The sequence below is a fragment of the Rhodanobacter sp. C05 genome (genome assembly GCF_002001165.1).
Lineage (GTDB): Bacteria > Pseudomonadota > Gammaproteobacteria > Xanthomonadales > Rhodanobacteraceae > Rhodanobacter.
Genome location: NZ_MUNQ01000006.1, coordinates 1 through 55858 on the forward strand (window position 1 = coordinate 1; position 55858 = coordinate 55858).

The 55858-nt window shown below is 62.4% G+C and carries 59 protein-coding genes and 1 other RNA gene (1 of these 60 cut by a window edge); 38 read left to right on the plus strand and 22 right to left on the minus strand.

Going from position 1 to position 55858, the window contains the following annotated elements; translation table 11 throughout:
- Positions 1-111: 111 nt before the first annotated feature.
- From B0E51_RS02660 to B0E51_RS02680, 5 genes are all read right to left on the minus strand, one after another.
- On the minus strand, positions 112-564 hold the full coding sequence (locus B0E51_RS02660) for an EVE domain-containing protein (RefSeq protein ID WP_077443313.1): 453 nt from the start codon (positions 562-564) through the stop codon (positions 112-114).
- The gene (locus tag B0E51_RS02665) at positions 561-1196 is read right to left on the minus strand and encodes a 5-formyltetrahydrofolate cyclo-ligase (protein WP_077443314.1); all 636 of its coding nucleotides are present in this window, start codon (positions 1194-1196) and stop codon (positions 561-563) included. Before B0E51_RS02665 ends, B0E51_RS02660 begins: the two co-directional genes overlap by 4 nt.
- Positions 1197-1262: 66 nt before the next feature.
- Positions 1263-1449, minus strand: a non-coding RNA gene (gene ssrS / locus B0E51_RS02670) — 6S RNA.
- Positions 1450-1563: 114 nt separating this feature from the next.
- Positions 1564-1872: a cell division protein ZapA gene (zapA, locus tag B0E51_RS02675; protein ID WP_077443315.1), complete on the minus strand. Its 309-nt coding sequence runs from the start codon at positions 1870-1872 to the stop codon at positions 1564-1566.
- Positions 1873-1880: 8 nt separating this feature from the next.
- A complete protein-coding gene (locus tag B0E51_RS02680) occupies positions 1881-2105 on the minus strand; it encodes a TIGR02449 family protein (protein WP_077443316.1) in 225 nt (74 codons plus the stop codon).
- A gap of 113 nt (positions 2106-2218) precedes the next feature.
- On the opposite strand from B0E51_RS02680, the gene B0E51_RS02685 reads away from it, so the two are divergent.
- Together B0E51_RS02685 and B0E51_RS02690 are read left to right on the plus strand one after the other, a co-directional pair.
- Positions 2219-2782 (plus strand): UPF0149 family protein, encoded by a 564-nt coding sequence (locus B0E51_RS02685; protein ID WP_077443317.1) that lies wholly within the window; start codon positions 2219-2221, stop codon positions 2780-2782.
- Positions 2779-4119, plus strand: a complete 1341-nt coding sequence (locus B0E51_RS02690) for an aminopeptidase P N-terminal domain-containing protein (protein ID WP_077443634.1) — start codon at positions 2779-2781, stop codon at positions 4117-4119. The genes B0E51_RS02685 and B0E51_RS02690 overlap by 4 nt, the downstream gene beginning before the upstream one ends.
- Here the strand turns inward: B0E51_RS02690 and cydX are convergent.
- From cydX to rph, 10 genes are all read right to left on the minus strand, one after another.
- Positions 4116-4256, minus strand: a complete 141-nt coding sequence (gene cydX / locus B0E51_RS02695) for a cytochrome bd-I oxidase subunit CydX (RefSeq protein ID WP_077443318.1) — start codon at positions 4254-4256, stop codon at positions 4116-4118. The genes B0E51_RS02690 and cydX overlap by 4 nt on opposite strands.
- Before the next feature lie 15 nt (positions 4257-4271).
- A complete protein-coding gene (cydB, locus tag B0E51_RS02700) occupies positions 4272-5402 on the minus strand; it encodes a cytochrome d ubiquinol oxidase subunit II (protein ID WP_077443319.1) in 1131 nt (376 codons plus the stop codon).
- A 10-nt stretch (positions 5403-5412) separates the two neighbouring features.
- Entirely contained in the window at positions 5413-6978 is a 1566-nt protein-coding gene (locus tag B0E51_RS02705) for a cytochrome ubiquinol oxidase subunit I (RefSeq protein WP_077443320.1), read from the minus strand.
- The gene (gene cydP, locus B0E51_RS02710) at positions 6975-7205 is read right to left on the minus strand and encodes a cytochrome oxidase putative small subunit CydP (RefSeq protein WP_077443321.1); all 231 of its coding nucleotides are present in this window, start codon (positions 7203-7205) and stop codon (positions 6975-6977) included. The genes B0E51_RS02705 and cydP overlap by 4 nt, the downstream gene beginning before the upstream one ends.
- Positions 7206-7372: 167 nt before the next feature.
- Positions 7373-8680 carry a Xaa-Pro dipeptidase gene (gene pepQ, locus B0E51_RS02715; RefSeq protein ID WP_077443322.1) on the minus strand — a complete coding sequence of 436 codons (1308 nt, stop codon included), beginning with the start codon at positions 8678-8680 and terminating at the stop codon, positions 7373-7375.
- Positions 8681-8815: 135 nt separating this feature from the next.
- On the minus strand, positions 8816-9175 hold the full coding sequence (locus B0E51_RS02720; RefSeq protein ID WP_077443323.1) for a pilus assembly protein PilZ: 360 nt from the start codon (positions 9173-9175) through the stop codon (positions 8816-8818).
- On the minus strand, positions 9172-11505 hold the full coding sequence (locus tag B0E51_RS02725; RefSeq protein WP_077443324.1) for a DUF1631 family protein: 2334 nt from the start codon (positions 11503-11505) through the stop codon (positions 9172-9174). Before B0E51_RS02725 ends, B0E51_RS02720 begins: the two co-directional genes overlap by 4 nt.
- A gap of 78 nt (positions 11506-11583) precedes the next feature.
- Complete coding sequence (gene hemW / locus B0E51_RS02730) at positions 11584-12750, minus strand: radical SAM family heme chaperone HemW (protein WP_077443325.1); 1167 nt, start codon at positions 12748-12750, stop codon at positions 11584-11586.
- The gene (gene rdgB, locus B0E51_RS02735) at positions 12747-13349 is read right to left on the minus strand and encodes an RdgB/HAM1 family non-canonical purine NTP pyrophosphatase (protein ID WP_077443326.1); all 603 of its coding nucleotides are present in this window, start codon (positions 13347-13349) and stop codon (positions 12747-12749) included. Before rdgB ends, hemW begins: the two co-directional genes overlap by 4 nt.
- 5 nt (positions 13350-13354) lie before the next feature.
- On the minus strand, positions 13355-14086 hold the full coding sequence (gene rph, locus B0E51_RS02740; RefSeq protein ID WP_077443327.1) for a ribonuclease PH: 732 nt from the start codon (positions 14084-14086) through the stop codon (positions 13355-13357).
- Between the two features lie 93 nt (positions 14087-14179).
- On the opposite strand from rph, the gene B0E51_RS02745 reads away from it, so the two are divergent.
- The 3 genes from B0E51_RS02745 (at position 14180) to B0E51_RS02755 (ending at position 16664) form a co-directional block, all read left to right on the plus strand.
- Complete coding sequence (locus B0E51_RS02745) at positions 14180-15043, plus strand: YicC/YloC family endoribonuclease (protein WP_077443328.1); 864 nt, start codon at positions 14180-14182, stop codon at positions 15041-15043.
- Between the two features lie 273 nt (positions 15044-15316).
- Complete coding sequence (locus B0E51_RS02750; RefSeq protein ID WP_077443329.1) at positions 15317-15535, plus strand: hypothetical protein; 219 nt, start codon at positions 15317-15319, stop codon at positions 15533-15535.
- Between the two features lie 610 nt (positions 15536-16145).
- Positions 16146-16664, plus strand: coding sequence for a PH domain-containing protein (locus tag B0E51_RS02755; protein ID WP_077443330.1), 519 nt, complete (start codon positions 16146-16148; stop codon positions 16662-16664).
- A 17-nt stretch (positions 16665-16681) separates the two neighbouring features.
- Here the strand turns inward: B0E51_RS02755 and B0E51_RS19860 are convergent, their stop codons facing one another.
- Positions 16682-17095, minus strand: coding sequence for a DUF3761 domain-containing protein (locus B0E51_RS19860; RefSeq protein ID WP_343124654.1), 414 nt, complete (start codon positions 17093-17095; stop codon positions 16682-16684).
- A gap of 378 nt (positions 17096-17473) precedes the next feature.
- Between B0E51_RS19860 and B0E51_RS02765 the strand changes: the two genes are divergently transcribed.
- The 3 genes from B0E51_RS02765 (at position 17474) to B0E51_RS02775 (ending at position 19126) form a co-directional block, all read left to right on the plus strand.
- Complete coding sequence (locus B0E51_RS02765) at positions 17474-18346, plus strand: NUDIX domain-containing protein (RefSeq protein ID WP_077443331.1); 873 nt, start codon at positions 17474-17476, stop codon at positions 18344-18346.
- 343 nt (positions 18347-18689) lie between these two features.
- Positions 18690-18929 carry a hypothetical protein gene (locus B0E51_RS02770; protein WP_143525770.1) on the plus strand — a complete coding sequence of 80 codons (240 nt, stop codon included), beginning with the start codon at positions 18690-18692 and terminating at the stop codon, positions 18927-18929.
- The gene (locus B0E51_RS02775; protein ID WP_077443333.1) at positions 18908-19126 is read left to right on the plus strand and encodes a DUF3606 domain-containing protein; all 219 of its coding nucleotides are present in this window, start codon (positions 18908-18910) and stop codon (positions 19124-19126) included. The genes B0E51_RS02770 and B0E51_RS02775 overlap by 22 nt, the downstream gene beginning before the upstream one ends.
- A gap of 871 nt (positions 19127-19997) precedes the next feature.
- Here the strand turns inward: B0E51_RS02775 and B0E51_RS02780 are convergent.
- Together B0E51_RS02780 and B0E51_RS19710 are read right to left on the minus strand one after the other, a co-directional pair.
- Complete coding sequence (locus tag B0E51_RS02780; protein WP_077443334.1) at positions 19998-20711, minus strand: autoinducer binding domain-containing protein; 714 nt, start codon at positions 20709-20711, stop codon at positions 19998-20000.
- Between the two features lie 183 nt (positions 20712-20894).
- Positions 20895-21137 (minus strand): hypothetical protein, encoded by a 243-nt coding sequence (locus B0E51_RS19710; protein WP_254424382.1) that lies wholly within the window; start codon positions 21135-21137, stop codon positions 20895-20897.
- A 257-nt stretch (positions 21138-21394) separates the two neighbouring features.
- Here B0E51_RS19710 and B0E51_RS02790 point away from each other — a divergent pair, with 257 nt between their 5' ends.
- The 9 genes from B0E51_RS02790 to B0E51_RS02825 all read left to right on the plus strand — a co-directional run bounded on the left by B0E51_RS02790 (position 21395) and on the right by B0E51_RS02825 (position 27573).
- Positions 21395-22006 carry an acyl-homoserine-lactone synthase gene (locus tag B0E51_RS02790; protein ID WP_077443336.1) on the plus strand — a complete coding sequence of 204 codons (612 nt, stop codon included), beginning with the start codon at positions 21395-21397 and terminating at the stop codon, positions 22004-22006.
- A 152-nt stretch (positions 22007-22158) separates the two neighbouring features.
- Positions 22159-22527, plus strand: a complete 369-nt coding sequence (locus B0E51_RS19075; protein WP_143525771.1) for a type 1 fimbrial protein — start codon at positions 22159-22161, stop codon at positions 22525-22527.
- A 35-nt stretch (positions 22528-22562) separates the two neighbouring features.
- Entirely contained in the window at positions 22563-22805 is a 243-nt protein-coding gene (locus B0E51_RS02795) for a hypothetical protein (protein WP_143525772.1), read from the plus strand.
- Between the two features lie 538 nt (positions 22806-23343).
- A complete protein-coding gene (gmk, locus tag B0E51_RS02800; protein ID WP_077443338.1) occupies positions 23344-23976 on the plus strand; it encodes a guanylate kinase in 633 nt (210 codons plus the stop codon).
- A gap of 78 nt (positions 23977-24054) precedes the next feature.
- Positions 24055-24891, plus strand: coding sequence for an ATP-binding cassette domain-containing protein (locus tag B0E51_RS02805; RefSeq protein WP_077443339.1), 837 nt, complete (start codon positions 24055-24057; stop codon positions 24889-24891).
- Entirely contained in the window at positions 24888-25664 is a 777-nt protein-coding gene (mlaE, locus tag B0E51_RS02810; protein ID WP_077443340.1) for a lipid asymmetry maintenance ABC transporter permease subunit MlaE, read from the plus strand. The genes B0E51_RS02805 and mlaE overlap by 4 nt, the downstream gene beginning before the upstream one ends.
- 37 nt (positions 25665-25701) lie before the next feature.
- A complete protein-coding gene (gene mlaD, locus B0E51_RS02815) occupies positions 25702-26574 on the plus strand; it encodes an outer membrane lipid asymmetry maintenance protein MlaD (RefSeq protein ID WP_077443341.1) in 873 nt (290 codons plus the stop codon).
- Between the two features lie 25 nt (positions 26575-26599).
- Entirely contained in the window at positions 26600-27268 is a 669-nt protein-coding gene (locus B0E51_RS02820; protein ID WP_077443342.1) for an ABC transporter substrate-binding protein, read from the plus strand.
- On the plus strand, positions 27268-27573 hold the full coding sequence (locus B0E51_RS02825; protein ID WP_077443343.1) for an STAS domain-containing protein: 306 nt from the start codon (positions 27268-27270) through the stop codon (positions 27571-27573). The genes B0E51_RS02820 and B0E51_RS02825 overlap by 1 nt, the downstream gene beginning before the upstream one ends.
- Positions 27574-27658: 85 nt before the next feature.
- Here the strand turns inward: B0E51_RS02825 and B0E51_RS02830 are convergent, their stop codons facing one another.
- Positions 27659-28489 (minus strand): VacJ family lipoprotein, encoded by an 831-nt coding sequence (locus B0E51_RS02830; protein ID WP_077443344.1) that lies wholly within the window; start codon positions 28487-28489, stop codon positions 27659-27661.
- Positions 28490-28692: 203 nt separating this feature from the next.
- Between B0E51_RS02830 and rpoZ the strand changes: the two genes are divergently transcribed.
- The 7 genes from rpoZ (at position 28693) to B0E51_RS02865 (ending at position 36987) form a co-directional block, all read left to right on the plus strand.
- On the plus strand, positions 28693-28983 hold the full coding sequence (gene rpoZ / locus B0E51_RS02835; RefSeq protein ID WP_007509529.1) for a DNA-directed RNA polymerase subunit omega: 291 nt from the start codon (positions 28693-28695) through the stop codon (positions 28981-28983).
- 126 nt (positions 28984-29109) lie between these two features.
- Positions 29110-31278 (plus strand): bifunctional (p)ppGpp synthetase/guanosine-3',5'-bis(diphosphate) 3'-pyrophosphohydrolase, encoded by a 2169-nt coding sequence (locus B0E51_RS02840; RefSeq protein WP_077443345.1) that lies wholly within the window; start codon positions 29110-29112, stop codon positions 31276-31278.
- A 105-nt stretch (positions 31279-31383) separates the two neighbouring features.
- Entirely contained in the window at positions 31384-31767 is a 384-nt protein-coding gene (locus tag B0E51_RS02845; RefSeq protein WP_077443346.1) for a RidA family protein, read from the plus strand.
- Between the two features lie 95 nt (positions 31768-31862).
- A complete protein-coding gene (gene recG / locus B0E51_RS02850; protein ID WP_077443347.1) occupies positions 31863-33977 on the plus strand; it encodes an ATP-dependent DNA helicase RecG in 2115 nt (704 codons plus the stop codon).
- Positions 33978-34115: 138 nt separating this feature from the next.
- The gene (locus B0E51_RS02855; RefSeq protein ID WP_077443348.1) at positions 34116-35051 is read left to right on the plus strand and encodes a nucleoside hydrolase; all 936 of its coding nucleotides are present in this window, start codon (positions 34116-34118) and stop codon (positions 35049-35051) included.
- 115 nt (positions 35052-35166) lie between these two features.
- On the plus strand, positions 35167-35421 hold the full coding sequence (locus B0E51_RS02860) for a type B 50S ribosomal protein L31 (protein WP_077441007.1): 255 nt from the start codon (positions 35167-35169) through the stop codon (positions 35419-35421).
- Positions 35422-35691: 270 nt separating this feature from the next.
- A complete protein-coding gene (locus tag B0E51_RS02865) occupies positions 35692-36987 on the plus strand; it encodes a citrate synthase (RefSeq protein ID WP_077443349.1) in 1296 nt (431 codons plus the stop codon).
- A 79-nt stretch (positions 36988-37066) separates the two neighbouring features.
- Here the strand turns inward: B0E51_RS02865 and B0E51_RS02870 are convergent, their stop codons facing one another.
- Positions 37067-37738, minus strand: a complete 672-nt coding sequence (locus B0E51_RS02870; protein ID WP_077443350.1) for a hypothetical protein — start codon at positions 37736-37738, stop codon at positions 37067-37069.
- A 62-nt stretch (positions 37739-37800) separates the two neighbouring features.
- Positions 37801-40350 (minus strand): penicillin-binding protein 1A, encoded by a 2550-nt coding sequence (locus tag B0E51_RS02875; RefSeq protein ID WP_077443351.1) that lies wholly within the window; start codon positions 40348-40350, stop codon positions 37801-37803.
- Between the two features lie 252 nt (positions 40351-40602).
- Here B0E51_RS02875 and B0E51_RS02880 point away from each other — a divergent pair, with 252 nt between their 5' ends.
- The 11 genes from B0E51_RS02880 (at position 40603) to B0E51_RS02930 (ending at position 53045) form a co-directional block, all read left to right on the plus strand.
- On the plus strand, positions 40603-41661 hold the full coding sequence (locus B0E51_RS02880; RefSeq protein WP_077443352.1) for a pilus assembly protein PilM: 1059 nt from the start codon (positions 40603-40605) through the stop codon (positions 41659-41661).
- Positions 41661-42419: a PilN domain-containing protein gene (locus B0E51_RS02885; protein ID WP_077443353.1), complete on the plus strand. Its 759-nt coding sequence runs from the start codon at positions 41661-41663 to the stop codon at positions 42417-42419. The genes B0E51_RS02880 and B0E51_RS02885 overlap by 1 nt, the downstream gene beginning before the upstream one ends.
- The gene (gene pilO, locus B0E51_RS02890) at positions 42416-43075 is read left to right on the plus strand and encodes a type 4a pilus biogenesis protein PilO (protein WP_077443354.1); all 660 of its coding nucleotides are present in this window, start codon (positions 42416-42418) and stop codon (positions 43073-43075) included. The genes B0E51_RS02885 and pilO overlap by 4 nt, the downstream gene beginning before the upstream one ends.
- Entirely contained in the window at positions 43072-43614 is a 543-nt protein-coding gene (locus B0E51_RS02895) for a pilus assembly protein PilP (RefSeq protein WP_077443355.1), read from the plus strand. The genes pilO and B0E51_RS02895 overlap by 4 nt, the downstream gene beginning before the upstream one ends.
- A gap of 55 nt (positions 43615-43669) precedes the next feature.
- The gene (pilQ, locus tag B0E51_RS02900; protein ID WP_077443356.1) at positions 43670-45829 is read left to right on the plus strand and encodes a type IV pilus secretin family protein; all 2160 of its coding nucleotides are present in this window, start codon (positions 43670-43672) and stop codon (positions 45827-45829) included.
- A 181-nt stretch (positions 45830-46010) separates the two neighbouring features.
- Complete coding sequence (locus tag B0E51_RS02905; RefSeq protein ID WP_077443636.1) at positions 46011-47006, plus strand: MoxR family ATPase; 996 nt, start codon at positions 46011-46013, stop codon at positions 47004-47006.
- Positions 47003-47938 (plus strand): DUF58 domain-containing protein, encoded by a 936-nt coding sequence (locus tag B0E51_RS02910; protein WP_077443357.1) that lies wholly within the window; start codon positions 47003-47005, stop codon positions 47936-47938. The genes B0E51_RS02905 and B0E51_RS02910 overlap by 4 nt, the downstream gene beginning before the upstream one ends.
- Positions 47935-48471, plus strand: coding sequence for a DUF4381 domain-containing protein (locus tag B0E51_RS02915; RefSeq protein ID WP_077443358.1), 537 nt, complete (start codon positions 47935-47937; stop codon positions 48469-48471). Before B0E51_RS02910 ends, B0E51_RS02915 begins: the two co-directional genes overlap by 4 nt.
- Positions 48464-49450, plus strand: a complete 987-nt coding sequence (locus B0E51_RS02920; protein WP_077443359.1) for a VWA domain-containing protein — start codon at positions 48464-48466, stop codon at positions 49448-49450. The genes B0E51_RS02915 and B0E51_RS02920 overlap by 8 nt, the downstream gene beginning before the upstream one ends.
- Entirely contained in the window at positions 49447-51339 is a 1893-nt protein-coding gene (locus B0E51_RS02925; RefSeq protein ID WP_077443360.1) for a VWA domain-containing protein, read from the plus strand. Before B0E51_RS02920 ends, B0E51_RS02925 begins: the two co-directional genes overlap by 4 nt.
- On the plus strand, positions 51336-53045 hold the full coding sequence (locus tag B0E51_RS02930) for a BatD family protein (RefSeq protein WP_077443361.1): 1710 nt from the start codon (positions 51336-51338) through the stop codon (positions 53043-53045). Before B0E51_RS02925 ends, B0E51_RS02930 begins: the two co-directional genes overlap by 4 nt.
- 7 nt (positions 53046-53052) lie before the next feature.
- On the opposite strand, the gene B0E51_RS02935 is transcribed toward B0E51_RS02930, so the two are convergent.
- On the minus strand, positions 53053-53574 hold the full coding sequence (locus B0E51_RS02935; RefSeq protein WP_077443637.1) for an O-acetyl-ADP-ribose deacetylase: 522 nt from the start codon (positions 53572-53574) through the stop codon (positions 53053-53055).
- Between the two features lie 68 nt (positions 53575-53642).
- Here B0E51_RS02935 and B0E51_RS02940 point away from each other — a divergent pair, with 68 nt between their 5' ends.
- The 3 genes from B0E51_RS02940 to B0E51_RS02950 form a co-directional block, all read left to right on the plus strand.
- Positions 53643-54116, plus strand: coding sequence for a MarR family transcriptional regulator (locus B0E51_RS02940; protein WP_077443362.1), 474 nt, complete (start codon positions 53643-53645; stop codon positions 54114-54116).
- A 214-nt stretch (positions 54117-54330) separates the two neighbouring features.
- Positions 54331-55446, plus strand: coding sequence for an efflux RND transporter periplasmic adaptor subunit (locus B0E51_RS02945; RefSeq protein WP_077443363.1), 1116 nt, complete (start codon positions 54331-54333; stop codon positions 55444-55446).
- A 9-nt stretch (positions 55447-55455) separates the two neighbouring features.
- A protein-coding gene (locus B0E51_RS02950) for an efflux RND transporter permease subunit (RefSeq protein WP_077443364.1) crosses the window boundary here: on the plus strand, positions 55456-55858 show its 5' portion. Its footprint extends 2696 nt past the window's final position; only the first 403 of its 3099 coding nucleotides appear in the window; its start codon is at positions 55456-55458; its stop codon lies off the right edge, out of view.

The following is a 55858-nucleotide window of genomic DNA, read 5'->3' on the forward strand; positions in this document are numbered from 1 at the left end:
GTGTCAGGGCTGCGAAGGAATACATCGATTTTCTCCTCCCCCTGCAAGCAGGGGGAGGAGAAAATCGATGTATTCCTTCGCAGCCCTGACACACCAAGGATCAGCGCTGTTTCATTCCAGCGCGAGAATATATTTCCAGTCAGCGGCGTCGACCGGCATCACCGACAGCCGGTTGCCCTTGCGCAGCAACGGCATCTCGACCAGCGCGTCGTGGCTCTTGAGTTCGTCCAGGCTGATCGTGCGCTTGAGCTTTTTCACGAACTTCACATCGACCAGCGTCCAGCGCGGATTGTCGCGCGAACTGCCCGGATCGAAATACTTGCTCTTGGGGTCGAACTGGCTGGGGTCGGGATACGCGTCGGTGGCGACCTCGGCGATGCCGACGATGCCGGGCGTCGTGCAGTTGGAGTGGTAGAAGAACACCTTGTCGCCGGGACGCATGCCGTCGCGCATGAAGTTGCGCGCCTGGTAGTTGCGCACACCATCCCAGGCTTCCTGCTTCTTGCGCTTCAGGTCGTCGATCGAGAATGCGTCGGGTTCGGATTTCATCAGCCAGTGATTCATCGGCTTGTCTCACTGCCTTGGTGGGGGCTGCCTTTATCAGTGGTGGAGCAGTCGATCAGCTCGCCCTCGGTGGCAACGAAGTCCAGTGCCACATCCCAGTCCGCTGCCTCGATCTGCGGCAATTCCTGGAACGCATACGCGATGCCGACCAGCAGCGGTTCGGTCGGGCGCACCTGCTTCTTGAGGAACGCAAAGCTGCGGTCGTAGTAACCACCGCCATGACCCAGCCGATGGCCACGGCGGTCGAAACCGAGCAGAGGCACCAGCACCAGGTCGAGCTGGAACGGTTCCAGCAGCTCGCGTGGTGCGGCTGGTTCGGGGATGCCATAACGATTCGGCTGCACTTCTTCGCCGGATTGCCAGGGCGCAAAACGCAGACGCTTTCCCTTGCAGATCACCGGCAGCAGGAATTGCTGGCCACGAGCAGCCAGGGGCGGGATCACCAGGTTCAGCGGCAGCTCGCCATGGCTGGCCCAGTAACCGGCGACGCGGCTGTCGGTGAGGTATTCGGGGAGCTGTTCGAGGCTGCGGCGCAGGCCTTGTGCGGCGGCGATGCGCTGGGGCGGGGTGAGGGCGCGGCGCTGGTCGGCCAGACTCTGGCGAAGCTCGCGTCGTTGGGCGGTGGCGTCCACGTTTCGCGCGTCTCCATCGTAAAGTTCGCCCCGTTCATCGCGGGATGAACGGGGCGAGGATAAGTGGCGTCAACCGCGGTGCCGCTGCACACCAAACGACCTTGATCCAAGATGGATCAGGTGGGAGAGCTACATGGCCTCGAGGCTTTCCGCACGTGGCGGACATGCACAACAGCCGATGTGAAGCCGACCCGGGGCCGTATTTAGGAACAAGGCAAATGTAAGAGTGTGCTGGCGAACATCGCAGAAAACGCCGGGATTGATTTTAGGCGTTTGCCCGTCAATGTGCCACTGGCGCATGACAGTTCGGGTTCATCGAACGACGCGATGCCTGATGCTTTGAGCAGGCTCCAGAGCGCTACAGCATTCAACGCTTGAGCAGATCGCTCTCCAGCGCGGCATCCAGCTTGCTGCGCAAAGCAGCAAGCCCGTCGCTGAGACGCTGTTCCTGGCCGTCGTGCTGTTTGCGCAGGGTCAGGAATTCGTGGGTGACGCTGATCGCCGTCAACACCGCCAACCGCTCGAAACTGGGTGCCTTGGCATTCGCGCGCAGCTCGCGCATCTTGCGATCGAGAAAGCCGGCTGCTTCGAGCAGGCCATCGCGCTCTTCCGGCGCACAGGCGATCAGGAATTCGCGGTCGATCAGTCGCAGCGCGACCGGTTCACTGCTGGACATGGGTTCTATCAACCATTGCTTTCAAGCGATTTCAGCCGCTGGATCATTGCCTCGACGCGGCTGCGTGCCTGTTCGTTGCGTGCCAGCAGACCCGCGCGCTCACCGGACAGCTGCTCCTGGCTCTGGCGCAGGCTGCGGTTCTCCTCGCTGAGCCGGCGCACGGTATCGAGCAGCCGGTCGAGTTGCTGGGCCAGCGCAGCCAGTTCTTGATGGACGTGATCAGGCGTACTCATAAACGAAACTATAACAGGACGTTGGCCGAAATCAGCGTGGCCGCCGGCAAGAGTCGGTGGCTACCCATGGCGGCTGCATTAAACTGGCGGTCATTACTTGCAGGAGCATCACCATGACGGCTACCGGGCTTGTGGGCCACGACGACATCGACGCGCTGATCATGCGTCTGCGACTGGGTACCGAGGCCAGCGAATTGCACGGTTCGCTGTGCGGTTATCTGGCCGGCGGCGGCTCTCTGCACGGCACCACGGTGCTGGCCGCGCTGCAGCTGGATGGCGAAGCCACCGAGCCGACCGCGAACGACGAGACGCTGCTGGAGCGGTTGGCCAGGCAGTGTGAAGCCGAACTGGCCGATCCCGAACTCGGTTTCGAACCGTTGCTGCCGGAGGATGACCGCCCGCTGGCCGAACGTGCCGAAGCGATGGTCGACTGGTGTCGCGGTTTCCTCGGTGGCTTCGGTCTCGCCGGTACGCCCGCGCATGCGCACCTGTCGGAGGAGGCGCAGGAGATCCTGCGTGACTTCGGCAACATCGCCGGCTCGTCGTTCGATTTCGACAATGAAGACGAGGACGAAGACGCGCTGATCGAGGTGCAGGAATTCGTGCGGGTCGGTGCGATGCTGTTGCACACCGAGTGCACGGCGCACGACGGGCCCGCCAGCGGCACGGTGCATTGATTCCGACCGCGCCGGGACTGGCTGCGCTGGCGATCGCGTCCGAGGAATTCGCCCGGCGTCGGCGCCAACTGATGCAGATGGCCGGTGAGGATGCCGTGCTGCTGGTCGCTGCAGCGACCGAGCGCATGCGCAACGCCGACGCAGCGTGGCCGTACCGGCAGGATTCCGATTTCCACTACCTCGGCGGTTTCCCCGAAGCGGCTGCGGTGCTGGCCCTGCTGCCCGGCCGCAAGCACGGCGAGGTGGTGCTGTTCTGCCGCGAGCGCGATCCGGCGCGCGAGCGCTGGCATGGACAGACGATCGGCACCGAGCGTGCGGTGGCCGAATACGGCATGGACGACGCGTTCCCGATCGAGGATATCGACGACATCCTGCCCGGCATGATCGAGGGCCGCGGCCGCGTGTATTGCCACTTCGGCCGCGAGCCGGAATTCGATGCGCAACTGCTGGGCTGGATGCGCAAGCTGCGCCAGTTGCGTGGCGGCGGCGTGGTGCCGAAGGAGTTCGTCGCGCTCGGCCATCTGCTGCATGACCTGCGGTTGTACAAATCGCGTGGCGAACTGAAGCTGATGCGCGCCTCCGCCGCGATTGCGGTCGAGGCGCACCTTGCGGCACTGCAGGTGGCCGCGCCCGGACGCCGCGAATACGAGGTCGAAGCCGAACTGCTGCGTGTGATGCGCAGCCGCGGCGCGGTGCCGGCGTTTCCGCCGATTGTCGCTGGTGGCGCGAATGCCTGCGTGATGCACTACCAGGCCCATCGTGCATCACTCAATGATGGCGACCTGCTGCTGATCGACGCAGGCGCCGAACTGGACTGCTATGCGTCCGACATCAGTCGGACGTTTCCGCTCAACGGCCGCTACAGCCGCGAGCAGCGTGCACTGTACGACGTGGTGCTGACCGCCCAGCTGGCGGCCATCGACGAGGTTCGGCCCGGCCGGCCGTTCAGTGCCGCGCACGCGGCGGCGGTTCGCGTACTCACGGAAGGCCTGTGCCAGCTCGGCCTGCTCAAGGGCAGTGCCGATGCGGCGATCGCCGAGGAAAGCTACAAGCGGTTCTTTCCGGCCAAGACCGGCCACTGGCTGGGTCTGGACGTGCACGACGTCGGCGACTACCGCATCGACGGTGAATCGCGCCTGCTCGAACCGGACATGGTGCTGACGGTGGAGCCGGGCCTGTACGTAGCGCCGGACGATCGTTCGGTGGCCGAGCGCTGGCGCGGCATCGGCATCCGCATCGAGGACGATGTGGCGGTGACCCGCGACGGCAACGAGGTACTCACCGCGGCGATGCCGAAGCAGGCGGATGAAATCGAGGCGTTGCTGGCGGCGCGCTAGGTCAGTTCGTCCGGCAATTCCGCATCATTGCGTTCGCGGTTCGCCGCGTCGGTGGCGTGCACCTCGTACCACATCGCATTGAGGATGGCGAAGGCACAGGCCAGTCCCAGTCCGAGTATCCATGAGAAATACCACATCAGATCGACCTCCTTTCAATAACCACCATGCGCTTTGCGTACTTGTTCAAGGGTGACCCGCCCGCGCATCACGCGGTACACCCAGCTGGTATAGAGCATCACGATCGGCAGCAGCACGGCGGTAACGATCAGCATCAGTTGCAAGGTGCCATGGCTGGAGGAAGCGTCCCACACCGTGAGGCTGGAGCGCGGATCGAGGCTGGACGGCAGCAGGAACGGGAACAGCGCGAAGCCGGCCGACGCGATCGTGCTGCCCACCATCAGGCTGCTGGCGATGAAGCCGGCAACGCTGCGTCGGCCGATCAGCGCCTGCACGCCCACGGCGGAGACCAGCGCCAGCAGCGGTGCGCTCCAGAACCACGGATATTGCATGTAACTGGCAAACCAGCTGCCGCCGACGGCGACCTGCTTGTACAGCGGGTTGGAGGCGCCATCGGTCACGATGGGGCCGCCGATCGCGTAGCCGGGAAGACCATAGGCAACCCACACGCCGGCCAGCACATACAGCACGGCATAGATCAGCGTCATCCAGCGCGCGATCCGCACCGCGCGTGCGGCGATCAGCTGATCGGCCTTCAGCGCGGCCCAGCTGGCACCGTGCGCCAGCAGCATGCTCAGCGACACCAGCCCGCACAGCAGCGCAAACGGGTGGAGCAGTTCGAAGAAGCCGCCATGCCAGCTCATGCGCAGATCGCCGTCGAACTGGAACGGCACACCAAGGAAGAGATTGCCGAACGCGACACCGGCGATCAGCATCACCACGAAGCCGGAGCCGGTGAGGATCCAGTCCCACAACGAAGCCCATCGCGGGTCATGGATCTTGCCGCGGAAATTGAAACCGACCGGGCGCAGGATGAAGGCCAGCAGCACCAGCGCGATCGCCAGGTACATGCCGGAGAACGACACCGCGTAAAGCATCGGCCACGCCGCGAACGTCGCGCCGCCGGCCAGGATGAACCACACCTGGTTGCCTTCCCAGGTAGGCTCGATCCCTTCGAGCAAGACCAGTCGTTCCTCGTTGTCGCGGCCCAGGATCTTGAGCAGGCCGGCGACGCCGAAATCAAAGCCGTCCATGATCGCGAAGCCGATCAGCAACGTGCCGAGCAAGGCCCACCAGATCACCCGCAGCGTGGCGTAGTCGAGCATGGCGATGTCCTCAGTGACCGGCCGCGGTGGATGGATCGTTGGACGGCCAGATGCCCAAACCGTCCGGCCCCTTGCGGATGAACTTCCGCATCAGCGTCACATCGACGATCGCCAGCGCGGTGTAGAAGAACACGAAGCCACCGAGCGAAGTGAGTACCTGACCGGCACTGACCGATGACACGCCGAGCGCCGTCGGCAGCACGCCTTCGATCGCCCACGGCTGACGCCCATATTCGGCCACGATCCAGCCCAGCTCGATTGCCAGCCACGGTAGCGGCAGGCTCCACAACGCGAGGCGCAGATACCAGCGCTGGCTGTCCAGCTGGCGCGTGCTGGCCTTCCAGAACGAAAACGCGAACAGCGCGATGAAATAGAAACCGCAGCCGACCATGATGCGGAATGCCCAGAACAGTACCGGCACGTTCGGAATCGTGCTGTCGGCAGCCTGCTGGATATCTGCCGGCGTCGCCTGGCGCGGATCGTCGACGTATTTCTTCAGCAGCAGGGCGTAGCCCAGATCCTGATCATGCGCGGCGAGGGTGGCCTTGGCCTGCGCGTTGTCCTTGTCATGGCGCAGCATCAACATGGCGTCATAGGCCTGGATGCCGTTGCCGATACGACCCTTGGCGGTATCCACCAGTTCGGCGATGCCAGGTATGGTCTCGTCGGTCGAATGAGTGCCGATCAGGCCCATCACCCAGGGAATCTTCACCGCGAAGTGGGTCGTGCGTTGTTGCACGTCCGGGATGCCGAACAGGGTGAACGAGGCCGGCGCCGGTTCGGTGTGCCACATCGCCTCGATCGAGGCCATCTTCATCTTCTGGTTCAGCGATACGGTGTAGCCGGAGGCATCACCCAGCACCACCACCGACAGCGCCGCGGCGAGACCGAAACTTGCCGCCACCGTCATCGAGCGCTTGGCGAAATCCACGTTGCGTCCGCGCAGCAGATACCACGCGCTGATCGACAGCACGAACATCGCACCCATCACGTAGCCCGCGCTCACCGTATGCACGAACTTGTCCTGCGCCACGGGATTGAAGAGCACCTCGGAGAACGAGGTCACTTCCATACGCATCGTCTGCGGGTTGAATTCGGCACCGACCGGATGCTGCATCCACGCATTCGCGATCAGGATCCACAGCGCGGACAGGCTGGTGCCCAGCGCCAGGAACCAGGTCACCAGCAAGTGCTTGATCCGCGAGATGCGATCCCAGCCCATGAAGAACACGCCGACCAGGGTCGCCTCGAGGAAGAACGCCATCATTCCCTCGATCGCCAGCGGCGCACCGAACACGTCGCCCACATAATGCGAGTAGTACGCCCAGTTCATGCCGAACTGGAATTCCATCGTCACGCCGGTCGCCACGCCCATCGCGAAATTGATGCCGAACAACACGCCCCAGAACTGCACCATGCGCTTCCACACCTCGCGCCCGGTCATCACGTAGACGCTCTCCATGATCGCCAGCATCCACACCAGCCCCAGTGTCAGTGGCACGAACAGGAAGTGGTACAGCGCGGTCAGCGCGAACTGCAGGCGCGACAGCGTGACGACATCGGTGTCGATGATCATGGGTGACCTGCGGATGGGATTTGGGGGGAGGGTGCCAGCAGATGTGCGATCGCATCCGGACTGGCATCGGGTTTCGGTTGTGGTGCAAACGCCACCCACCAGATCAGTGTCAACAGCGCGATCTTGAGCGCGATGACGCCGAACAGCTCGATCGTCAGCCGACGCAGCGGGCGAGGCGGTTCGCTGAGCTTTTCAGTCGGGGCGCTTGATGTCGCGGAGCCGGACATGCGATGAATCCATGCGGTAGCTGCCGCTCAGCATACGCCGTCAAGGCGTTGCCTTGATGTGGAGGAATGTCGCAGTGGTGGATCGTCGCAGGGTGCATGGGGCACGAATGCTGTCGCTGCTGTGAGGAGGATTCGTGCCCAGTCCATTCGCGTTGATGCTGGTGAACTCAGAGCAGCGCAAACGCATCCCGAGTGAGGTTCTCAGGTGCACTGTCAGTGCACACTACGTCGTCCTCGATGCGGATGCCGCCGTACTGGCGGAATGCGTCGACCCTGGCCCAGTCGATGTCGGCGGCTACCGGTTTGTCGCGCAGTTCGGCCAGCAGCATGTCGATGAAGTACAGGCCCGGCTCGATCGTCACCACCATGCCCGGTTCCAGCACGCGGGTCATGCGCAGATAGGGATGGCCGGCCGGACGCGCGATGCTGCCGCCGTGCTCGTCCTGCTGGAAGCCGGCGACGTCGTGCACCTGCAGGCCGATCGGATGACCGAGACCGTGCGGGAAGAACGTGCTGCTCACACCGGATTCGACGGCGCTCTCCGCGCTCATGCGGATGAAGCCGTGTTCGCGCAGCACGCCGGCCAGCACGTGATGGGCGTGGATGTGCAGTTCGGGATAGCTCTGTCCGGCGCGCACTTTCGCCACAAAGCCCTGTTGTGCGGCATCGACGCTGTCGATCAATGCCTGGAACTCCGCCGCTTGCGCCGAAGCGTAGGTGCGCGTGATGTCGCTGGCGTAACCGGCGGCGCTGGCTCCGGCGTCGATCAGGAAGGAGCGACTGTGCGCCGGCGGCACGCGGTCGAAACTCGTGTAGTGCAGTACCGCGCCATGCTCGTTCAGGCCGACGATGCTGGAGTACGGCAGTTCGGCGTCGGTTTGTCGCGCGGCGGCGAGGTAGGTCAGATGGATCCCGAACTCGCTGCGGCCGGCACGGAATGAGGCCTCCGCCGCGCGGTGCGCGCGCGTGCCGATGCGGCTGGCCTCACGCATCAGGGCAAGTTCGTACGACGTCTTGTAGCTGCGGTGCCAGTGCAGGTAATCGAGCACGGCGGCAGGATTGTTCGCTTCGACGCCATCGCCGCTGGCGGCGATAACCGCGCGATGACTGGTGGGTAGTTGTGCCGTCGCGTCAGCCGCGTTGCGCACGATGCTGATATCGAAATGCTCCACCCAGTAACCGTGCGGCGCCTGCGGCACCACGTGCCAGTAGTCGCGCGGCTGCAGGAAGATCAGCTTCGGCTTGCTGCCCGGCGTGTAGACGATCCAGCTGCCCGGTGCATCGGTCAGTGGCAGCCAGTGCTTGAAGTGCGGATTGACTGTGAACGGGTAGTCCTGGTCATCGAGGAATTTGCGCAGCGGCGTGCCGGCGGCGATCACGAGGTGGTCGAAACCACCGAACGCGAGCGCCTGATCGGCGCGTTCGCGCAGCGTAGCCAGGTGCTGAGGATAGAGCGAAGCGAGTTGATCGTGCATGGGGACTCCTGCAGGCCAGCTACGCCGTCCGGGGCATGGCACTCGCGTGCCGAGCCTGGTTGCCGGTGATGGCGTGAGATGGGGAAGGCGAAGGCGCCATGATCGCGCGCCGTGGCGACTACTTCCAGCGGGACGTCAGGTCTGCGCCAGCCAGCTGTCGAGCCGGGCAGCATCGGCATCGCTGATCGCCACGATCCGGTAGCCGGCCCAGATCTGCCCCGTGCTCGCGGCAGGCTCGTGCCATTGTTCCTGGATGCCCGCCTCGATCGGTGCTGACTGCGTCAGCACCGATCCTGATTCCGGCAGGCTCATGCTGACCTGGTAGATCGCTTCGCTGCGCGGTGCCTGGGCGCAGATCAGCAGCATGCCGGTGCTGGAGAGATTGCCCAGATGCCCGATGGGCAGGCCACTGATCACGTCGGTCACGATGGCTGTGACGGCGGCACGCTTGCGCTCGGCACGACGCTGGTTGCTGATGTCGCTTGTTGAACTCATCGACGGTTGGGCTCCTGCGGAACAGGGCGTCCTGCCCCGGCCGACTGGCGCAGACTGCCGGTCAGGCTGCGCCAGGCGCGATCGAGCAGGCTCTCTCGTTGTTCGGGTACCTCGCACACGCGGCCGGCGCCAATTTCATGGGCCAGCTGGGTCAGGGTCATTTCCTCGCCACGCTGGCCACGTCGGCTGACCAGCAGGCAGCGGCCGGACATCGGCGAATGCCAGGCCAGCTTGCGCCGCGCGATCTGCCCGGTAGTCGGGTCGATGAACTCGAACCAGCTGCCGAACGGCAAACTGCTCAGGTGCTGCTCGATGCGTCGTTCACGCGGGCTGGGCTCCGGTATCTGCGCCTGATGGGCAGCCGTCGGCTCATGCCGGGTGGACGACTGCTGGATGGGCCGGGCGGGTTGACCGGATTGGGCCGCTTGGGCGGGTTGGATGAGATGGGTGGACTGATGCTCACCGAGGCGCTGATGCTGCTTCAGGCGCATGGCGAGATCGGTGGCGCTGGGCAGTTCCACCGCAAGATCGGGCTTCTCCGTCCCGAGCAGTCGCTGCGCAACCTGCTCCGCTTCCTCGGCATGCATGCCGATCTGCTGCAGGCCGTTTTCCACGTTCTGCTGCAATTGCTGCCGGTCACCTACGGGCAGGCGGCCGAGCAACTGGTCAGTGATCGCCAATTGTTTTCCGAACGCCTCGCTGTCTTCGCCATGACGCAGCAGGGTCAGCGCCAGCACATCCGACCAGGCGCGATCCAGCAGGGCACGTAACAGTCCACGCGGTGGCGATTGCGCAAAGCGTTCGGCCATCAATTCGCCGGCGCGATGGCGTGCCTGATCCAGCCGCTCGCGCCCTTGCGCGGCTTCCACATGGCGGCGTTCGGCAGCCTGTGCCTTGCGCGTGAGCAGGCCCAGGTGATGCTCGATGTCGGCCAGCAGGGTGGTATACAGGCCGGCGCTAGGCGGTTCCTGGCTGGCTCGCGCCACCAGCTGTTCGAGCTTGTTGGCCAATGGTCGGTTGCTTTCGTCGTCGCTGCCGTCGAGCCAGTCGTTGGCGGCCGCGGTCACCGTGTCCAGCAGCTTGCGCGCGGGGTGCTCGCGCTTCTCGAAGAAACCCTTGTCGGCGACCGCCATGCGCAGTACCGGCAGTTGCAGGTCGCCCAGCAGGTTGTGCGCATTGCCGCCCTGCTGCAGCTGCTGGCCGAGTTGTTCGAACAGCATGGCGACCAGTTCCACCGTGTCGCCCTGTTCGCCAGTCAGATGGGTGTGCGGTGCGCCCAGGGGCTTGCCGACATTGAGCTGGGTCAGCAGTTCCTCGCGCAATCGCTGGGCACTGCGCAGTTCGCGACTGGCCTGGCCGGTGACCTGGGCCAGATGCTGCTGCAGCGCGCCGAGCGCCGTCTGCAATTCATCGGAACTGGCGACATGCCCGGCCGGCTGTCCTGCCGTGCCGGCCTGATTGGCGCGTTGCTGCGCAAGCAGATCGCGCAGCGATTCCAGCACTTCGATCGAGCCGCCTGCGCCGGCCCCACCGCCGCCGGCTGCATGAGCCGTCTCGGCCACTGCTGTGGCGGGTGTCTTGGCGGGGCGTTCGCGTTTGCTGAGGTGCCGCGGGATCGGGATGCTGCGCAGTTGCGGCAGGATGCCGTCACGCTGCAGTTGTACGTTGATGCTGTCGTACAAGGGGGCCATGGGCTGGATCAGCCACTGGTCGAAACTTTGCAACAGCAGCAGCTGGTGCGGCATCGGCAACTTCAGTTCGGTACTGGCCCGGTAAAACGCCTGGATCAGGGCATGCGGTCCCAGCGGAAGTTTCGCTCCCTCCAGCGGCGGTGCACCGACCAGTACAGCCAGCCGATAACCAAGCTCGTACAGCACGCCGCTGTGGCGGACTTCGCCGCGTGCACCCAGTTGCTCCACGGTCATCGTCAGCTCTTGCTCGACCGGATCGAGCAGTTCAAGTGCTTTCCAGGCCTTGGTCCCGGGGGTGCTGGCCGGCGCAAGCTTGGCCGTATCAGCCTCCAGGGTGTTGAAGGCTTCGCATAGTTGTTCGATGAAGCGCTGCTCGAATCGGGTGCGGTCCTGCAGCACCCGCTGCCGGCTGCTGTAGAGATCCTGTTGCTGGGTGTGCTGACGTGCTCGCTCGGCCAGCGCGAAGAGTTGTTGCTCGAAGTCACTCAGGCAGCGTCGCAACGGTTCGTGCAACCCATCCGTGCACAGCTTGTAGCTGGTCTCGAGCAGCCGCTGGGCACGCGCAGGCCAGCGTCCGCTGTTCAGGCGGGTAGCCTGATGGGACGCGGGTAGGTCGTGCCGATCCTGTCCGACATCCATGCAAAAGCCTGTCTATTCCCCCGGTGCCGCAAGTCTATGCCGGTTGTCGCGGGTATGCCATCGCTGGCAATGGCGACGTCAATCGAGAAAACTGGCGATCACGTCGTTGAGAAAACGCTGGCCAAGCGCAGTGGTGCGTAGTCGCTGCGGATCGTCATGCAGCCAGTCGCGCCGGCGACCTGCGGCCAGTGCCGCAGCGATGCGCTCAGGCGGCAGGCCGGTGCGCTCGCTGAAATCGGCGAGTGGTACGCCATCGATCAGGCGCAATGCGTTCAGCATGTACTCGAATGGCAGCTCGGCCGGGCTGACCACGCTGTCACCGCCGATCCGTGCTGTGCCGCCAGCCGCTTCCAGGTAGGCGCGCGGATGGCGGGCTTTCCAGCGCCGGTGCACCTGGCCCGTGCCGGGATCGCTCAGCTTGCCGTGCGCACCGGCACCGATGCCGAGGTAGTCGCCGAAACGCCAGTAATTGAGATTGTGCGTGCAGCGCCGGTCGGGCAGGGCATACGCGGAGATTTCGTACTGGCCATAGCCGGCAGCGGCGAGGCGGCCTTCACAGGCTTCCTGCATCGCCCAGGCGTGATCGTCATCCGGCAGCGGCGGTGGGTTGGCGGCGAACGCGGTGTTCGGCTCCAGGGTCAGCTGGTAGTGCGAGATGTGAGTGGGCTTGAGCGCGACGGCGCGCTCCACATCGACCAGTGCGCCATCCAGGGTCTGCTGCGGCAGTGCGTACATCAGATCGAGGTTGATGTTGGTGTAGCCGGCGTCCTGCGCCGACTTCACCGCGGCTTCCGCTTCATTCGCCGAATGAATGCGGCCGAGTCGCTTCAGCTTGTCGTCGTCGAAGCTCTGCACGCCAAAGGAGATGCGATTGACGCCGGCGGCCAGATAACCGTCAAAGCGACCGTGCTCGACGGTGCCGGGATTGGTTTCCAGGGTGATTTCGGCGTTGTCGGCCAGCGGCAGGCGTTCGCGTACGCCATCAAGCAGGCGGTCGATCAGTTCGGGCGAAAAGAGGCTTGGCGTGCCGCCGCCGAAAAAGATGCTGATGACGGACCGGCCTTCGAGCGCCGCACCAAAGTCGGCGCGATCGGCATCCAGGTCGGCGAGCAGATGGTCGATGTAGTCGGCATACGGCGGCGGCTCGCTGCGCAGGCCATGCGAGTTGAAATCGCAGTACGGGCACTTCTTCACGCACCACGGCATGTGGATGTACAGCGACAACGGCGGTGCAAGCAGACTCATGCGTGGCGAAGTTCGCGCAGCCGCTCGTGCAGCAGCACGAGTGCCTGGCCGCGATGGCTGAGCTTTTTCTTCAGGGTGTCGTCCATCTCGGCGACGCTCTGGCTGTAGCCGGTGGGCAGGAAAACCGGGTTGTAGCCGAAACCGCCGCTGCCGCGACCTTCGGGGAGAATGTGACCGTGCCAGCGTGCCTCGGCGATCAACGGGGACGGATCGTCGGCATGCTGCAGCAACACCAGCACACAGATGAAGAACGCGCCGCGCTGTTCTGCCGGCACGCCATCGAGTTCGCGCAGAAGCTTGGCGTTGTTCGCCGCCGCATCGCCGTGGCCGCCGCTGTAGCGCGCCGAATACAGCCCCGGTGCGCCGTGCAGGTGATCCACGCACAGGCCCGAGTCGTCCGCCAGCGCAGGCAGGCCGCTGGCCTGTGCGGCATGGCGTGCCTTGAGCAAGGCGTTCTCGACGAAGGTCAGGCCGGTTTCTTCGGCATCCTCGATGCCGAGACTGCCCTGGGCAATGACCTCGAGACCGCTGTCGGCAAGCAGTGCACCGAACTCCTTGAGCTTGCCCGGGTTGCTGCTGGCCAGGACGATGCGCGACATCGGGTTCAGCCTTGCGCCAGGGCAGCGCGCTGTGCGACCACCAGTTCGCCAATGCCTTTCTCGGCCAGCGCCAGCAGTGCATCCATCTCGTCGCGGCGGAACGCATGGCCTTCGGCGGTGCCCTGTACCTCGATGAAGCCGCCGCCATCATTCATCACGACGTTCATGTCGGTGTCGCAATTCGCATCCTCGGCGTAATCCAGGTCGAGCACCGGCATGCCCTGGTAAATGCCTACGGATACGGCTGCGACCGCACCGACGATCGGGTTGCGCTTGAGGTTTTCGCGCTTCATCAGGAGGTTCACTGCGTCGACCAAGGCCACGTAAGCGCCGGTGATCGCCGCAGTGCGGGTGCCCCCATCGGCCTGCAATACGTCGCAATCGAGCGTGATCACGCGTTCGCCCAGTGCCTGGCGGTTGATACAGGCGCGCAGCGAGCGACCGATCAACCGCTGGATTTCCATCGTGCGGCCGCCCTGGCCACCGCGCGCGGCTTCACGCTGCATGCGGGTGTTGGTGGCGCGCGGAAGCATGCCGTATTCGGCGGTGACCCAGCCCTCGCCCTTGCCGCGCAGCCATGCCGGTGCGCGATCCTCGATGCTGGCGGTGCACAGCACGCGGGTGTCGCCGAAGCTCACCAGCACCGAACCCTCGGCGTGGCGGGTATAGTGGCGTTCGATGCTGACGGTGCGCAGCTGGTCGCTGGTGCGGCCACTGGGGCGGGTGACGGGATTCATGGGGTGGTTCCTGGCGTCGCTTGGCCGGATTGGGCAAGGCGGGACGGGAGAGTTTACCATTGCGTCCTTTCCCCACGTCCGGACGGCGCCCCAATGATCCGCAGCATGACGGCTTACGCCAGTGCCGAAACCACCGGTCCCGCCGGCACGCTCAGCTGCGAGCTGCGTACGGTCAACCACCGCTATCTGGAACTGAGCCCGCGCCTGCCGGACGAATTGCGTAACTTCGAGTCGCAGCTGCGCGAGCGGGTGGCGGCGAAACTGTCGCGCGGCAAGCTCGATATGACCGTGCGTTTGCGCAGCGGCGATGCGCGCAACGACTCGTTGCAGGTCAACAGCGCGCTGCTGTCGCGGCTGTCGGAGCTGAATCTGGACATGACTGCGCTGTTTCCCGGCATGCAGGTGCAATTCACCGAATTGTTGCGCTTCCCCGGCGTGATGCAGCAGGCCGAGACGGATCCGGAAGCGCAGCAGGCCGCGTTGTTCGATGTGCTCGATCGCGCGCTGGACGCCTTGACCGCCACTCGCGAGCGCGAGGGCGAGAAGCTGGGCGAGATCCTGCACGACAAGCTCGACGGCATCGAGCGCGTGGTCACCGACGTGCGTGGCTGGATGCCGGAAATTCGCGCTGCGCTGCGGACCCGACTGGAAACGCGACTGGCCGATCTGAAGCAGCCGGTCGAGGCGGGCCGGCTGGAACAGGAGTTGGTGCTCCAGATCACCCGCACCGATGTCGACGAGGAGCTGGATCGGCTCAGCACGCACATCAGTGAAACGCGGCGGGTGCTCGGGCTGCAGGAGCCGGTTGGCCGCCGGCTGGATTTCCTGATGCAGGAGTTCAACCGCGAGGCGAACACCTTGGGCTCCAAGTCGGTCGATGCGCGCAGCACCAATGCCGCGGTCGAACTGAAAGTGCTGATCGAGCAGATGCGCGAACAGGTGCAAAACATTGAATAGTGTTTAAGGCCGTCCGACACGGTCCAATCCACAGGCAAGAATCCCACAAAGCCCGCTATATGCGGGCTTTTTCATCTTTAACGCAATCCGACGGTGTCCAACTGCATCCAGTGATGAGGTTGTACCCACAGGGTACAAAGGTGATTTTTGTAGGTACACGGTGTTTTCGGCACAGGTGAGGCGACGATGCAGAAGCCAAGACCATGAAGGTCAGCGTAGGCGAGCTGGACCGGCTGACAATATCGGAGCGCGAAGGCAGCCGCGGGCAGGTATTTGCTGACGTGGATCCGTGGTGAACCGGTTGAGGGTACTGAACTGCTGGTGGATATCTGCCGCGTGCTGCACCAGCACGTCATCGCTGATGCCCCGACGATCACCGCCGCGGCGCTGTGGTCGGTGCACACCTGGTGCATGGATGTACTCACGGTGTTGCCGCTGACCGCACACATCGCGCGCGAGGGAATAACGCAACCCAAAAAAAATGGCGCCTGAGGGGGTCGGGCGCCGAAATGTATCGATTGAACAAACCACGGAAGTCACCGCTTGTCCGAGCATCAGCCATGCGGCAGATGCTCGGTGAACTTGGGCGACCCTTGGCAACGATAGACAGATGCTCTTTCGGGCGAACCTGTAGGTTCTCCCAGTTCTTCGGCGTGTCTTCAGATGACACATTGGCTCTGCATGGTTGCCGGGAGTCAGGGGAAGGGAGATGCCACACACTATCTATGTTGTTCAAGGTTTCCGCAGTGGGTGCAAGGCGATCACTCAGTGCTTCAAAAGCGAAGCACTGGCTAGGGAGCGCGCGGCTTACCTTGGAGGGTCATTCGATAGTGTCGTTATGTGGCGTCACACAGCCGACCCCGATACAGGCAACTATGACGGACCCGGCGTGCTTATGAATGTGGGAGTGGCGCCATAGATTCTTGGCAAAAAAAGGACCCGCAGCGGGGGCGGTGGATGCTCTACAGGGCCGCGAGGACTGCGGCAAACCTGAGACGGCGTGAGTAACAGCGCGAACATTAAGGCTCACTCAGATCTTCACGTTGCCGTCTATGCATCGAGAGGTAGTCTGGGCTCACCCGGGTTAAAGCAGGCGCAAGCTATGGACGAAGGAATGAAGGCGTGTCCCGCATGCGGCGAGGCGATCCAGGCTGCTGCCCATAAATGCCGATATTGCGGTACGGATCTGGATGCTTATGTGGCATCGAAGGAAACAGCGGTCGAAAAGACGCTTTTCTCGGGTCACCCAAAAGTGATCTACACCTTTAGCCAGTACTTCTTTGTGATCATCACGCTTGGCATCGCGTTGCTGGTCTACTGGCTGCGTAGTCTGTCCACCACGTTCACGATCACCACACAACGTGTGCGCTTTGAGCGCGGGATTCTCTCCAAGACACAGGACAATCTCGAACTGTTCCGTGTCGATCACTTCGACCTGCTGAAGCCACTTGGTATGCGGTTGCTTGGCCTATGTCAGGTGCACATGCACTCGTCCGATGAAGGGATGACTTCGGTCTATCTGTATGGGATACCGGGCTTAGAAGGGCTGGCCGATACATTGCGCGAGTGCTCGTTACGCGAACGCACGCGCCGCCGCGTCATGCCGATCGAACACATGTGAGGGTCGGTTAGGCAACGCTACAGCCAGCGCGATACCCCACCATGGTGCGAACACGTTCCTCGATGACTCTGGCTAAAGCTGTAGCTGCCATCGCGGCACCGGGCAGTCGCACCGGTGGGCGCGTTACCAGACACTGTATGCGCAGGCCGGTGCACTGTATTGCCGGCTTTGTTGACGTAGCTCCCCGACTCGATCAGGCGATCATCGTGTGCAGATGGTGTCTGCTGCGTTCGTTGCGCGGGCTGGGGCGGGGTGAGTTGGTAGGCCGGTGCGGTGGTAGCGAACACGCATGCCAGACCAAGCACGGCCGCCAGGATAAGTTGCCGATACATATACTCCCCCATCTGCCGGCGAGCTCCGGTCAGCGCATGCCCCCTGACACGCCAAGTCAATATAGTCCCCGTCATAGTCCCCGTCCGCCGACATGGCATCAGCTTCGGCCTACACACTCGCGCACGCTTCGCTGATGACCGATCAGTCCCCGCGCTGCCTCCTGACCTTGCCCCGCGAGTCCGGCCACCAATCTGACAGGTGTTAGGCCATTGCCAAATGGCCGCCCATCTTGATTAGTTAAAAACCTGTAAGAACTACGGGTGGCCAGCTCCTCAGCGAGTATGGTGCTATAGACGGCAACCTAGAGCAGGCCTTTCTGCTTCGGCTGAAAGGTTCCTAGGAATTCCAAGGGGAAACGCGTACCACGCGTCATTTAACTCAGTTCTAGGCTGAGGTGGTGTGTGAACCACGGGGCGAGCTGACGCCTTGGCCTGGAATCTCCCGAGCACTCCTCTCACTCCAACATGGTCTAAGTCATGCCAAATGCCTATGTCGTGGCTTGGTGCAATGGCGCCGGCGGGCGTCATGTGCTTCTAGCAACAAAACGATTCACCGGCTCTCGCTTCAATGGCGCCCCGGTGGCACCGTCCGTCCTCTTGCATGGCGCGGGTCAGGCTTGTTTTCCAGGTGGCCGGATCAATGTAGGCGAGGCAGCACAGGCAGCCGCTGAGAGGGAGTTTCTAGAGGAAACCGGCATCGACTGGGCGAATCCGTTGGCTGTGGCGACCTACCATGTCACGCACACCCATTTGATCAATCGCGCGGCTTTCTCCACGCTCTACGTGCAGCTTGCTGCGCTCGCAGACTTGAATCAGCTGGCAGTCGATATCAACGCGAACATAGGCGGCAATACGCCCTTGGACCAGGAACAAGCCCAGGTTCAAGTCGTGGCGGAGGCCGGCGTTGCTGTCTTGCTGGGTCCTAGTCCACTGATTCCTGCGGGGGGCTGGCACGCACCGCGGATGCCGCAGTTGGCGGGCGCATTCCAGCTTCATCAAGGTCACGCTTGGCACCAGATCCCTGCGGGTTTTGTACCGCCGCCGCTGCGTGTGATGGTCGCCAATGAGCTGAACGCAGCGTTCAATTGGCATGCAACCAGCGTGGGCGATCTGCATCTGGCCGCAGCGGCAGCGCCGGTGGTCCCAGTGGTCTTGGCTGGCGGCCCGGTAGCGATCCTGCCACCGATCCTGCCACCACCTATGGTTGGCGCACCACCACCGGTGGCGCATGGTTGGAACCTGGGGTACGCCCGGCAAAACATGGTGCTCATGACCATGATCATCGCTGTGGGCCTCGCCGCAGCGTTCCGCATGTATCAATTGCTTTACCCGGACCCTTCCCAAAAATGACTTTGGAAGGGGCGCGGAGTGGGCTGATTTCCAGTGGCTTATCTCAGGTCCAAGAGCGGTCTACCCGATCACTGCAGCCAGTTTGCATTGACAACCGATAGTCGATGAGTTTGAACGTGCATCTCGGAGCGCCACCGCTGCATCACAGGTCAAGGTTTTGCTTACGGCTCACGCGCATGAGGCCATGGGCAGGTCTTCACCTACACGCGTATACACCATCGCCTGATGCACTCCGTGAGACAGCTCGTGCAAGCTGCTGTTGCCCGTACGTAGGTGCCGCCTGACTTTCCCCTGTCGTCTTGGCGCCGTGCGCGGGCAACCTCTCTTCGCAACGGTGCCTTGCATGATGGTCTACACCGTGAAGCAGAACGAAAGCGGGCTCTGGTGCATTCGCACCATGAGCGCCACGCTCGCGGATGGCCTGCAGCTCGGCGCCGCTATCAGGCAGGCTAGGGACGCTGCTAGGACAGAGCATCTGGAGTCGGGCCTTGTCACGCGGGTGGAAATGCACGGCACTGACGTGATCGTGCCACTGGCCCATTACCAGGCGTCACGAGACACATGGACGGGCGCCACGGCGTGAAGGCGAGTGCGGGTGAGCGGATCAATCTCCGCAACCGGCTGAGCCGCGCGCACTGGTGCGGCTGCTTCAGCTGCAGCGACAAGGAGCTGATCGACGCGGTGCGAGAAACCCGAAGCATGGAAGTCAGCGTGGTCGGCCTCTATCTGGCAACGCGATACGCTTTGGAGTCGTTCGAGGCATCCAACGCGTGGACATGAACGGCATTGCCGCCCGTTAACAGCGCTGTCGCGTCGACTGCACGCTTAGGGGCACATGGTGATGCCGGGTTCAATCCGTAGAGCCTGTGGAGCAACTCCATATGACCTACCCTCTCGATCGCGATGAAAAATGCATGCTGGGCCAGCTCTGTAGTGGACCATGGGTTTGGAATCGCCTCTATGACGCCGACGTCGGCCATCGATTGGAGGGAAGAGGCTTTGCCCAACTCTCGATATTGGGTCAATGGTGCCCGACGGCGGCCGGTCGACTGATGGCGGCTTTGATCTGAACAGTGCCGTGGCAGCAAGCACACTCTGGGGGCAACTTTGGGGGCGCCAGGTTTCCAACAGCATCAACCCAGAACGTTCTGATCGCCCGAACCTTTGTACCCACGGTTGTACCCACGCGCAAAAGCGCAGTGGTGAAACCCTTGCGGGGCGCGGTTTGTGCGCCGCGCTTCGGATTCAGGTGCAATCGGGTGATTTGCAGGTCGCAGCCGTCAGGCTGTCTGCTCCTGATTGATACAATCTGCCATGGCAGGACCCTGAAAAAGAAAATGGCGCCCGGATGGGCGCCAAGGCGAGTCCTTTCGGTTGTACGCACGAGGTCGCTCGGTGTATCCGTGCCACCTGACATTCCGGATTGGCAATGCTGCCGGGGGATCCATTCGGCTTGAGCTACCTGATGCAAGAGGTTATCGGGATGATGCTTCACGCGAACCTGTAGGATTTATCAGTTGACCTGCCTGAAAGGCTGCCTGCGGACCCTGGCTGCTGAAGGTGCCGCGAAGCTCCCAGCCAGCGCCGGACCCTGTTCCAAAGCGACGGGGTGACCTGTCAGGCCGAGATTCGTCAGCAAGCATGGCTTCGGTCAGAGAATTCCCAGCAGCAGGGCTTTCGCAACGGCCTGCGTCTTGTTCGCGACGTTGAGCTTGGTCAGACTGCTTGCGATATGGAACGTTACAGTACGTTCGGAGATGCCCAGGATTCTCCCGATCGCATCTGCCGTCTTGCCCGCAGCACTCCAGCGCAGCACTTCGCGTTCTCGGGCGGTCAACTCGCAGTCGTGCTCAGGTACGAGTCTCTGTATTTCTGCAGTGCCAATCAGTCCATGGATGACATGTGACAGCCAGACCAGCTGCATCTCCGTCTCCGCCAGCTCTGACGGGGTCACTGTCTGATGCGACCGTGCCAGTGAGAGCATCCCGGTCGTCATGTGCTTGCCATGAGTGGCCAATGCCCAGCCATGCCGTATTCCGTGCGCGCGTGCTTCTTCCCAGAAGGCTGGCTGGCTCTCGAAAAGATCATCTTTCCAGACCACGGGAGACAAATCCTGCGTTGTCCGCTGAATGAGTGGATCAATCTCAAGATAGTTATTCGCGAAATAATGGTCCAGCCAATGAGCAGGGTATGTGCTGGCCCATGTGACACTTGGGCGTGACAGGGGGAAGGGCACGCGCAGAACATAGGAGCAGTATTCGAAGCCCAAATCCCCCACGATGATGGCGAGCTCTCTCAGGACCTCAGCAGATGATCCTGCCGATGAAGTGAGTCGATTCAGGCAATCTTCGCGCCAAGCCTTCACTTTTATGATCCTGCGTCATCTGCGGAAACTGACAGTTGGTCGTCTTGCGGGGCCGGAGTTACGGTAGGCCTCAGGGTTGCCAAATCTTCATAGGGACGCGCCGTGAGCTTATCGTCATCTCCATGTGCTGCATCCCCGAAAAGGTCGCTGGATGGCTATATACGACTTACGTTCGACGCATTTTCAGGTCTGAACTTCCAGCGGAAGCTGGTGTGGGAAGATCAGGATCTTCGGCAGGATCTTATCGTAGAGGATGTCCCGGCCTTCTGCGCTGGGTATTGTGAATGGGCAACCGATGGCGCGCTTCAGGTCAGCATCGGATGGGCCTGGTTTGGTCTGGCTGATGGGCGAAGGTTCATCGCGCCAGGTGGGATAAGCAGCAATGTCATGCTCGTAACTCGGACCAGTTACGACCTGGGCATGCATCGGACCGATGAACTGCTGCGAGCGTGGTTGTCAGGCGAAAGCTGGCAAACCCGCGAGGCCATCTGCGGTCTCTAGGTCTGCGATTGTTTTCCTGGGCTGCCGGTTATCGGTACTGCTTGCCCGTTTTCCGCCGGAATCGTTCTGGATAAATTCCGTACTCGGAGTTTCCTTCGCCTGCAACTGTAGAAGCTTACAGTTATGGCCCGATAAAAATCATTCTTCAATGCCGTTATCCCTAATTAGCGGAGCCACGGCAAATGTTGACGGTGATGGCTGGCATGGGGAGTCAACTGTCACCTGACCTTGAGGTGGCACTGGCCGCTTACAGATACGAAGTATTTATAGAGACTTTGCGCTGGCAGTTGCCGGTTGAAAATGGGCTGGAGCGTGATCAGTTTGACCGGCCGGACACGTTGTATGTCATTGCCAGGGACGCGCACGGTGCGGTGTGTGGCTGCGCACGGTTATTGCCGACGACCCAGCCGTATTTACTTGACGAAGTCTTCCCGGGGCTCATGAGTGGTGCACCTTCACCACACGCATTGGATGTCTGGGAGCTATCGCGATTTTCCACAATGGCTATCGGCGAAGATTCCACCCCTCCACGTGACGAGGCCAGGAGACGTTTCTGTGCATTGTTTGCTGCTGTTGTCGGGGCGGCAATTGAACAGGGCGCTGTCCGGCTGATTACCTTCACGGCCGTGGGTGTGGAAAGGATTCTCAGAAGCATCGGCATGCATGCGCACCGCGTTGGACCACCCCAGTTGATCGATGGCGAGCCTGTGCTGGCCTTGTGGATCGAATTGGATGATCAGACACGACAGGCGTTGCAGCTTCCACTGACCGAATCAAAAGGGATGCCACATTAGAGTTTCGTTTGGAGGTGGCAGTATCAAATGGAGCCTGACTCTGAACGAATGGGAGCTCAGCGGTCGTGAGGCAGGCTGTGCAGGTACCGATCTTTACGGGCACGAAAAATCTGGCCCGACTTTACACATCAGAGGTGCGACCGTGAACTGACATGGCTATCTCCCTGGTGACCCTGCTTGCCATGTGTTTGTGTGCGACGACGCTTGTTCCATCAATGGCTGTGGCAGCGAGTGGGCGGATAACGTTTTCAGGAGCCATTGTCGAGCCAACTTGCAGTGTTTCGACTGCGGACAGCACGGCAGCTGCAGCCGATGCGACACAAACGGGAGTCCACATGGAGCGACTGGCTTGCAACAGATCCGGTAACGCAAGCAGAGGTGGGTCACCGATCTACGCACTGACGGTCATGCGCCTGTCGGGTTCGGTAGCGGATCAAGTGCTGAAGTACTTCGATGCATACGTCAAGGCAGGTCGATCCGACGTTGCAGATCCGGTGTTGCTGACTCAGATCTACGAATGATGTGCTGGCTCGATCAAACCAATGGAGTTGCCGACGTGAGTATCGTAATCAAGGTCAAGGAAGGCGCTGACGGGCTATGGAATGTTTACCGCGACATCGATCCTGTGGTCACGCAATTGAGCCTGGGCTCTGCCATACGAACGGCACGGGGCCTGGGTCGCGCGACCCATGACAACACCGGCATGGCAGTACTCGTCGTGATGATCTGCCCCATCGGCGTGACTCTTCTGGCGAGGTATGCAAAGCCTGCCATCCAACACAACGCCGTAGCGGCTTGATGGAATCCAGACTTCTCTCAGATCACAGGTGCACCATGGGCGGTCTGTGACGGGAGGCGTGAGCCGAGGTTGCCATGGCTCGTCTGATGTGGCTGATGGGTGAGGCAAATCACGCGCCGGGAGCTTCCCGGGAGATAGCTCGGCAACTTTGATCGGAGGATCTCGCCTGGGCAGTGACCTGGTCCAGTCACGCTTGTACAGTTGAGGATGCCGCAGGTTTTCCTCATCGCTACAGGACGGTGAGCAGGAGAGTTGGCGGAGCAGCAAGCGATTGGCCGGCTGCCGAAATGCAATTCTCCTTGAGGGTTTGGACGCTACCAGGCAAGGGAATGCCGGCTTTTATTGCCACTTCATGCACCCTATGTGCACGGCGTCATGGCGCGTAGGCGGTCTGACGACGGTCCCCGCTATACTTCCTCGATGAAGCCTACCCCCACCATTTGTTGTGCCCATGCCTGCGCCTGCGCGCAAGAGTGCAGTGGCGAAGCCTTGACGTGGTGCGGTTCGTCGATCGCGCTGCGGGTTCAGGTGTAATCGAATGAGTGCCCAGCCTGAAGGCACCCTGTTCGTGGTCGCTGCGCCCTCGGGTGCCGGCAAGTCCACCCTGGTCAATGCGTTGCTCGAACGCGAGCCGGCGATCTCGCTGTCGGTATCGCACACGACGCGGCCGCCGCGCACGGGTGAGCTGTATGGGCGGCATTACTACTTCGTCGAGCGCGGCGAATTCGAGCGTGAGATCGCCGAGGGCATTTTCCTCGAGCATGCCGAAGTACATGGCAATCTATACGGCACTTCGCGTACCACGGTGCAGACGCTACTGGCGCAGGGGCGCGACGTGCTGCTGGAGATCGACTGGCAGGGTGCCGAGCAGATCCGACGCAGCAAGCCTGACTGTGTCAGCGTGTTCATCCTGCCGCCGTCGCGGGCGGAACTTGAACGCCGTCTGCGCGGTCGAGGTTCGGACAGCACCGATGTGATCGAGCGCCGGTTGCGCAATTCGCGCGGCGAGATCGCCCATGCGCATGAGTTCGACTATATCCTGGTCAACGACGCATTCGAGGATGCGCTCGCCGACCTGCAGGCGATCGTCCGTGCGGTGCGTCTGCGCAGTGTCTTGCAATGGCAGCGGCACGAGGTCTTGATTTCCGAGTTGCTGGCTGCCGGAACCTGAGCCGGGACGCTGCCCTGCGCATGGCCTTCGTATCGAGCTTCGGCTACCTTGTCCGCTTCCCCAGAGTTATTGCTGCCCATGACCGATCCCGTTCGCGCCACGCCCGATGACAGCACCCTGGTGCGGATCCGTGGGCTGACCACGGTGCTCAACGGCAAGACCATCTTCGATGCGCTGGATCTGGATATTCCGCGCGGCAAGGTCACCGCGATCATGGGCCCCAGCGGTACCGGCAAGACCACCCTGCTCAAGCACATTACCGGGCAGATGCGCGCTGATGCGGGACAGATTCTTGTCAACGGCAAGAACGTGGCCGGGCTGTCGCGCGAACAGCTGTACAAGCTGCGCGAGGGGATCGGCTACCTGTTCCAGAACTCGGCCCTGCTGACTGATTTCGACGTGTTCGAGAACGTGGCGTTTCCGCTGCGCCAGCATACGAAGTTGCCGGAAGTGCTGATCCGCGACCTGGTGCTGCTGAAACTGCAGGCGGTGGGTCTGCGCGGCGCGGCGCGACTGATGCCGAATGAACTGTCCGGCGGCATGGCGCGGCGCGTGGCGCTGGCGCGGGCGATCGTGTTCGATCCGATGCTGATCCTGTACGACGAGCCGTTCGTGGGACTCGATCCGGTGGCGCTGAACCAGGTATTGAAATTGATCCGTACGCTCAACCAGACCCTTGGCATCACCAGTGTGCTGGTGGCGCACGAACTCGAGGCGATCAAGCAGGTCGCCGATCACGTATTCCTGATTGCCAACGGCAAGGTGGTGGCGCAGGGCGATCCGAAAACCATCGCGAATGATGGTTCGCCATGGACGCGGCAGTTCTTCGGCGGTGAGGCGGATGGCCCGGTGCCATTCCAGTATCCGGCCGAGGATCTGGCACAGGCATTGGGCTTTGCCGGAGCCGCGAAATGAACGTGCGTACGCCACAGAGCAATAACGTGGTGATCCAGTCACTGACGCAGATCGGCAACTGTGGCCTGTTCCTGCTCACCTTGCTGATGGCGATCCCGCGCAGCTTCCGTTACGTACGCGAGACCATCCGCCAGCTGTGGTTCGTCGGCGCGATGAGCCTGGCCATCATCATGGTCTGCGGCCTGTTCATCGGCATGGTGCTGCAGCTGCAGCTGTACAACGTGTTGTCGATCTTCGGCAGTACTTCGGCCAGTGGCATGGTGGTGGCGCTGGCGGTCTACCGTGAATTGGGACCGGTGGTGACCGCGCTGCTGTTCGCGGGACGCGCGGGCACCTCGATCACCGCCGAAATCGGCCTGATGCGTGCCACCGACCAGATCGATGCGATGGAGATGATGGCGGTTGATCCGATTGCCTATGTCGCCACGCCGCGTTTCCTGGCGGGACTGATCGCGATGCCGCTGCTGTGCTGCGTGTTCTGCGCGATGGCGATCTTCGGTGGTCACCTGGTCGGGGTGACCTGGCTCGGCATCGACAACGGCACGTTCTGGTCGAACATGACCGCGGTGGTCGTGGTGCACACCGACATCGTCAACGGCGTGCTGTTCAAGAGCCTGGTGTTCGGTGCGGTGGTGTCGCTGATCGCAGTATTCCAGGGCTTCACCACGCCGCCGACCAGCGAGGGCGTGGCCTACGCCACCACCCGTACCGTGGTCGCTTCGTCGATCGCGATCCTGGCGTTGGACTTCGTGCTTACCGCCTTCCTGATGTGACTGCCATGACCAATCGTTTTTCGTTGAGGATTCTGCCGTGAGCCAACAGAGAAGTTCCTATGCCGTCGGCACCGGCCTGTTCATCGTGCTCGGTTTTGCCGCGCTGACCTATCTGGCGACCCAGACCAGTTCGGTGGCGAGCGTGCACCAGGGGGCCGGCTATACCGTCGATGCGCACTTCACCAATATCGGGCAGCTGAAAGAGCGTGCACCGGTGAAGATCGCCGGTGTACGCGTCGGCCAGGTGCAGTCGATCACGTTGGCGCCAGGGCAGGAGGTGGCCGACGTGAAGCTGGTGATCGACAAGTCCTACGATGCAATCCCGCAGGATTCGGTGGCAACCATCTTCACCAGCGGCCTGCTTGGCGACCAGTACATCGGCATCGAATATGGCGCCTCGAAGCAGGTCCTGGCGGCTGGCGGCACACTTGGGCGGACCAAGTCCTCGCAGCCACTGGAAGAGATGCTTGGCAAGTTCTTCGGTGCCGGTGGCGTTGCCGACAACATCGGCGGCACCTACTCGGTGAAGGCAGATTTCAGCAATGTCGGCTCGCTCTCGGTCGGCGCGCCGGTGAAGATGGCTGGCGTGGCGATTGGCAGCGTGCAGTCGGTGCATGCCGATCCGGTCAAGCTGAATGCGCAGGTCGTACTGGCGATCGACAAGCGTTACAACGCAATTCCCGACGATTCATCCGCCGCGGTGTTCACCAGCGGTTTGATCGGCAGTCAGTATGTTGCGATCCAGCCTGGCGGTTCGCCCGACGCGCTCAAGGACGGTGACGAGATGATCCTGACCCAGTCCGCGATGCAGCTGGAGGATCTGATCGGCAAGTTCATGGTCAATGGTTCGTCCAGTGACAAGAAAGATGCCGGCGACGGCAAATCCGATACCCCCGCCGGCAAACACTGAGCCGGTTTTGCTGAAGGAGTTCCCCATGTTGCGCAGACTGGCTCTTGCCACCGCCCTTGCATTCGGCACGATCGCTGCCGCCCCGGTATTCGCCCAGACCGCCGCGCCGGCTGCGGCCGAGCAGGCACCGGTGCAAATCGTGCAGGGCATCGCCGATCAACTGGCTACGGCGATCGATGGACATCGTGACGAGTTGAAGCGCAATCAGGACAAGCTGATCAGCATCATCGACGAGGTGTTCCTGCCGCACTTCGACATCGATTACGCCTCGATCCTGGTGCTCGGCCAGCATGCACGCGAAGCGACGCCGGAGCAGCGCGAGCGCTTCGCCAAGGCGTTCTACAACTCGATCACCCACCGTTACGCCCAGGGCCTGCTTGACTACACCCGTGGCCGCGTCAAGGTGCTGCCGTTCAATGGCGACCTCAACGACAAACGCACCGTGGTGCGCACCCAGGTGGTGCTGGACGACGGCAAGCTGGTGTCGATCGACTACGCGTTCCGCAAGAGCCGTACCGGTGACTGGAAGGCTTACGACGTGATCATCGAGGGTATTTCCTACGTCACCAATTACCGCAACCAGGTGGATGCGGAGATCCGCAAAGTCGGCATCGAGCAGTTGATCAAGAACCTCGAAACCCAGGGCGAGAAGGCGCTGGAGACGATGGACAAGGACAACAAGGGCGCGCAGTGATGACGGCTGCCGCAGGCGGATTTCGGCTGCTGACCGACACACCGGGCACGCTCGGTGTGGACGGTGTGCTGGACTTCGACACGGCGGCGCCGGCGCTGCAGGCGATCCGGTCCGCGCTGGCTGCCGGTCAGGTGGCCCGACTTGATCTGGCCGGCGTCACTCGCAGCGACAGCGCCGGACTGGCCTGTGTGCTGGCGGTCGTCGCTGAAGCTTCCCAGCGTGGCCGGGGTTTGCAGGTCATCCACATGCCGGTTGGCATGCAGGCACTGGCCACCGTCTGCGAAGTGGATCGGTTGATGTCCTGACCTGGTTCTAGGCATGACGTTCATGACGAAGAAGGGGCCCGCGGGCCCCTTCTTCGTTCGTATTGCCATCAGTTCGCCGTTGCCTTCATTGCTTCGGATTGGTCTGACCCGGGTGTTCCTTTTCCCACTGGTGTTGCTGGTCCAGCAGCTGGTCGGGATCGAAGTTCTTGTCGTCCAGCCCCTGCATCTGCTGGATGACGGCTTCAGGCGGGTTGCCGTCATAGATCGCATACAGGCGTTGCTGCCGATACGCGTCGCGGATGAACACGTAGGGATCGTAGGCAGACTGCAGGAAACCCTCGGCATCGATACCGCGCGAGCGCAAGGTCACCAGATACATCGCCTGCGGCAGGTATTGCAGGCCGTTGTAATGATGGTTGCTGGCGAACAGGCTGAGCGGATCGAAGAAGTAACTGTCGACCGGCAGACGCCATACATCGCGCATCGTGCTTGGGCCAGCCAACGGCAGGAACAGGTAATCGCCCTCGGGGAGGCCCCAGCGCGCCAGGGTGACACCGAAGTCGTTGTCTTCCAGCGGCAGGCCGAGCTGGCTGGCCGGATCGAAGAAGCCACCGATACCCAGGGTCAGATTGACCAGGAAGCGGCCGCTGCTCTGCAGCGCCTGTTTCGGGCGCGCCTGCAGCAGATCGTTGGCGACCGTGATCGGCATGCGGATATTGGTGAAGAAATCACTGAACGAGCGACGCACCGGTGGTGTGGTCACGTTGCGATAACCCACCGCCACCGGACGGATTACCGCCTGGTCCACGGTGTCGGTGAATTTGTAAGCCTCGCGGTTGTACTTCTGCAGCGGATCATCGGTGCGCGGTTTGGCGATCGTGCAGCCAGCCAGCAACGCAAGGGCGAGCAGGGGCAGGCAACGGCTCAGGGCGGGGAGGCGCAGCAATGGGGGCATGGTTGCAAGGGGGTCGCGGCAGGGGTGGGCCAGCATAATTGTACTGTCTGGTTTTATATCTTGCACGGCTTTCGGTTCGCTTTCGCGAACAACGCATTGGCTCATCGCAGCCGTGCATCATACGCGCCGCTCACATTGCCAGCCAAGCACCTGCTGGCTACACTGTCAGACCATATAAGTTATTTATTCCCTAAGGATTTCGCATGGCACGTATTACCGTGGAAGACTGCCTCGAGGTAGTCGACAACCGTTTCGAGCTGGTACTGATGGCGACCAAGCGCGCACGTCAGCTGGAGAAGGGTGCCGAACCGGCGGTCAATCCCGACCATGACAAGCCGACCGTGCTGGCATTGCGCGAGATCGCTGCACGCCGCATCGATCAGGCCACGATCGACCAGATCGACAAGGCCGAGCGTGAGCGTGCCGAACGCGAGGCGCTGGAGTGGGCCGCAGCCGAGGTCGACGACGACCTGTCCAAAGGTGGCGACGACTGATGGATGGCGGCGGCTGTAGCACGCGCATCCGCCACACCGGCGCGTCCGGTGCGAGGGGATGCGCGCGCGCGGTCGTCTATCGTTCCGCTTGCGGCGAGGTGGGTGCCTGAAACGGCACCAGCAGTGATGACCGTGGCCGCGCCTCCCGCCTCCGTCGACCTGTCTGTCTTGCCGCCGTATGTGCTGGCTCTTAAAGAGCGTGTTGCCTATCTGCCCGAAGTGCAGGTGGAGCGTGTGCTGCGCGCCTTCCTGCTCGGCGCCGAAGCGCATGCGGGGCAGGAACGCAAGAGCGGTGAACCGTACATCACCCATCCGGTAGCGGTGGCCGGGATCCTGGCCGAACTGCGGCTGGATGCCGAAACGATCATCGCGGCGATCCTGCACGACACTCTGGAAGACACCGAACTCACCCGCGAGGCACTGGCCGCCGAATTCGGCGAGGTGGTGGCCGAGCTGGTCGATGGCGTCACCAAGCTCGACAAGATGCGTTTTGGCAGCCGCCAGGAAGCCGATGCGGAAAGCTTCCGCAAGATGCTGCTGGCGATGGCGCGCGACCTGCGTGTGATCCTGATCAAGCTGGCCGACCGTTTGCACAACATGCGTACGCTTGGGGCCAAGGACGCGCCCTCGCGCCGCCGCATCGCCCGCGAGACGCTGGAGATTTACGCGCCGATCGCGCAGCGCCTGGGCATGAACAAGATCAAGGCGGAGCTGCAGGATCTGGGCTTCCGTGCGCTGTACCCGGATCGCTACCGGGTGATCAGCGAACGCATCCGCGCCGCGCTCGGCAACCGTCGCGAAGCGATGGGCAAGATCGAGATGGCGCTGACCGCACGGCTGGCGACCGATCACCTGAGCTCGCGCGTGGTTGGCCGGATCAAGTCGCCGTGGAGCATCTATTCGAAGATGCACGGCGAGCACAAGAGTTTCACCCAGTTGATGGACGTCTACGGCTTCCGCGTGGTCGTCGACAATGCGATGAGCTGCTATATGGCGCTGGGTGCGGTGCACGCGCTCTACAAGCCGGTCGACAAGCGCTTCAAGGACTTCATCGCGATCCCCAAGGCGAATGGCTACCAGTCGCTGCACACCGTGCTGCTGGGGCCATTCGGCGCGCCGATCGAGGTGCAGATCCGCACGGCCGAGATGGATTCGGTGGCCGAAAGCGGCGTCGCCGCCCACTGGGCGTACAAGACGGACAGCGGTCCGGCCAACAGTGCGCAGGCGCGTGCGCGCGAGTGGTTGTCATCGCTGGCCGACAGCTCGGCGAATACCGCCTCATCGTCGGAGTTCATCGAGAACGTCAAGATCGACCTGTTTCCGGACGAGGTCTATCTGTTCACTCCGCGCGGGGACATCCTGTCGCTGCCGCGCAATGCCACCGCACTGGACTTCGCCTACGCCGTGCACACCGATGTCGGCGACCATGCGGTGGCGGCACGCGTCGACAAGAAGTTGCTGCCACTGCGTACGCGGCTGGAATCTGGCCAGCTGGTGGAAATCATCACCGCACCGTCGGCGGTGCCGAACCCAGCGTGGCTTGAGGTGGTGGTCACCGGCAAGGCACGTACCGCGATCCGCCAGTATCTGAAGCACCTGCAGCATGAGGACGCGGTCGATTTCGGCCACCGCATGCTAGATCGTGCGCTGGATGCACAGGGCAGCAGCCTGGATGGCATCCCGGCGGCGGTGCTGGATCGTTTCCTGGAGGCCTCCAAGTTCAAACGGCTGGAGGAATTGCTCTCGGATATCGCGCTGGGCAATCGCATGCCCGACGTGGTGGCCAGCCAGCTGCTGGGGTCGCGCGGCAAGCGACGTGGTGTCGTGCCGCAGGCATCGCCGCATGTGCACGAGAAGATCCGCATCACCGGCGCCGAGCGCGGCGTACTCAGCTTTGCCAACTGCTGCCACCCGCTGCCGGGCGACGACATCATCGGTTACCTGTCCTCGGGCAAGGGCATCGTGGTGCATCGCGAGGAATGCCCGAACGTGGTCGAGCTGCGCAAATCGCCGGAGCGCTGCGTGGCGATCGAATGGGATCGCGACGTGGAAGGCGACTACCGTGCCGAGCTGCGCATCGAGGTGATCAATCGCCCCGGCGTGCTGGCTACCGTGGCCGCCGCGATCGCCGCGGCCGATTCGAACATCGAGAACGTGGAATACGTCGAGCGTGATGCCGCCGCCGCGACCCTGCTGTTTGCGATGGAAGTGAAGAACCGCAAGCATCTGGCCGACGTGATCCGTCGCGTGCGGCGTACCGGCGTGGTAAGCGGGGCGTACCGCTACCCGCTGTGACTGAGCGGTAGCCGGAATCGCGAATCCGGCGACATCGAGGTTTGCACCAGCGTGTCGAGACGATAGGCTTTGCGATCCCCCAACGGCGACTCCCGAGGAAACCCCATGTCCCGCAGCATCATCGCCACTGAGCTGGCACCGGCCGCGATCGGTCCGTATTCGCAGGCCGTGCGTGCCGGCAATACCGTGTACTTCTCCGGCCAGATTCCGCTCGACCCGGCCACAGCCGCGCTGGTCGATGGCGACATCACGGCGCAGACGCGACGCGTGTTCGACAATCTCACGGCGGTGGCGCAGGCCGCCGGCGGTTCGCTGGCGCAGATCGTGCGCGTGGGCATCTACGTCACTGACCTGGCGAATTTCGCCGCAGTCAATGCAGTGATGGCCGAGTACTTCCAGCCCCCCTATCCGGCACGTTCCACCATCGAGGTGTCCGGTCTGCCGAAGGCGGCACAGGTCGAAGTCGACGCGGTGATGGTGCTGCCGTGATGGGACTGAAGTGATTTGCCGCACGGCTTGCGCCGACAGTCTGCGTCGGCATCTGGCTTACGACATGGGACGGTGCTCGGTTAGGCTTGCACGTCATGGCCGTTCGCACCCCTCGTTCCGCTCCTGCTGCTGACACTGATCCGGGCATCGCCCCGGTCAGTGCGTTGCCCGGTGTCGGCCCGGCATTGGTTGCCGCACTGGCGCGGCTCGGGCTGGAGCGGGTACAGGATCTATGGTTTCACCTGCCGCTGCGTTACGAGGACAAGACTCGCGTCACCGCCATCGCGGATCTATGCGTCGGCGAGCGGGCGCAGGTCGATGGTGTGGTCGAGGCGGTCGAGCGCGGCTTTCGCTATCGTCCGCAGTTGAAGGTGGCGATCGGCGATGCCAGTCAGCAGACCCTCCTGCTGCGCTTTTTCCATTTCAATCGCGCGCAGGCCGAGCAGCTGCTGCCAGGGACCCGCCTGCTCTGTTTTGGTGAAGTCCGGCATGGTGCGCAGGGACTGGAGATGGTGCATCCGCAATATCAGCGGCTGAGCGGTGACGATGCCGTCGCTGTCGATGAATTGCTCAGCCCGATCTATCCGACTACCGAAGGATTGGGGCAGAAGCGTCTGACCGGTGTGATCGGCAACGCGCTGGCGTTGCTGCCAGCAGCAGAACAACTGGAGCTGATTCCATCTGAGCTATGCGCCGAACATGGACTCACCTCGTTGCGCGACGCCCTGCTCTATGTGCACCGGCCGCCGCCGGACGCGCATCTGGGTCAGCTCATGCTCGGTCGTCATCCGGCGCAGCAGCGGCTGGCGTTCGAGGAATTGCTGACCCAGCATCTGAGTCTGAAGCGCATGCGTGCGTCGGTACGTCGGCGGCATGCGCCGGCGCTGAGCGGCACGGGCGAATTGCAGCGGCGATTGCTCGCTGGATTGTCGTTCGAGCTGACGGCGGCACAGCAGCGTGTCGGCGCGGAAGTGGCGCGGGATCTGGCGCAGCCCAAGCCGATGCTGCGACTGGTGCAGGGCGATGTCGGGTCCGGCAAGACGGTAGTTGCCGCGCTGGCCGCCCTGGCCGCGGTGGAGTCGGGCTACCAGGTCGCCTTGATGGCGCCGACCGAGCTGCTGGCCGAGCAGCATCTGCATAATTTCCGGCATTGGCTGCAGCCGCTTGGTATCGAGGTGGAATGGCTGGCCGGCAAGGTGACCGGCAAGACACGCAAGCTGGCACTGGAGCGGGTTGCCGCCGGTGCACCAGTGGTGATCGGTACGCATGCGCTGATGCAGGAGGGGGTGGCGTTTGCGCAGCTCGGGCTGGTGATCGTCGATGAGCAGCATCGTTTTGGTGTGCAGCAGCGACTCGCCCTGCGCGACAAGGGCAGAGATGGCGAACTGGTGCCGCACCAGTTGGTGCTGACGGCCACACCGATCCCGCGCACGCTGGCGATGAGCGCGTATGCCGATCTGGACGTGTCTTCGATCGACGAGCTGCCGCCCGGGCGCACGCCGGTGCAGACCATCGCGATCTCCAATGCGCGACGGCTCGACGTGATCGAGCGCATTCATGCGGCCTGCGGCGAAGGGCGGCAGGTGTACTGGGTGTGCACCTTGATCGAGGAGTCCGAACAGTTGCGTGCACAGGCGGCCGAAGTGGCGCACGCCGAACTGTCCGCCGCGTTGAGCGGTTTCCGGATCGGCCTGATTCACGGTCGCATGAAGCCGAAGGAAAAGCAGGCAGTGATGGATGCGTTCAAGGCCGGTGAACTGTCGGTGCTGGTGGCGACCACGGTGATCGAGGTCGGCGTTGACGTACCCAGGGCCAGCCTGATGGTGATCGAGAACAGTGAGCGGCTGGGGTTGGCCCAGTTGCATCAGTTGCGCGGCCGGGTCGGACGCGGTGCGCTCGCCTCCAACTGTGTGCTGTTGTATCAACCACCGCTGGGTCAGTTGGCGCGCGAGCGGCTGCAGGTGATGCGCGAGACCAGCGATGGCTTTCGCATTGCCGAGAAGGATCTGGAGCTGCGCGGTCCGGGCGAGGTGCTGGGCACGCGCCAGACCGGCCAGCTCGCGTTCCGCATCGCCGACCTGGCTCGCGACGCGCATCTGCTACCGGCCGTGCAGCAAGTTGGCGAGCGCATGCTGACGAAATATCCGCGGCAGACCGAGCGGCTGATCGAACGCTGGATCGGTGGCGCCGCCCGCTACGTGAATGCCTGAGTGCTGGAAATCAGGCATGGCCAAACCGATACCGCAAAGCTTTTTTTGAGGAGTCGCGCCACGTTTCTCAAATGCTTTGCCATTCCGATTTCCGACGCCTATCCCATACACTGAGCGATTCGACAACGACGCTATGCCATGACCCGACCGCAACTGCTGATTGATACCGACCCTGGCGTGGACGACGCGCTGGCCATCCTGATGGCGCATGCGCATGCCGACATCGCCGGTCTGAGCATCGCTGCCGGCAACGTAGGGCTCGGCCATACCGTGCGCAATGCGCGCACCCTGGTTGATCTGCTCGGTGCGAATACACCGGTCTTTGCCGGTTGTGCCACGCCGCTGGTGCGTGCGCCGGACGAGGACGCTGCGTTTGTGCATGGTGAGGACGGTTTCGGCGATGTCGGCTTTGCCGAGCCGAAGGCGCCGTTGGCGAACGAGTCGGCTGCGCTGGCCCTGCTGCGGCTGACCCGTGAGCGCCCGGGCGAACTGACCCTGGTGGCGCTGGCACCGTTGACCAATCTGGCACTGGCGCTGCGGCTGGATCCCACGCTGCCCGAGCGGGTCGCCCGGCTGGTGGTGATGGGTGGTGCGGTGACCGGCCACGGCAATACCGGCAAGGTACCGGCGGAGTTCAATGTCGGCTTCGATCCGGAAGCGGCGCATGTGGTGTTCGAGGCGTTTCCGTCGTTCGACCTGGTCGACTGGGAGGCCACCTTGCGGCATGCGTTCGACGATGCCGAATTCGATCGTTGGCTGGCAGCCGGTGACCAGCGTGCGGATTTCTTCGGGCGGATCGTCGCCACGGCACGTCGCTACAACGCGAAACATGACCGCAGTGGTGTGATCGCTGCCGATGCGCTGGCGATGGCGGTGGCAATCGATCCGTCGATCGTCACCCGTTGCGAGACGCGTGCAGTGGCGGTGGAGCTGGATGGTCGGCTTACCCGAGGTGCCACCGTGGTCGACTGGACTGCGCGGCTGGGTCACCCGGCCCAGGCTAATATTGTGCTGGAAGTGGACCAGGCCCGCTTTGCTGCCATGGTGCAGCGTGCGTTGGGTGTGGAAAGCTGATTCGTTGCGGGTTGGCGCCGGCAGGGTCGTTCCGCGCCCATCTGGCCCGGACTTGCAGCAATGATCGATTCCTCGCTACAATACCGCTCTTTTCACCACCGCTTTAGAGCCTGTCATGAAGCCTGATATCCATCCGAACTACAACCCGGTGGTGTTCCAGGACCTGTCGTCCGACTTCTCGTTCCTGACCAAGTCGACCATGTCCAGCAAGGAAACCATCAAGTGGGAAGACGGCAATGAGTACCCGCTGATCAAGGTGGATATCTCCAGCCATTCGCACCCGTTCTACACCGGCAAGCAGAAGTCGCTGGACGTCGGCGGCCGCGTCGACAAGTTCCGCCGCCGTTATGCGGGCGCTGCCAAGGAATAAGCGATTGCCTGGTCGTTGCGTAGACGGCCAGCCAGATCGATCCGATTCGAAACACGGGGCGAGCGCAGGCTTGCCCCGTGTTTTTTCGTGGGCGCCATTCGACCATGCGCCATCGAATGTGAGCTGGTCGTTGTGCGATAATCCCAAGGATCAGACGCGGTTGCGTCCGTTGCATCGCATGTTTCCCCGACCTGCGTTGCCAAGCATTCCCGCCGGCTGGTGCCGCCATCGCGGTTGCCCCGGCAGTGACCCACATGTGAGGAGGTTTCCGTGTCCGATCCCAAGATCGTCAAGCTGGTGGATGAGTCGAGCAACCGCAGCAGTGAGCTGCCGCTGATCAGCGGCACGCTGGGTCCGGCCTGCATCGACATCGGCACGCTGTACAAGGACACCGGCCACTTCACCTACGACCCCGGTTACGGCAGCACGGCCAGCACCAAGAGCGCGATCACCTATATCGACGGCGACCAGGGTGTGCTGCTGTATCGCGGCTACCCGATCGAGCAGCTGGCGGAGAAATCCAGTTTCCTCGAAGTGGCCTACCTGCTGCTCAACGGCGAACTGCCGAAGCCGACCGAATTCGCGACGTTCGAGCACGACATCACGCATCACACCATGATGCACGAGGCGCAGAAGAACTTCTTCCAGGGCTTCCATCACGATGCGCATCCGATGGCGATGCTGGCCGCGGCGGTCGCCTCGCTGTCGGCGTTCTATCACGATGACCTGGACGTGGAAAATCCCAGCGATCGCAAGATGGCGGCGATCCGCCTGATCGCGAAGATGCCGACCATCGCCGCCGCCTGTTACCGCTATTCGATCGGTTGGCCGATGCGCTATCCGCGCAACAACCTCGAATACGTCACCCGCTTCCTGCACATGATGTTCGAGGTGCCGAGCGAGCCGCTGCAGATGAATCCGGTGGCGGCCAAGGCGCTGGATCTGCTGTTCATCCTGCATGCCGATCATGAGCAGAATGCATCCACGTCCACCGTACGTCTGGTGGGTTCCACCGGTGCCAATCCGTACGCGTCGATCGCCGCCGGTATCACTGCGCTGTGGGGACCGGCACATGGGGGCGCCAACGAGGCGGTGCTGAAACAGCTCGAGGAAATCGGTACACCGGACAATGTCGAATCTGCGGTACTGCGCGCCAAGGACAAGAACGACAGCTTCCGCCTGATGGGCTTCGGTCATCGCGTGTACAAGAACTTCGATCCACGCGCGAAGATCATCCGCGAGATGTGCCACAAGGTACTCGCGGAGCTGGGTGTCAACGACCCGCTGCTCGAGGTGGCGATGAAACTGGAGGAGGCTGCGTTGAAGGACGACTATTTCGTCGAGCGCAAGCTGTACCCGAACGTCGATTTCTACTCCGGCATCATCTACAAGGCGCTGGGCATCCCGACCGAGATGTTCACCGTGATGTTCGCGATCGCGCGCACTGCCGGCTGGATCGCGCATTGGATCGAACAGCACGAAACCCCGGGATCGCGTATCGGTCGTCCGCGCCAGATCTACACCGGCGCCGACGTGCGCAATTACACGTCTGGCGACAAGCGCTGATCGACGACTTTCACTGACGCAGACAAGAACGCTCCGACCTCAACCGGGGCGTTCTTGTTCATGGGGTAGTGATGTCGACTCAGCGCAATACGGCAGAAAGGCGCTGTTCGAATTCGTCGTCATCGTCTTCCGCCAGCAGGATTTCCACCTGGGACAGCGTGGCACGGCGCATTGGCCGGTCGTCGGCCCGGTCCAGCGGAGCCTGGCGCAGGGCGTCGCGCGGTAACACGGTCAGATCGAACGGCAACTCGTCGGCCGCAAACAACAGCACCGGATACTCGGGCTGTTCGTCGCGGCTGTAGCGCAGTCGGCGCACCTGGGCCTGGATTGGCACGCCGTGTTCGCGCAGATACAACTCGACCGCGGCGGGATCATCGCTGAACACATGCAGGCAGACGGCCGAATGTGCGTCGGCGGTGCCTTCAAGCACGGCACCGACCAGGCGTGGCTCGAACCTGGCAAGAAAGCGCATTGCCTCGATCGCGGCCTCCCGTCGCTGGAGCAGCAGCTGTGGCTGGCTGTCGGCGTGAAACAGGCGCTGGTGCTCGCGCAGCGCCTGTTCGATTTCCAGATTGCGCGGCAACGCCTGGGCCTCAAGAATGCCCAGGCGCTCGGCAGCTTTCAGCTTGGCGTGGTGGAAATCGCGGATGCCATGCTCGCTCATCAAGCGTGCGGCCTCCTGGGCAATACGCAGCCGATTTCGCTGCAGTCGGTCATGCGCATGGATACGGTGATGTTCGCCTCGCGACATGGCACGTTCCTCGTCGTTCGGTAACCGGCAACGCCACCTTACCCGAAGCGGCCGGCGAAGGGTCAGAAGATATCGTAGGCGTGTTGCTGGTCCTGCTCTTTCTGCTGGTTGGCTTGATTGCGCAGGCGATCGACATCTTCCACCTTGAAGATTTCGTTCATGCTGTCGGGGTCATCGGCCGAGGTGGGCAGGCCGCTCTGACGGTTGATCAACACCGTGCTGATCCCGGGCGGCATCGGCAACGTATTCTCGGGCAGGCCCTTCAGCACCGTGCCCATATAATCCATCCAGATCGGCAGGGCGGCCTGGGCACCGAACTCGCCCACGCCATTGGACTTGCCCAGCGGACTGAAGTCGTCGAAGCCGATCCATACCGCGGTCGTCAGGTCGCCATTGAAGCCCACGAACCAGGCATCGCGATGGTCGTTGGTGGAGCCGGTCTTGCCGGCCAGGTCGGCACGATTGAGTGCCTTGGCAGCGTAACCGGTACCGCGCGGACTGGCGATGACATCCTTCATCAGCGAAGTGACCAGGTAGTCGTTGCGCGGGTCGATCACGCGTGGTGCGAGCACGGGCGGATGGCTGTTCTCGCCATGGATATCCGCGGGAAGTGCTGCGACACCCACACCATCAACACTACTGGCTTCAGCTGGCAGCGGCGTGGTGCTCGCTACGGCAACATCGTTGGCAGGGGTCTTCAGCATGTCGGCCGGCGGCGGTCCGGGTGGACGCGTGTCGAGCAGACGCTCCTGACAGCTGCCGCAGGCGCGTGCCGCGTTGGCCAGATATACCGGCTTGCCGTTGCGGTCGTCGATCTCGCTGATGAAGTACGGTGTGACCAGATAACCACCGTTGGCAAATACGGCATAACCGCGCGCCATGCCCATCGGCGATACCGATGCTGTGCCAAGGGCGAGTGACAAGTTGGCCGGCAGGGCATCGAGCGGGAAGCCAAAGCGTGTGGCGTATTCGCGCGCAAAGCGCAGACCCATGGCATCGAGCAGGCGCACCGACACCAGATTCTTCGACTGTGCCAGCGCTTCGCGCAAACGCATGGGTCCGGCGAACTTGCCGTCGTCGTTGGACGGCGTCCAGAGACCGTCCGGTCGCGACGGATCGGGCAGCGCGAGTGGCGCGTCGTTGATGATCGAGGACGGCGTGAAACCACGTTCGAAGGCAGCCGAATACAGATACGGCTTGAAGCTGGATCCGGGTTGGCGTGCTGCCATCACCGCGCGGTTGAACTTGCTGCGCGCGAAATTGAAGCCGCCGACCAGTGCCTGGATCGAACCATCTTCCGGGTTGATCGAGACCAGTGCAGCCTGCGCGGCTGGAATCTGGTCCAACTGCCAGTTGCCCTGATCGTCGCGTGACAGTCGCACGATGTCGCCGCGCTTCAGCACGCTATCGACGCTGTGCGGGGTGGCACCGACACGATCCTCGTCGATATGCGGTCGGGCCCAGCTGATTGCGGCCAGGTCGAGCTTCACACCCTCGTGACTGGACAGGTAAATCGTGGCTTCTTTCGCGCTGCTGGCCGTGACCAAGCCCGGCTGCAGGCCCGAGATGGCCGTATAGCCGGACAACAAATTGTCGTAGTCCTGATCACTGGCCTCGGCAGGCAAGTCCTGGTGTGCTTCGGGGCCACGCCAGCCATGCCGATGATCGTAGGCAATCACGCCATTGCGCAAAGCTTCCACCGCCGCCTGCTGACGGCTGCTTTGCAGCGTGGTCTTGACCACGTAGCCCTCGGTAAGTGCTTCGTTGCCAAGCCGGTCGAGTACTTGCCTGCGCACCATTTCCGCCAGATACGGTGCATCGACCTCGATCGGCTGTTCGTGTGGATAAGCATTGTTGGGTTCGGCGATGGCCTGTTCGTAGACGGGCTTGGTGATGTAGCCGTGCCTGAGCATCTCGCCCAGCACCCAGTTGCGCCGGGCAAGGGCGCGCTTGGAACTGTTGAGCGGATTGACCACCGAGGGTAGCTGGAAGGTCGAGGCGATCAGCGCGCACTCGGCCACGGTCAGCTGATCCAGCGTCTTGCCGTAGTAATACTCCGCGGCCGCGGCGACGCCGTAAGAGCGATGACCGAGAAACATCTTGTTGAGATACAGCTCAAGAATCTGATCCTTGCTGAGCTCATGTTCGATGCGCAGCGCGATGAAGATCTCGGTGAGCTTGCGCGAGTAGAGCTTTTCCGGGCTCAGGAAGATGTTGCGTGCGACCTGCTGGGTGATGGTCGAGCCGCCGGGGCCCTTGTCGCCGCCGGTTGCCACGACATGCCAACCGGCGCGGACGATGCCCCGCCAGTCCACTCCGGGATGATGATAGAAGTCCGCATCTTCAGCTGACAGCACGGCATGCTTGAGCAGGTCCGGCACATCGGTGATGGTCACCGGGATGCGCCGCGTCTCGCCGAAACTGGCCAGCAGCTTGCCGTCAGCGCTCAATACACGCAGCGGCACCTGCATGTGGTAATCCTTGAGCACGGCCACCGAGGGGAGTCTAGGGGCGACCAGCCAATACGCCACACCAACCGCGATAACTGCCAAAAGTAGACCGGTAAAGGCCAGGATCAGAGCCCAGCGCAACAAACGCTTGAAAATTCGCATGGTGTGGGGATAGCGAGACCTGAGTCAAAACATGGCAGAGTATAGATGTAGCAGTATTCAGCACATGAGACGAAGTCGGCCAAAGCAAGGGTTGGGCCAAATGAGGTGATTCCGCAAATGTGTTGGACATCACGTCAATTACTTGAGAAAGTTTCCGTAGACCGTTGCCATTGCGTTAATTTTTCGATTTAATGCCACTGCGCATCCCGCCAGGATTCTGGCCATGGACGTTAGCGGCAAGGGGGAAACACCGTGGGGCTCTTTACACCGAAGAAGCCGGCGCTGATTGGTGTCGACATTAGTTCGACTGCCGTCAAGTTGCTGCAGCTAAGTCAAGCGGGCGGCCGATATCGCGTGGAGCATTACGCGGTCGAGCCTTTGCCACCCAATGCCGTGGTCGAAAAGAACATCGTCGAGGTCGAGGCCGTAGGCGATGCGATTCGCCGCGCGCTGGCACGCTCGGGCTCCAAGCTCAAGCATGCATCGGCGGCGGTGGCCGGGTCGGCGGTGATCACCCGCATCATTCCGATGACCAGTGAGCTTTCCGACGATGATCTGGAAGGTCAGATCCAGGTCGAGGCGAACCAGTACATCCCGTATCCGATCGACGAAGTCAGTCTCGACTACGAGGTGATCGGTCCGGTACGCGACAACCCCGACATGAACAACGTACTGCTGGCGGCCTCGCGTACCGAGAACGTCGACATGCGCGTGGCGGCACTCGATCTGGGCGGACTCACCGCCAGCGTGATCGACGTCGAGGCGTTCGCGATGGAGAACGCCTTTGCGATGGTTGCCGATCAGCTTAACGTCGGGCGTGATGCGCTGGTGGCGGTGGTCGATATCGGTGCCACCATGACCACGCTGTCGGTACTGCGCAATCAACGTACCATCTACTCACGCGAACAGGTCTTCGGCGGCAAGCAACTCACCGACGAGATCATGCGCCGCTTCGGGCTCTCCTACGAGGAGGCCGGTCGCGCCAAGCGCAAGGGCGGTCTGCCCGAATCGTACGAAACCGAGGCACTGGAGCCGTTCAAGGAATCGCTGATCCAGCAGATCAGCCGCCTGCTGCAGTTCTTCTTTGCCGGCAGCGAATACAGCAAGGTTGATCAGGTCGTGCTGGCAGGCGGTTGCGCCTCGATCGAGGGGCTGGGCCCGATGCTGGAAGAGCAGCTGGGGGTTTCCTGCGTCGTCGCCAATCCGTTGGCCCGCATGTCACTTTCGCCACGGGTTCAGGCGCAGTCGCTGGCCCAGGACGCACCGGCGCTGATGATCGCGGTTGGCCTCGCCATGAGGAGCTTCGACTGATGGCACACGTCAATCTACTTCCGTGGCGCGCCGAACGGCGCAAGCAACGCGAACGCGAGTTCTACATGCAGCTCGTTGCCGCTTTTGTCGCGGCACTGGGTGTCTTGCTGTTGTGGGTGTTCTGGATGGGTCAGCGCATCGACAACCAGAACGAGCGCAACACGTACCTGCAGACCGAGATCAAGCAGCTCGATGTGCGCATCGCCAAGATCAAGGATCTGGAAACGGTGCGCGCGCATCTGCTGGCACGCAAGCAGATCATCGAGCAGTTGCAGGCGGATCGCTCGCAGATGGTGCATTTGTTCGACGAGCTGGTGAAGACGATTCCATCCAGTGCGCGCCTGACTGGAGTCAAGCAAAACGGCCAGTCGATGTCGCTCGATGGCGTGGCGCAATCCAATGCCAGCGTTGCCGAGTACATGCGCAATATCGAGGTTTCACCCTGGATGGGTCACGCAGATCTGCGCAAGACCGAGAACAGTCATGACGCTAGCCGCATGCCTTATACCTTTGGTCTGGACGTGGCGCTGAGTCGGCCGAAGTCCGACGAAACTGCGGCGAGCGGGGACAGCGAAGCACCTGCTGCCGCCGGCAGCGCGGCAGCTGCATCGACAGTTTCTGTGCCTCCGGCACTTGGCATGGCTGCCAAGGCCGTCACGGGTGCTCCGGCTGCAAGTACATCGGCCAAATCGGCCAATATCTCCACGGAAGCCAAGCCGGTGAGTGCCGCGTCTGCCACGGGAGGAACCAAGCCATGAAGTTCCTCGATGACATTCGCAATCTGGATCGCAACAACGTTGGTGGCTGGCCGCAATCGGTCAAGATCTTCTTTACGGTACTGGTGTTTGTGGTCGTGCTGCTGATCGGATGGTATTTCTTCGTCAGCGACCAACAGGACAATCTGACTTCGCTGGCCAGCAAGGAAGAAGGGTTCAAACAGGAGTTCTCGACCAAGCAGGCCAAGTCGGTCAATCTTGAGGCATTGCAGCAACAGCTCGACGAGATGCAGGACATGCTGCGTCAACTGTTGCGGCAGTTGCCCAGCAAGACCGAAATGCCGGAGTTGCTGGTGGATATCTCGCAGACTGCCTTGTCGGCGGGGCTGGAGTCCGATTTGTTCCAGCCGGGCGCGGAGACGCCGAAGGATTTCTACGCCGAGAAGCCGATCACTCTGCGCATGACCGGCACCTATCATCAGTTCGGTACTTTCATCAGCGGTGTGGCATCTCTACCGCGGGTCGTGATCCTGACCTTGCATGACGTCACGTTGACTCCAAAAAGCCCAGCCAAGGGCGATGCACCCACAAACGGTCAGCTCGTGCTGCAGGGTACGGTGAAGACCTATCGTTACCTGGATGATGAAGAGAGCGCTGCAGCCACCAAGAGCAGCGCCAAGGCAAGGGGGCAGAAATGAACAAGTTCGCTGCCATCAAGCCAGGCCGTGTGCTACGCCTTCTGTTGATGCTGGGTACCATCCTGGTTCTAAGTGGTTGCACTCGTGGCATGTCGGATCTGCGCGACTGGGTTGCACAGGAAAAGGTCAAGAAAGGTGCGCCGATTCCGCCGCTGCCAGTTATCAAGACGTTCGAGACGTTCAAGTACGACGATCAGGACAGGCGTGACCCGTTTAGTCCGAGTACGGTCGAATTGCAGGCTAATACCGCTAACACCGGTCCACGCCCGGATGCCAATCGTGCGAAGCAGCCGTTGGAGATGTTCTCCCTCGATACCTTGAAGATGGTTGGTACGCTCGGTGCCGGCACCGGTATGGAGGTGCTGGTCAAGGATCCGGGTGGCGTGATCCATCGTGTCCGTGTTGGTGAGTACATGGGCCAGAACTACGGGCATATCACGGCCATCAGCGATGACCATATTGATCTGGTCGAGTTGGTGTCGAACGGTAATGGCGGCTGGATGGAACGTCCGGCCAGCATCGCGCTTGCCGCGAAATAGGAATACAGGGGCTGATGCAATGACCAACCAAATCCAATCCGTCCGGGGCCGTGTCATGCGCCATGCAAGCCGTTACATGCTGATGGGCCTGTTCCTCGCCGCGGCCACTTGGGCCAGCGATGCGGCGGCCAGTACTACGCTCAAGAACATCACTTACGACACCTTGCCGGGTGGCAAAGTGCAACTACACATGGATTTCGGCAGCGGCCCGGTGCCGGAACCGAAGATCTTCACCACGGGTAATCCGCCGCGCATTGCGATCGATTTCGCGGATACCGACAACGCGGCGGCACGTCATCTGGATATTGGCCAGGGTTCGACTTCCGGGGTATCTGCAGTCGAGGCTGGTGGCCGCACTCGTGTCGTGGTCGAGCTGATGCGCGAGTCGAGTTATCGCTCCAGCGTTGAAGGCAACAGTCTCGTGCTGACCATCAACAACGGTAGCGCAGACCAGTCGGTGACTACCGCAGCCACTGTCGATCCGAGCAAGGCACTGCCGTCGGCATCGAATGGTCCGGCAATCTCCAATATCGACTTCCGTCGCGGTCCGAATGGTGAAGGTCGTGTGCTGATCAGTTTCAGTGGCAGCGGTGCAAATGCGGAAATGACCCGCAAGGGAGACAATGTACTGGTCACGATCGATCACGCAAATTTGCCGGCCAATCTGGCACAGCGACTCGATACATTGGACTTCGCCACACCAGTGCAATCGATCGTCACCCGTACTGGCATGGGTGGTGGCGCACGCATGGAAATCTCGGTCAAGGGGAATGTCGATACCTCGGCCTACCAGACCGCAGATCAATATGTAGTCGAAGTGGCGCCCAAGAAAGTTGACGCGAAGAGCGCTCAGCTGAACAAAGCTGGCCAGGAGCCAAGCTACAGCGGCAAGCGTGTGACGTTCAATTTCCAGGACATCCCCGTACGTTCGGCCCTGCAGTTGATTGCCGATGTATCAGGACTCAACCTGGTCGCTTCGGATAGCGTTGGCGGTAGTGTCACCTTGCGACTGGTCAATGTACCTTGGGATCAGGCGCTAGACGTGATCCTGCGGGCCAAAACCCTCGATAAGCGCCGTAACGGCAACGTGGTCTGGGTGGCTCCACAGCAGGAGCTAGCCAAATACGAGCAGGATGTCGCTGATGCCAAACTGAAGGCACTGGATACCGCAGAGCTGGAGACGGCATATGTGCCGATCAGTTACGGCAAAGCGCAGGACATCGCTAAGCTGTTAACCACCGGTAGCCTGCAAAGTCAAGGTGGTGGTGGTAGTAATAATACCTCCCATGGCTTCCTGTCGGCACGTGGCAGTGCCTCGTTCGACATTCGTACTAATACGCTGCTTTTGAACGACACGCCGGACAAGATTAAACAATTGCGGGATTTGATTGCGGTGTTGGACAAGCCGGTGCAGCAGGTGTTGATCGAGTCGCGCATCGTGGTTGCCACAGACGACTTTACCCGCGAGCTCGGTGCAAAGTTCGGTGTCAGCGGCCAACACGTGAATCCCAGTGGTCAGGTGCTGCAGGTCGGCAATGCCTTGGGAGGCACGATTGGAAGCAACGCCGCCTCCTCGACGGGTACCACTACCCTAGGCTCCGGTGGCCTCAATGTGAACCTGCCCTCGCAGAGTCAGGGCGGCAGTTTCGGGTTGGCCATTCTCGGCGCGAACTACGCAATCGATCTTGAGCTTTCCGCAGCGCAGACCGAAGGGCGCAGTGAAGTGATCTCCAGTCCGCGCGTTATCACGGCGAATCAGCAGGAAGCCGTGATCCGCCAGGGTCAGGAAATTGGTTACGTCACTTACCAGAACAGCACGGGTAGTGCTGCCGGTAGCGGCACTGCAACGGTGGCCTTCAAGGATGCCGTGCTGGAGCTGAGGGTGACCCCGACGATCACCGCCGACAATCGTGTCTATCTGACCATCAACGTGACGAAGGATGCCTTGGCTGGTTATATCACCGTGCCCGGCAGTGGCCAGGTACCAACCATTGATACCCGCTCGATCAACACCTCGGTGCTGGTGGACAATGGGCAGACTGTGGTGCTTGGTGGCATCTACGAGGTCAACAAGACCAACACGGTCACCAAGGTACCGGGTCTTGGCGATATCCCTGGCCTCGGTGCGCTGTTCCGTGACACGGTGCGTGGTGTAACCAAGGCCGAACTGCTGATCTTCGTGACGCCACGCATCCTCAGCGATACGCTTCAGTAAAATCCACGTTGCCCATTGAAAAGAGGCGGCTACGGCCGCCTCTTTTTTTGTGCGGGACGGATTACCCAGATGCGTTGGTTAAACTTCCGGCACCGATTATGGTCTGTAGCTCGCAATCGGATCATGTGCCCGAGTGGCATGCCGTATCCGGCCCGCACTACACCGATAACGGACGCAGATGATGGATATGCCCGAAACCTCGATCCAGAGCAGTTTGCACGACGTATTCACGCGATTGCGCGATGAGTTGCAAACTTGTGTCATCGGTCAGCCCCACCTGATCAACTGCCTGCTGGTCGCCTTGCTGGCGGACGGTCATCTGCTGGTCGAGGGAGCGCCAGGCCTGGCCAAGACCACCGCAGTGAAGGCGCTGGCGGTGCGGATCAAGGCGGACTTCCACCGCGTACAGTTCACGCCGGACCTGCTGCCAGCGGATCTCACGGGTACAGATGTGTTCCGTCCGCAGTCAGGCAGCTTCGAGTTCGAGCGTGGCCCGTTATTCCACAACATCGTGTTGGCCGACGAGATCAATCGTGCGCCGGCAAAAGTGCAATCGGCGTTGCTGGAGGCAATGGCTGAGCAACAGATCACCGTGGGCCGCAGTACGTGGCAGCTACCTGAGTTGTTCATGGTGATGGCAACACAGAATCCGATTGAGCAGGAAGGCACGTTCACATTGCCGGAAGCCCAGCTCGACCGTTTCCTGATGCATGTGACGATCGGCTACCCGGATGCGATTGCCGAGTTGGCGATACTCAAGCTGGCACGTGAGCAGGCCAGTCGTCGAGCGCATCCCGTGGCTGCGCCGGCAGCCTTGTTGAGCCAGGCGGATGTATTTGCCGCGCGTGACGCGGCGATGGCCGTGCACATGGCGCCCGCGCTGGAGGAATACCTGACCCAGCTGGTGCTGGCCACCCGCGATGCCGGTCGCTATGGTCCCGAACTGAAGCGCTGGATCGCCTGGGGCGGCAGCCCGCGTGCCACCATCGCGCTGGATCGCTGTTCACGCGCACAGGCATGGCTGTCTGGTCGCGATTACGTGTTGCCCGAGGACGTGCATGCCATCGCCCATGAAGTACTGCGGCATCGAGTACTGCTCAGCTATGAGGCGGAGGCCGAAGGCGTGCGGCCGGACCAGGTGATCGATCGCCTGTTGGACCTCGTGCCGCTGCCGTGAGCGCTGTCGTGCAGACACGGGCGGACGGCAATGGCTGCAGCCGGGTATCGCTGGCTGAACTGATCGCACTTCGCGTGCGGGTGGGGCGTGTCCGCATGGCGCCGTTGCTCAGTCGCGCTGCGCGCAGTGGTCAGCAATCCAGCCGTCTATACGGCCGAGGTATGGATTATGCCGAATCACGGGTCTACCAGGCTGGCGACGATGTGCGCAGGCTTGACTGGAGACTTACCGCACGCAGCGGCAAGTTGCACACCAAACTGTTCCAGGAGGACCGCGAAGGCTGTCTGCTGATTCTGCTGGACACCCATGCCAGCATGCGTTTTGGTACGAAGGTGCGCTTCAAGTCCGTGCAAGCGGCGCGTGTTGCGGCTTGTGCTGCCTGGCATGCGGTGTCTGCCGGTGAACGGGTTGGCGTAATGGCGTTTGGTCACGCAGAGCAGTTGCTCCGCCCGCAGGCCGGTCCTCGTGGCGCGCTGGCGGTATGCGGTGCGTTAGCCGAGTGGGATGCGCTGCCGACGTCAGGCAAGGCCGAATCACTGGCCGATGCATTGACCCGTGCGGGTCGCGTGCTGCATGGCGCGAGCAGGGTGCTGCTGATCAGCGATGGCTTCAGCAGCGACACATCGGCGCGTCGGCAACTGCTCGATCTGACGCGTCATGCTGGCGTCAGGGTGCTTGTCGTCGCCGATGCGCTGGAACTCGCACTGGCGCCTCCAGGGCGATATCCATTTGAGCATGCGGACGAGTGCAGTGAAGTGGTCTTGCAGTCCGAACGCCAGCGTCTTGATTTTCAGCGTGCACTCGGCGCAGGGCCGTCACGGCTCGTTGAGCTGGCACAGTCACTGAATTTACGTTGCAACTGCATTGATACCGTGGCCGATCCGTTGGAGTCGGTCGCGGACCTGTTCGGTGCTGCAAGGTCGACGCGATGAACGCATTGCCCGCGCAGTCAAGTAGTGCCGCTGCGTCCGCAGGCCCCAGCCTGCGTGACATTCACCTGCCGCCGGAGCCTTCGATATGGCCACCTGCTCCGGGATGGTGGGTGCTGGCGGCCTTGTTGCTGCTGGTGTTGCTGCTGGGGCCCTGGTTGTGGCGACGCCGTAGCCATGTGCTTCGACAGCGCAATCAGGTGTTGCTTGATCTTGAACATCTGGTGCAACGACATCAGCAAGATGAGGATCAGGCCATGCTGGCAAGCGAGCTGCATCAACTGCTGCGACGCGTGGCACGCCGGCACGATGCCACAGCCACGCAACAGCGTGGCGAAGCGTGGAGGCAGACGCTGGCGCGGGTGCCTGTCGATGCAGCTACGCTGGATCGGCTGCTGGCACTGGAACAGGCGATCTATCGCCCGTCGTCGTCATTCGATCACGCCGCCGCTGTAGCCGCCGTGCGGCAGTGGCTGCGTCTGGCATTGCAGCCGTCAGCCTGGAAGCCGGTTGCGGCGGAGCGCGCCCATGCCTGAGTTTGCATGGCCCTGGGTGATCGTGCTGCTGCCATTGCCATGGCTGCTGCGTCGCTGGCTACGTCCGGCGGCGCCAGGGCAAGCCCTGCATCTGCCGCAGCCGGGATTGCAGCTGAGGGTTGTGAGTGCACATACGACGCATGGCATCACGCCGTGGCTGCTGGGACTGGCGTGGTTGTGTGTGCTGGCCGCCGCAGCGCGTCCGCAATGGATCGGGCCGCCACAGGCGCAGCAACGCAGTGGGCGTGCGGTGATGCTGGCAGTGGACCTGTCCGGGAGCATGCGTACCGAGGACATGGAATTGGCGGGACAGGCAACCAGCCGTTTCGGCGCGGTCGAGGCGATCGCCGGCGACTTCATCAATCGACGCAGCGGCGACGAGATGGGGTTGATCCTGTTCGGCAGCCAGGCATTCCTGGTCACGCCGTTGACCTATGATTTATCCGCGGTGCGCGCTCAGTTGCAGGGTTCCGTGGTGGGCCTGGCGGGTACCGAGACGGCGATCGGCGATGCGATCGCTGTAGCGGTAAAGCGGTTGTCGGCATTACCCGAGCAGGCTCGCGTGCTGGTTTTGCTTACCGACGGGATCAACAATGCCGGCAACATTTCGCCGCGCGAGGCAGCACGTGCGGCCAAGGCGGCCGGGGTGCGCATCTATACCATCGGCATCGGCGCCACGCAGATGCGTGTGCCCGGATTCTTCGGCAGCCAGGTGATCAATCCCTCGGCGGATCTGGACGCGGACATGCTCACTACGATCGCCAGGGAGACCGGCGGCCAGTTCTTCCGTGCCACCGACGGTCGCGAACTTGCCAATGCCTATCGTGCGATCGATGCGCTGGAGCCGATGCCGCAGCATGGTCCGACGCTGCGGCCACGGCACGAGCTGTTCCGCTGGCCGTTGCTGGCCGCGGTCGTACTGCTGTTGCTGGTCATCCTGCCGCGTCGGTTTGGTCGAGCGGTGGAGCAGCTGGCATGAGCGAACTGCTGCAACAGTTTCATTTCCTGCGCCCATGGTGGCTGGCCGCACTGGCCCTGCTGCCGCTGCTGGGCTGGCTGGGCACGGGACGTGATGTAGCGCAGAGAAAACTGTTGCGATTGGTCGATGCCGAGCTGTTGCCTTACCTGTTGCGCGGTCGCACGATCAACCGGAGCTTGCCGTTGTGGTTGTTTGCGCTGGGCTGGACGCTGTGCGCACTGGCACTGGCCGGCCCGAGCTGGAGCCGCGTCACACAGCCGCTATATGCGAGTCGTGCATCGCAGGTCGTGGCGATTTCGCTGTCGCAGCACATGCTGGCACGCGACATGGCGCCGAGCCGGCTCGACCGGGCACGCTACAAGGCCCATGACCTGCTGGCGAGCAATCGCGATGGGCTGAATGCGCTGATCGGCTATGCCGGTGAAGCGTTCGTGGTGGCGCCGCTGACCTCTGATGCGAACAGCCTCGATGACCTGCTCGATGCGATGGCACCGGACACGATGCCGGTGGATGGCAACGACGCAGCGCAGGCGATCGAGCGTGGTATGGCGCTGATCCATGACGCCAAGACCGGTGGCGGTTTGCTGGTGCTGATTACCGATCAGGCAGACGCCGCGGCGGATACCGCCGCACGCAAGGCGAACGCAGCCGGCGTGCAGGTCTCGGTGCTTGGCATCGGCACGCTGCAAGGCGGTCCGGTACCGCTGGCCGATGGCGGCTTTCTGCGTGACGCGCAGGGGCAGATGACGCTGGCGCGGCGCGATGATGCTGGCCTTGCCGCATTGGCCGCCGCGGGTGGCGGCCGTTATGTGCCGATGCGTGCGGATCATGTCGATATCGATGCGCTGCACGCGCAGCTGCATGCAGGGCCTGCCGCGATGGCCAGTGGACAGAGCGGTGACGAATGGCAGGATCGCGGCCCGTGGCTGCTGTTGCCGTTGTTGCCGATCGTGGCGCTGGCATTTCGTCGCGGCTGGTTGCTGCTGTTGCCACTGATGTTGCTGCCGCTGCTGCCGGCGACGGCCGAGGCGACGACCTGGCGGGACCTGTGGCAGCGTCCCGACCAGCAGGTGGCGCAGGCACTGCACGATGGTGATGCGGAGCAGGCGCAGAAGCTTGCACGCGACCCGGCCTGGCGGGGGGCGGCCGCATATCGTGCCAGCGATTACGTCACTGCGACGCAGGCCCTGCAGCATGCGCCAGGCAGCGATGCGGCGTACAACCTCGGCAATGCACGGGCCAGACAGGGCCGGTACCAGCAAGCCATCGATGCCTATGACGATGCCTTGAAACTCGATCCGGCCAACGCCGACGCCAAGGTGAATCGTCAGGCGGTCGAGGACTGGTTGCGCAAGCAACAGCAACAGCAGAAGCACGATCAGAAACCGCAGGATCAGAGTGGCAGCCAGGGTCAATCTTCGTCTGGCGGCCAAGGCGACGACAACAAGAAAAATGCTTCAAAGGCACAGGACCAGAAACCGGGCGAGGATGCTGGCAAGCCATCCGACCAGGCCGGTCACGATGGGCAGTCGCAGGCGAAGGATCAGCCGGGCAAGGATGCCTCTGCGAAGGATCAGGCAGGCGATCAGCCTGCGCCGCAGACACCACAGCAGCAGGCCGAGCAGAAAGCGCGTGCCGAGCAAACGCAGAAGGCACTGCAGCAGCAGATGGATCAGGCATTGGCCGCACAGCCAAAGGACAAGCAGGACGCGACGACTCATCAGCTTGGCGCGGTATCGAAAGACGATCCGCAGTCGAAGTTACCGGCTGACCTGCGTCAGGCGTTACAGCGTGTGCCGGACGATCCCGGTGCGCTGCTGCGACGAAAATTCGAACTGGAATATCTGCAGCGCCACGGTGGCGCAGTGCAAGAGGATGATCAGCCGTGATCTTTCGACGACTCATTGCAGGCTGGTTGCTCGCGCTGCTGCTGATTCCGTCAGCTGCCCATGCCACCGACGTAATGGCCAGCCTTGATCGCAGCAGTGTGCAGCTCGGTGAGACCGTAACCTTGAATCTGCGCGTCAATGGCGATATCGACAACGCCGACCACCCTGATCTGCGTGCCTTGAGCCAGGATTTCGACATAGTCGGCAGCTCGCAGAGCAGCAGCCTCAGCGTCATCAATGGCACAGCGACTGCTACAACGACATTCGGCATCGCGCTGCGCCCGAAGCGTGCCGGGACCCTGCAGATTCCCGCGCTCAGCGTGGCCGGCAGCCAGACTGCGCCGCTGCAGCTGCAGGTGACTGCGCCTGACCCGGCGACGCTCGCGGCCACGCACAAGGATGTTTTCATGGAGGCGCAGGTCGAGCCTGCACACGGCTATGTCGGCCAGCAGTTGAGTTATGTGCTGCGGTTGTATTACGCCAACATGATCAATGGCGATGCGCCTGCGGCGCCCCAGATTGATGGCGCCCAGATCAGCCAGTTCGGCAATGGCCTGAACTACGACACCGAACGTGGTGGTCGCACCTACCATGTGCTGGAACAACGCTATGCGCTGATCCCACAGCGTGCCGGACACATCGAGATTCCCGCCGCGCACTTCCAGGGCGGAGCGGTGGATCCGAACGACCCCAACAGTTTCTTTGGCGCCAGCACTCCGGTTTCGGCCAGTGCCCCGGCGCTTTCCATCGAGGTGCAGGCGGCGCCGGCCGACTGGGGCAAGAGTGCATGGCTGCCTGCGCGTCAGTTGAGCCTGAGCCTGGATGGCTGGCCAAAAGCATCGGATTCGCCGCGGGTCGGCCAGCCGCTGAACCTCACCATGGACCTGCAGGCGACGGGGTTGTCGTACGAGGTATTGCCGGCACTTAGCCTGCCACCACTGGACGGTGCCACGGTGTATCCGGACAAGCCGGCCAGCGGCAACCACAACGACGGTCAATGGATCGTCGGATGGCGCCAGCAGGCGTTCGCGGTGGTGCCTGAGCGCGCGGGCACGCTCACCATTCCCGCCACCACACTGAAGTGGTGGAACGTGCTGACCGATCGCATGGAAGTGGCACAGATTCCGGCACACAGCATCACGATCCTGCCGGCAGCTGGCGCGCCGGCAACATCGCCTTCAGCACCACTCACCGCAACCACTCCGGCAGTTGCTGATGTGCTCGCCAAGGCAGCCACTGGCACTGCCGCAGTTACGCCAGCTGCGCCATGGCGCGAAATTGCCTTGGCCAGCATCGGCCTGTGGCTGCTGAGCGCACTGGGCTGGTGGTTGTGGCGTCGTCGCCGTGCCACCGTTGCAAACGTCGCCCCGGTGACGATGCAGACGTCGGCGCATCAAGCCCGGCTTGCTTTCATCGCGGCGGCGCGAGGCAACGACAGCACTGCACAGGTGCACACCCTGCTGGCATGGGCACGCGTCGAACGGCCGCTGATCCAGCATCTCGGAGACCTCTCGGCTGCGCTGGACGATGCCCCACAACGTGCAGCGATCGCCAGCCTGCAGCAGCGCCATTACGCTGATGCGCCGTTATCCGAACGCGACGCACAATTGGCTGAAGTGTTCAAACGCGGCTTCGTGTGGCGCCTCGTCAATACGGGCGACGAAAATCCGGATCTGCCGCCACTGTATCCGTTCAAGCTGCATTGAACGCCATTCAGATGCGGTCGAGCGCATGCTGGAACACCACGCGCATGGCATCACTGAAGCAGCACAGTGTCACCTCGATGGCGGTGTTGTCGACGAGTTCATCGTGCAGAGTACGCACGGCAACTGTGGCGGCTTGCGCAGGCGGATAGCCGTACACGCCGCAACTGATTGCCGGGAAGGCGATCGTGTGCCACCCGAACTCGCGCAGCAGGTGCATGGCGTTGCGATAGCAGTGCGCCAGCAGCAGGGACTCGCCATGACTGCCGCCATGCCAGATCGGTCCGACCGTATGGATCACGTGGCGTGCGGGTAGTGCAAAGCCGGCGGTGAGGCGCACTTCACCGGTCGGACAACGCACGCTTGGCGCGGATTCGGGCAAGGCCAGGCAGGCGTGCAGCAGGGCCGGTCCGGCTGCACGGTGAATCGCGCCATCCACGCCACCGCCACCGAGCAGACCGGGGTTGGCCGCGTTGACGATGGCGTCCACGTGCAGTTCGGTGATGTCGGCGGTAATGACCTGGATGGGCATGGCTTCGGTGATGGTGGCGCCGTATGCTCTCAGCCGGCGCCCGATATGCAACGAGGTTTCAACCGATCATGGCGAAAACGGAAGATATTTCCTTCGGTTATCTGCTCAGCGATGTGACCTTGCTGTTTCGCAAGCACTTCGACCGGCGCGCGGTGAAATTCGGGCTGACCCGCGCGCAATGGCGTGCAACCAAGATGTTGTACCACCGCGAAGGACTGCGGCAAACCGAGCTGGCCGAATTCCTGGAAATGGAGCCGATCGCCGTCGGACGCGTGATCGATCGGTTGCAGGCTGCAGGTTTTGTCGAACGCCGTCCAGATCCAAAGGATCGCCGCGCATGGCGGCTGCATACCACCGAGCAGGCGCAGGTGATTGTCGGCGATATGGAATTGATCGCGCGTGATCTGCGCAAGGACGCCACCCGCGGCATCGACCATGACGAGCTGCAGCAGGCGTTGGCGGTGATCAACCGGATCAAGGAAAACCTGCTGGCGCTCGAACAGATGCAAGGCGACGCCGGGGAGGTCGGTTCTGAATCGTAAAATCCTGAAGGACCAGTGCCATCGGTCCCGGTCCGCGCGGCACATCCAGAAGGCATAGTGCAGATCATGTCGTGACAGGTAACCGCAGCATTGCTGAGGTATTTGACGTCATTCGGGCAGCCGAACATCAGCGCCGGCCGTCACGTCTCATGGATCCAGCATATTGCGTGATATTGCCGCGGATTCGCGGAACGGAACGACGAGTACGTGTCGCATGTCACTGAAAAAACTTTTACTGATTATTGTCGTGCTGAGCGTGGCTGCGTTGCTCGCATTCTGGTACGGGCATCACCATGAGTCTGGAGTCAGGAAGTCGGCGGCGCCTACCGCGGTACCCGTCAAGGTGGCTATGGCAACACAGGGCGATGTCGATATTTCGCTCAGGCAGATAGGTAGCGTTGAAGCCTATTCGACGGTCACGGTAAGTTCGCAGGTGGATGGCCAGATCCAGTCGCTGGCCTTCGTGCCGGGTGCGCATGTGCGCAAAGGCGACCTGCTGGCCCGGATCGACCCGCGGCCACTGCAGGCGCAGTTGGACCAGGCCATCGGCAATGTGGCGCGCGACGAGGCGAATCTGGTCAAGGCCAAGGCTGACCTCGGGCGCTATGCTCCGCTGCTCGCCCGAGGCTATGTCGCGCAGACCGACATCGATACCTACAAGGCCAATCTCGGTGTGGCCCAGGCAGCGCTTCAGTCCGATCGCGCAGCCCAGGAGCTGGCCCAGACCCAGCTCGATTACACGCGGATCGTAGCGCCGTTCGACGGCGTGCTCGGTGCACCGCTGGTATACCCCGGTGCAGTCCTCACCGCCAACAACACCGGTATCGTGGTGCTCAACCAGATCGAACCGATCCGGGTGACCTTCGCGCTGCCGCAGGACAGCCTGCCTGCAGTGCGGCAGGCGCAGGCGCGTGGCGCCGTCAGCGTGCAGGCACAACTTGACGGTGCCGGCAGCAAGCCGATCAGCGGCACGCTGGAGTTCATCAACAATGCCGTCGACATCACCACCAGCACGATCACCCTCAAGGCGCGTTTCGACAACAAGAACGATCAGCTGACTCCTGGCCAGTTCGTCAACGTGACCTTGCCGACGACCCGTATCGCCAACGCCATCTCGGTACCGGTTCTTGCATTGCAGAATTCGAGTGCCGGCACGTTCGTGTTCGTGTACAAGCCTGACGGCACGATCGAGCAACGCACGGTGACTGCAAGCACGACGACGGTCGATCGGGTGGTGATCGACAAGGGACTGGCCGCAGGCGAGCAGGTGGTCATCGAGGGCCAGATGCTGCTGGTCGATGGCAGCCACGCGCGCATCAGCGCCAACTGAGGGGCGCCCGTGAATCTGCCGGAACTCTGTATCCGCCGCCCGGTGATGACTACGCTGCTGATGGCAGCGCTGCTGGTATTCGGCGTCGTATCGTATCCACAGTTACCGGTCAACGAACTGCCGAACGTCGACTTTCCCACCATCAGCATTTCGGCCAGCCTGCCCGGCGCTTCGCCGCAGACCATGGCCTCGGCCGTGGCGACACCACTGGAATCGCAGTTGTCGACCATTGCCGGCATCAGCTCGATGAGTTCGACCAGTGCGCTGGGCGCCACCTCGATCACGCTCACATTCGAGCTGGATCGCAGCATCGACGGCGCGGCGCAGGACGTGCAGGCGGCCATCTCGGCGGCGCAACGCCAGCTGCCCACGCAGATGCCGACTCCGCCGACGTTCCGCAAGGTGAACCCGG

Coding starts and splice junctions, on each gene's coding strand:
- B0E51_RS02705 (WP_077443320.1), bottom strand. CDS start 6,978: ATGATCATCGACACCGATGTCGTCACGCTGTCGCGCCTGCAGTTCGCG.
- cydX (WP_077443318.1), bottom strand. CDS start 4,256: ATGTGGTATTTCTCATGGATACTCGGACTGGGACTGGCCTGTGCCTTC.
- B0E51_RS02820 (WP_077443342.1), top strand. CDS start 26,600: ATGTTGCGCAGACTGGCTCTTGCCACCGCCCTTGCATTCGGCACGATC.
- B0E51_RS02860 (WP_077441007.1), top strand. CDS start 35,167: ATGAAGCCTGATATCCATCCGAACTACAACCCGGTGGTGTTCCAGGAC.
- B0E51_RS02770 (WP_143525770.1), top strand. CDS start 18,690: ATGATGGTCTACACCGTGAAGCAGAACGAAAGCGGGCTCTGGTGCATT.
- B0E51_RS02830 (WP_077443344.1), bottom strand. CDS start 28,489: ATGCCCCCATTGCTGCGCCTCCCCGCCCTGAGCCGTTGCCTGCCCCTG.
- B0E51_RS02920 (WP_077443359.1), top strand. CDS start 48,464: ATGCCTGAGTTTGCATGGCCCTGGGTGATCGTGCTGCTGCCATTGCCA.
- B0E51_RS02840 (WP_077443345.1), top strand. CDS start 29,110: ATGACCGTGGCCGCGCCTCCCGCCTCCGTCGACCTGTCTGTCTTGCCG.
- B0E51_RS02680 (WP_077443316.1), bottom strand. CDS start 2,105: ATGAGTACGCCTGATCACGTCCATCAAGAACTGGCTGCGCTGGCCCAG.
- B0E51_RS02845 (WP_077443346.1), top strand. CDS start 31,384: ATGTCCCGCAGCATCATCGCCACTGAGCTGGCACCGGCCGCGATCGGT.
- B0E51_RS19860 (WP_343124654.1), bottom strand. CDS start 17,095: ATGCCATGTCGGCGGACGGGGACTATGACGGGGACTATATTGACTTGG.
- B0E51_RS02660 (WP_077443313.1), bottom strand. CDS start 564: ATGAATCACTGGCTGATGAAATCCGAACCCGACGCATTCTCGATCGAC.
- pilQ (WP_077443356.1), top strand. CDS start 43,670: ATGCGCCATGCAAGCCGTTACATGCTGATGGGCCTGTTCCTCGCCGCG.
- B0E51_RS02905 (WP_077443636.1), top strand. CDS start 46,011: ATGGATATGCCCGAAACCTCGATCCAGAGCAGTTTGCACGACGTATTC.
- zapA (WP_077443315.1), bottom strand. CDS start 1,872: ATGTCCAGCAGTGAACCGGTCGCGCTGCGACTGATCGACCGCGAATTC.
- B0E51_RS02870 (WP_077443350.1), bottom strand. CDS start 37,738: ATGTCGCGAGGCGAACATCACCGTATCCATGCGCATGACCGACTGCAG.
- B0E51_RS02790 (WP_077443336.1), top strand. CDS start 21,395: ATGTTGACGGTGATGGCTGGCATGGGGAGTCAACTGTCACCTGACCTT.
- B0E51_RS02895 (WP_077443355.1), top strand. CDS start 43,072: ATGAACAAGTTCGCTGCCATCAAGCCAGGCCGTGTGCTACGCCTTCTG.
- recG (WP_077443347.1), top strand. CDS start 31,863: ATGGCCGTTCGCACCCCTCGTTCCGCTCCTGCTGCTGACACTGATCCG.
- B0E51_RS02940 (WP_077443362.1), top strand. CDS start 53,643: ATGGCGAAAACGGAAGATATTTCCTTCGGTTATCTGCTCAGCGATGTG.
- B0E51_RS19075 (WP_143525771.1), top strand. CDS start 22,159: ATGGCTATCTCCCTGGTGACCCTGCTTGCCATGTGTTTGTGTGCGACG.
- pepQ (WP_077443322.1), bottom strand. CDS start 8,680: ATGCACGATCAACTCGCTTCGCTCTATCCTCAGCACCTGGCTACGCTG.
- B0E51_RS02745 (WP_077443328.1), top strand. CDS start 14,180: ATGATCCGCAGCATGACGGCTTACGCCAGTGCCGAAACCACCGGTCCC.
- B0E51_RS02765 (WP_077443331.1), top strand. CDS start 17,474: ATGCCAAATGCCTATGTCGTGGCTTGGTGCAATGGCGCCGGCGGGCGT.
- B0E51_RS02935 (WP_077443637.1), bottom strand. CDS start 53,574: ATGCCCATCCAGGTCATTACCGCCGACATCACCGAACTGCACGTGGAC.
- B0E51_RS02775 (WP_077443333.1), top strand. CDS start 18,908: ATGGACGGGCGCCACGGCGTGAAGGCGAGTGCGGGTGAGCGGATCAAT.
- B0E51_RS02805 (WP_077443339.1), top strand. CDS start 24,055: ATGACCGATCCCGTTCGCGCCACGCCCGATGACAGCACCCTGGTGCGG.
- B0E51_RS02725 (WP_077443324.1), bottom strand. CDS start 11,505: ATGGATGTCGGACAGGATCGGCACGACCTACCCGCGTCCCATCAGGCT.
- pilO (WP_077443354.1), top strand. CDS start 42,416: ATGAAGTTCCTCGATGACATTCGCAATCTGGATCGCAACAACGTTGGT.
- mlaE (WP_077443340.1), top strand. CDS start 24,888: ATGAACGTGCGTACGCCACAGAGCAATAACGTGGTGATCCAGTCACTG.
- B0E51_RS02945 (WP_077443363.1), top strand. CDS start 54,331: ATGTCACTGAAAAAACTTTTACTGATTATTGTCGTGCTGAGCGTGGCT.
- B0E51_RS02885 (WP_077443353.1), top strand. CDS start 41,661: ATGGCACACGTCAATCTACTTCCGTGGCGCGCCGAACGGCGCAAGCAA.
- cydB (WP_077443319.1), bottom strand. CDS start 5,402: ATGCTCGACTACGCCACGCTGCGGGTGATCTGGTGGGCCTTGCTCGGC.
- B0E51_RS02875 (WP_077443351.1), bottom strand. CDS start 40,350: ATGCGAATTTTCAAGCGTTTGTTGCGCTGGGCTCTGATCCTGGCCTTT.
- B0E51_RS19710 (WP_254424382.1), bottom strand. CDS start 21,137: ATGCATGCCCAGGTCGTAACTGGTCCGAGTTACGAGCATGACATTGCT.
- rpoZ (WP_007509529.1), top strand. CDS start 28,693: ATGGCACGTATTACCGTGGAAGACTGCCTCGAGGTAGTCGACAACCGT.
- hemW (WP_077443325.1), bottom strand. CDS start 12,750: ATGAGTCTGCTTGCACCGCCGTTGTCGCTGTACATCCACATGCCGTGG.
- B0E51_RS02915 (WP_077443358.1), top strand. CDS start 47,935: ATGAACGCATTGCCCGCGCAGTCAAGTAGTGCCGCTGCGTCCGCAGGC.
- B0E51_RS02825 (WP_077443343.1), top strand. CDS start 27,268: ATGACGGCTGCCGCAGGCGGATTTCGGCTGCTGACCGACACACCGGGC.
- rdgB (WP_077443326.1), bottom strand. CDS start 13,349: ATGTCGCGCATCGTCCTGGCCAGCAGCAACCCGGGCAAGCTCAAGGAG.
- cydP (WP_077443321.1), bottom strand. CDS start 7,205: ATGTCCGGCTCCGCGACATCAAGCGCCCCGACTGAAAAGCTCAGCGAA.
- B0E51_RS02685 (WP_077443317.1), top strand. CDS start 2,219: ATGACGGCTACCGGGCTTGTGGGCCACGACGACATCGACGCGCTGATC.
- B0E51_RS02720 (WP_077443323.1), bottom strand. CDS start 9,175: ATGAGTTCAACAAGCGACATCAGCAACCAGCGTCGTGCCGAGCGCAAG.
- B0E51_RS02855 (WP_077443348.1), top strand. CDS start 34,116: ATGACCCGACCGCAACTGCTGATTGATACCGACCCTGGCGTGGACGAC.
- B0E51_RS02925 (WP_077443360.1), top strand. CDS start 49,447: ATGAGCGAACTGCTGCAACAGTTTCATTTCCTGCGCCCATGGTGGCTG.
- B0E51_RS02755 (WP_077443330.1), top strand. CDS start 16,146: ATGGACGAAGGAATGAAGGCGTGTCCCGCATGCGGCGAGGCGATCCAG.
- rph (WP_077443327.1), bottom strand. CDS start 14,086: ATGAATCCCGTCACCCGCCCCAGTGGCCGCACCAGCGACCAGCTGCGC.
- gmk (WP_077443338.1), top strand. CDS start 23,344: ATGAGTGCCCAGCCTGAAGGCACCCTGTTCGTGGTCGCTGCGCCCTCG.